This window comes from Streptomyces sp. ST2-7A (assembly GCF_021390475.1).
Lineage (GTDB): Bacteria > Actinomycetota > Actinomycetes > Streptomycetales > Streptomycetaceae > Streptomyces.
The window spans coordinates 1-57,671 of the sequence record NZ_JAJUWS010000029.1; the positions used below are offsets into that span (position 1 = coordinate 1).

Sequence of the window (57,671 nt, forward strand, 5' to 3'; positions counted from 1 at the left end):
ATGGACACCGCCGCCCGTTGGTTCGGCCTGTACGGCGACACCTCCGGGACGGTGGGCGGCCCCGCCGACCTCGCCGCCGACACCTCCACCGACCCCGCCGACCCGGCCGCCCCGGGGAACGGCTCCGCGCGGCCCCGGCGACCTAGCGTGAGGAGATGCGCGTACTGGTCACCGGCGGTGCCGGATTCATCGGTTCCCATGTCGTCGACGCCCTGATCACGGCGGGAAGGGTGCCCGTGGTGCTCGACACCGAGCCCCGGGCGCACCATCACCCGGACGTGCCCTGGTACCAGGGTGATGTCCGGGACCCCGGATCGGTGGAGCGGGCCCTGGCCGGGGTGGACGCGGTCTGTCACCAGGCGGCCATGGTCGGTCTGGGCAGCGGCTTCTCCGACGCCGTGGAGTACGTCTCGCGCAACGACCTGGGGACCGCCGTCCTGCTCGCGGCGATGGCGCGGGCCGACATCCGACGCCTGGTGCTGGCCGGGTCCATGGTGGTCTACGGCGAGGGTCGGTACACCTGTCCGGAGCACGGGACCGTGCGGCCGGGCCCCCGCGAACCGGAGGCCCTGGCGGCAGGGCGTTTCGAACCGCGCTGTCCCCGGTGCGGACGGGACCTGGCGCCGGGGCTCGTCGCCGAGGACGCCCCGGTGGACCCGCGCAACGTCTACGCGACGACCAAGCTCTCCCAGGAGCACCTGGCGGCGGCGTGGGCCCGTTCGGAGGGCGGGCGGGCCATCTCGCTGCGCTACCACAACGTGTACGGGGAGCGGATGCCGCGCGACACCCCGTACGCCGGGGTGGCCTCCTTCTTCCGTTCCGCGCTGGACCGCGGCGAGGCGCCCCGGGTCTTCGAGGACGGTGCCCAGCGCCGGGACTTCGTCCACGTCACGGACGTGGCGGCGGCCAATCTCGCCGCGCTGGACGCGCTGGAGAGCCGCCCGGCGGGGACCCTGCGGACCTACAACACCGGCAGCGGCGACCCGCACACGGTGGGGGAGATGGCCACGGCGCTCGCCGACGCGTTCGGCGGTCCGGCGCCCCGGGTGACGGGGGAGTACCGACTGGGCGACGTCCGGCACATCACCGCCTCCTCGTCCCGGTTGCGGGAGGAGTTGGGGTGGCGGCCCCGGGTGGGGTTCGCGGAGGGGATGGCCCGGTTCGCGGCCGATCCGTTGCGGGCGATCCCGTCGGTCTGACGGCACCGGCCGGTCGCCGATCCGGGGACACCGGTTGGACGACACCGGGGACACCGGTTCCGGTCGCCCCGGCGGGGACACCGGGGTCGGCGGGGCCGGGCCCGGCGGGGGCGTGCGGCCCCGGAAAGGGGCGAATCGGCATACCCGGGGCCGTTTCCGGTGAGGTGAACGGTACGGCCGGGGCGAGAGCGACCCGACGCGGCGCGCGGTGATCAGTGGGTCCCACGATTGGCGTTCATGTGAAGTTAGCTTTTTGTTATCGCTAACTGGTCGCATTCGTCGCCGGGAGATGATCCCGACGGCGGATCGGCCCCGGCGACGCCCTCACCACCGTCGTCCCACCGGAAAGGGGATCGGATGAGCGAGACCGCTTCCCGGCGGGCCGGGGGCCCACCGGAGGTCCGTCGGGACATCCACGGGGACCTCGTGCTGCCCTGCCTGAACGAGGCCGATGCCCTGCCCTGGGTGCTGTCCCGCGTCCCTCCCGGCTGGCGCCCCCTGGTCGTCGACAACGGGTCCACCGACGGGTCCGCGCGTATCGCCGCCGAACTCGGCGCCCGCGTGGTCCGGGAGCCCCGACGCGGCTTCGGAGCCGCCTGCCACGCGGGCCTGCTCGCCGCCGAGGCCGACCTGGTCGCCTTCTGCGACTGCGACGCCACCCTCGACCCCCGGGCCCTCACCCGGATGGCCGAGCCGGTGCGGGCCGGCTCCACCGATCTCGTCCTGGCCCGCCGCCGCCCCACCACCCGGCGCGCCTTCCCCGTCCGCGCCCGGGTCGGCAACCGCGCCCTGTCCGTCATGCTGCGCCGCCGTACCGGCGTGCGCCTGCGCGACCTCGGCCCCCTGCGGGTCGCCCGCCGGCGGGCCCTGCTCGACCTCGATCTCACCGATCGGCGCAGCGGCTATCCCCTGGAGATGGTGGTCGCCGCCGCCGACGCCGGATGGCGGATCGTGGAGACCGAGGTCCCCTACCTGCCGCGTACCGGACGTTCCAAGGTCACCGGCACCTGGCCGGGAACCCTCCGGGCCGTGCACGACATGCGGAAGGTGCTGCGTTGACACCCGTTTCCCCCGGTCGGGGTCCGACCGCCCCCGCCGCCCGGCCCCGGACATCGGCCCCGCACCGCCGTCCGGCGCACTTCGCCCGACCCACCGGCGCGGATCGCCCCCTCCCCGGCACCGTCACCCTCCTGGTGATCGCCAAGGAGCCCGTTCCCGGCCGGGTCAAGACCCGACTCACCCCGCCGTACACCCCCGAGCAGGCGGCCCGACTCGCCGAGGCGTCCCTGGCCGACACCCTCCGCACCGGCCTGCGGATCCCCGCCCGCCGCCGGGTGCTGGCCCTGGCCGGCCGGCCGGGACCGTGGCTGCCGACCGGCTGGGAGGTGGTGCCCCAGGGCACCGGCGGACTGGACGAACGCATAGCCACCGCCCTGACCGGTTGCTCCGGCCCCACCCTGCTGCTGGGCATGGACACCCCCCAGATCACCCCCGAACTCCTCGCCCCCGCCACCGCCCCCGGGGCCGGCGCCCCCGACGCCGCCTGGTTCGGACCCGCCCGCGACGGTGGCTTCTGGGCCCTGGGTCTGGGCGAACCCGATCCCGAGCTGGTCCGCGGGGTGCCGATGTCCACTCCCGACACCGGTGCCGCACAGCGCCGCCGACTGGTGGAGGCCGGCCTGCGGGTGCGCGACCTGCCGGAACTGGAGGACATGGACACCGTGGCCGAGGCCGACCGCATCGCCGCCCGGGTGGCACCCGACAGCCGCTTCGCCGAGGCGTGGGGTCACACCCTCCCCGGCGCGCCCGCCGCCGGAGCCCCCCGCGCCGACCCGGGGGAGGTGGGAGGGGGATGACCACCGCTCCCCGCCGGGGGGCCCGCCCGGCCCCCGCCGGTACCTCCCGGCCGCCCCGGGTCGGCGCCTCCCGGGGCGCGCATCCGGTGACCCCGCGTCGTGGCGCGCGCCCCACCGGACGCACCTGGTCCGGCGATCTCTACGCCGAGGCCCTGCGGGCCGGCTCCGGCCCGCTTTACCTGCGCGGACCCGACGGCGCGCTCCTCCCGTTGGACGTCGAACGCTGGTGCGCCGGTCCCGACGAGGCCGACCGTTCGGTGCTGCACCGCTGCCGCGGCAGCGTCCTGGACATCGGCTGCGGTCCCGGCCGGATGGTCTGCGAACTCGCCCGCCACGGCCGTCCGGCGCTGGGCATCGACGTGGCCCGCAGTGCCGTGGAGCGCACCCGGCGCGGCGGCGGCACCGCCCTGCTGGCCTCGGTCTTCGACCCGTTGCCCGCCGAGGGCCGTTGGAACGGCGCGCTGCTGCTCGACGGGAACATCGGCATCGGCGGTGACCCGGTCCGGCTCCTGAGCCGGGTGCGGGAGGTGGCCGCACCCGGCGCCCGACTCGTCGTCGAGGCCGCTCCGGACCAGGTCGACGAGCGGGGCCCCGCCCGGCTGGACGACGGACGGGGCGCGGCCGGTCCGGTCTTCCCCTGGGCCCGGGTGGGGACCGCCGCCCTGCGGGAGAATGCCGGGAGGGCCGGATGGCGACCGGCGGAGGAGTGGTGGGTCGCCGGTCGTCCCTTCGTCCTCCTGCGGGTGGGGGAGTGACCCCGGGGTCACCCCTCGGAGTCGCCCCCGTCGTCACCAGCCGGTGAGCAGCAGATGGTTGACCGCCACCGCGGTCGCCGCCTGCGCCGGCAGCCACCACCGGACCCACCGCCCGGGGAGCAGGGCGGCGGCCGGGATCAGCCACAGCACGAAGGGCAGCCAGATCCGCTCGGTCTCCGCCTTGCTCATCCCCGACAACGTCGCCGCGAGCACGGCGACGGCTGCCGAGAGCGCCAGCACCACCAGCGGTCCGGCACCCCCCACCGGGCCCGTCCCGTGCCGGGCGGGAGGGGACGACCGGGCGTCGGAGCCGCCCCCGCCGCCGGCCGGGAGGACCGCCGGCACGACGGGGAAGGAGGCGCGGACGGACGCCGCGAGGGAACCGACGGCCGCCGCCGGACCCCGACGCCGCCGGGTGGCCGGCTCCGCATCCGCCCGACCGTGCCGCACGACCCCGCGCGTCCACCGCGCCCCCGCCGTCGCCGCCCGGCGGAGCCCGGCGATCCCCGCCGGCCCCACCGTCACCGCCAGCACCGCCGCGTTCGCCCACACGAAGTAGCCGTACGGCCGCAGCCGCGCCGCCCCCTGGTGGTAGCGCTCCACCAGCGCCTGGTACCCCTCCCACCACCAGAACCCGCCGGCCAGGAAGGTCAGGGCCACCACCGCCATCCCGGCCACCACCGGGAGGACCGGCCGCCACGAGCGGGTCAGGAGCAGCACCGCCAGTGCCGTGGGGGCCATCAGGACCAGGCCGTAGGACAGGAAGAGCATCCAGCCGAACAGCAACCCCGCCCCGAACGCGGTGAGGCCGGGCCGGCGGGCGGCCCCGGAGGCGGCCAGGGCCAGCAGCGCCACGCCCCAGGCCGCGACCGCCGCGAAATACGCGTCCGCCGACACCCCCATCCACACGGCCGCCGGCAGCAGCACCGCGAACGGCGCGACCCGGCGGGCCGTCGTCGTCCCGGCCAGCACGCGCACCGTCACCAGCACGGCGGGTACCGCCGAGGCGGCCACCAGCAGGATGAACGCCGCCCCCCAGACGCCCCCGCCGGCTCCGATCCGGTCGAGGCCCACGAAGGTCAGCAGCGCTCCGGGCGGGTGCCCGGCCACGTGCACCGGCCAGTTGTCCGGGGCGTCGAGCGGTACGTGGTGGGCGAAGGTGGTCAGGAACCGCCCGAGGTCGTCCACCCGGTCCACCGCCGCCAGGTACTCGTGCCGTCCGGTCAGCCGACCGACCACCCCCCGCTCCCAGCCGTCGATCATCGCCAGCGAGAACGTCCAGGCCAGGGAGGCCGGCCAGCCCGCCCACAGCAGCCCCCGCCAGGGCAGTCGGCGGGCCAGGGCCGGCCCCCATCCCACCACCAGGACGGCGACCAGCAGGGTCGGCGCGGTTCCCGGGCCGAGGTGCGGCTCCCAGTCGGCGTAGAGCGGGGGCCATCGCAGGCTCAGTCGGCCGTCGTCGTCGATCGCCGTCCCGATCACGGCGGCGGCGGCGAAGAGCGCGAACGCCGCGACGGCGGCGACCACGTCGTGGCGACCCGCCCGCCCGCCCGGCTCCCCACGGTCCGGCACGGGGGCGGAGCGGTCGGCGTGGTCGTCGCGGGGCTCATCGGGTTCCCCGGCCCTTCCGGAGCGTTCGGCCGGGGGACACGGGCGGGCGCGCGGTGGGATCATCGGACTCAGGCTAGGCGCCCGAACGGGACGAACCGGGTCACGACACCCGCACGGGGGACGGCGGCGGGCGGTCCGTGTCCGCCGGGTCCCCCGCTCGTTGGTCCAGGACATGAGCGAGAAGAACCGCGCGGGCGGTCTCAGCGCCCGCGAGCGGCTGGCGGAGGAACGGGCCCGCGATCAGGTGGCGGAGAAGCGCCGACGGACCCTCAAGGTGCTGGGGATCTCCGTCGCGACCCTGGCCGTGGTGGGCGGCATCGGTTTCGCGGCGGGCAACACCGGACGGGGCTCCGACACCGACGGCCCGCCCCCCGCACCGATCGCGCAGGGTCCCGCGGAGGCCCCGGCGACCCTTACCGTCTACGAGGACTTCCGCTGCCCGGCCTGCGCCCGGTTCGAGACGTACTACAAGGACACCATCGCCGACCTGCAGGACGAGGGGAAGCTGCGCACCGAGTACCACCTGGTCACCATCATCGACGACGGCCTCGGGGGCGAGGGCTCCGCCCGGGCGGCCAACGCCGCGATCTGCGCGGAGGACGCCGACCGCTTCGCCGAGTACCACGACCTGCTCTTCGCCGAGCAGCCGGCCGAGCGCACCGACGAATTCGCCGACCCGGACACCCTCATCGAGCTGGCCGGCCGGATCGACGGGCTGGACACCGACGAGTTCCGGGACTGCGTGCTGGGGGAAACCCACGCCGATCGAGTGGCCCGCACCAACGTCGCGTTCCGGGACTCGGAGTACAGCGCCACCCCCACCGTCCTGCTCAACGGGGAGAGCGTCTACGGCGACCCCTCCGATCCGCTGACCGTCGAGCGCCTGCGGCAGCGGGTGGAGGAGATCGCCGCGGAATGACCCGGCCCGCCCGCCCCGCCGGCGGGCTTCGGACCGGCCCGCCCCGGTGGGATCCGGCGGCCGTCGCGCACCGGGGCGGGTGGCGGACAGGGTAGCCTCGGGCCCACCATGGACATCCTCGCCTCCATTCCCAGCCCCGGCACGAGCGAGATCCAGCTCGGGCCCTTCCCCTTGCGCGCGTACGCGGTGTGCATCATCCTCGGTGTCTTCGTCGCCGGTTGGCTCGGCGGCCGGCGCTGGGTGGCGCGCGGCGGCAGGCCCGGAACGGTCGCCGACGTCATGGTGTGGGCCGTGCCGTTCGGTCTGGTCGGCGCCCGGGTTTACCACGTGATCACCGATTACCAGCTCTACTTCGGTGAGGGACGCGATCCCTGGGACGCCGTCCGCATCTGGGACGGGGGCATCGGCATCTGGGGCGCCATCGCCGGTGGCGCGGTGGGGGCCTGGATCGCCTGCCGGCGCCGGGGCATCCCGCTACCGGCCTTCGCCGACGCGGTGGCGCCGGGCATCGCCTTCGCCCAGGCCATCGGGCGCTGGGGCAACTGGTTCAACCAGGAGTTGTACGGGCGGGCCACCGACCTGCCCTGGGGCCTGGAGATCGACAACAACCGCGACACCGGCGTCTTCCACCCCACCTTCCTCTACGAGTCCCTCTGGTGCGTCGGCCTGGGTCTGCTGGTCATCTGGGCGGACCGGCGCTTCCGGCTCGGCCACGGCCGCGCGTTCGCGCTCTACGTCGCCGGTTACACGGCGGGCCGCTTCTGGATCGAGTACCTGCGGATCGACGAGGCCCACGAATTCCTGGGCCTGCGGCTGAACAACTGGACCGCGCTGGTCGTCTTCCTGCTGGCGGTCCTCTACCTGGTGCTCTCCGCACGCCTGCGGCCCGGCCGCGAGGAGGTCGTGGAGCCGGATCACGACGGCACCATCGAGAAGGACGCCATCGACAGGAACGGCACGGACAGGAACGCCACCGAGAAGGGCGCCGCGAAGCTCGGGGGCGAGGCCCCGACGACCGGCGCCGCCGAACCGGCCGAGTCCGTCGGCGCGGCGGGGGAGAAGGGCACCGCCGCGAAGCGGGCCGGGACGGTCACCGGCGCGGCGGCCGCCACCGACGGTGTCGGTGCCCCGGTCGCGGGCGAGGGGACCGGGGGCGCCGGCTCCGCCGACGGCCCGGCCGACCTCGGCCCACCCCGGGCACGCGGCGAGCGCGACTGACCCCGCGACTCCGCGTCTCCTCCGCTTCCCGATCCCCCGCCCGTGCGACGAGGCGGGGGATCGGCGCGTTCCGCGCCCCTCGCCCTCACCCGAACGGCCCCGACTGTCCGGGAACGGTCCGGGGAACGACTCCCGGGGAGGTGTCACCGGGAACGCCCCGGAGCCGTCCGCCGTCGGGCCCCGATCCCTCCGGGCGGGAATACCCGTCCTCCCGCACCCGTTACACGGGCTCCGGGACGCATCGGGAAACAACACCCGTGATCTTTGTTACCCGGCGGTTTCGGGTACGTCTCCACAGGGCATATGCTTCGGGATTCACGGGCGCCGTCGCCCGGACCGCACCGGCCGAGCCGGGCGGTTCCTCCCCTCTTTCGAGGGCTCGGCGAGCCGTCGTGCCGTCCGCATCCCGGGCACGTCCATCCACTTTCCGGGACGGGCCCCATCCTGTAACCTGCACGAAAAATTCGCGCCAGGGCCAACGTCGTCCCCGGTCACAGCACAGATCCGCACCGACGACGACGGAGGAGCCGATGCGTTCTGCGTCCCATCCGGCCAAGCAGGGGATGTACGACCCGGCCGACGAGCACGACGCCTGTGGCGTCGGTTTCGTCGCCAAACTTTCCGGTGAGGCCGACCACGATCTCGTGGATCGGGCGCTGACCGTTCTGCGGAACCTCGAGCACCGCGGTGCCACGGGCAGTGACCCCGACACCGGTGACGGGGCCGGCATCCTCCTGCAGGTCCCGGACGCGTTCCTGCGCGCCGTGGTTCCGTTCGGGTTGCCCGCCGCCGGCTCCTACGCAGTCGGCCTCGGCTTCCTGCCCGCCGACCCGGCCGCGGCCGACGCCGTCGCCGCCCGGATCGACGCCCTCGCCGCCGAGGAGGGCCTGGAGGTGCTCGGCTGGCGCGAGGTGCCGGTCGCCCCGGAGCTGCTCGGCGGCGCCTCCCGGGCCACCATGCCCACCTTCCGGCAGCTCTTCGTCGCCGACGCGGACCGGGCCCTCTCCGACCTGGAGCTGGACCGTCGGGCCTTCGTGCTGCGCAAGCGCGCCGAGCGGGAGGCGGACGTCTACTTCGCCTCGCTCTCCGCGCGGACCCTGGTCTACAAGGGGATGCTCACCACCGGGCAGCTGGAGCCGTTCTTCCCGGACCTCTCCGACCCCCGCACGGCCTCCGCCATCGCGCTGGTGCACTCCCGCTTCTCCACCAACACCTTCCCGAGTTGGCCGCTGGCCCACCCCTACCGGTTCATCGCCCACAACGGTGAGATCAACACCGTCAAGGGCAACCGCAACTGGATGCGGGCCCGCGAGTCGCAGCTGGTCAGCGACCTTTTCGGTGACCCGGAGCGGCTGGAGCGGATCTTCCCGATCTGCACCCCCGAGGCCTCCGACTCCGCCTCCTTCGACGAGGTGCTGGAACTGCTGCACCTGGGCGGTCGGTCGCTGCCGCACGCGGTGCTGATGATGGTCCCCGAGGCGTGGGAGAACCACGACACGATGGACCCGGCCCGGCGCGCCTTCTACCGCTTCCACTCCTCGCTGATGGAGCCGTGGGACGGTCCCGCCTGCGTCACCTTCACCGACGGCACCCGGGTCGGCGCGGTCCTGGACCGCAACGGTCTGCGTCCCGGCCGCTACTGGGTGACCGACGACGGTCTGGTCGTGCTCTCCTCCGAGGTCGGCGTCCTGGACATCGACCCCGCCCGGGTGGTCCGCAAGGGTCGCCTCCAGCCGGGCCGGATGTTCCTGGTGGACACCGACGAGCACCGGATCATCGAGGACGACGAGATCAAGGCGGGCCTGGCCGCCGAGCGTCCCTACCAGGAGTGGCTCGAGGCCGGTCTCATCGAGCTGCCCGAGCTGCCCGAGCGCGAGCACATCGTGCACACCCACGCCTCGGTCACCCGTCGCCAGCAGACCTTCGGTTACACCGAGGAGGAACTGCGCGTCCTCCTCACCCCGATGTCCCGCACCGGCGCCGAGCCGATCGGTTCGATGGGCACCGACACCCCCATCGCCGCCCTCTCCGACCGGCCGCGGCTGATCTTCGACTACTTCACCCAGCTCTTCGCCCAGGTCACCAACCCTCCGCTGGACGCCATCCGCGAGGAACTGGTCACCTCGCTGCACTCGGCGCTCGGCCCCCAGGGCAACCTGCTGGAGCCCACCGCGGCCTCCTGCCGCAGCGTGGCGCTGCCCTTCCCGGTGATCGACAACGACGAGCTGGCCAAGCTCATCCACATCAACGCCGACGGCGACATGCCCGGCTTCGAGTCCGCCACCGTCTCCGGTCTGTACCGGGTCGCCGGCGGCGGCGCGGCGCTGGCCGCGCGGCTGGACGCCATCCGCGACGAGGTGGACACCGCCATCGCCGAGGGCGCCCGGATCATCGTGCTCTCCGACCGCCACTCGGACGCCGAGCACGCCCCCATCCCGTCGCTGTTGCTGACCTCGACGGTCCACCACCACCTGATCCACACCCGTCAGCGCACCCGGGTGGGGCTGCTGGTGGAGGCCGGTGACGTCCGCGAGGTCCACCACGTGGCGCTCCTCGTCGGTTACGGCGCCGCCGCGGTCAACCCCTACCTGGCGATGGAGTCGGTGGAGGACCTGGTCCGCGAGGGCACCTTCTTCCGGGACGTGCCCGGTCTCAGCGCCGAGACCGCCATCCGCAACCTCATCAAGGCGCTGGGCAAGGGCGTGCTGAAGGTGATGTCCAAGATGGGCATCTCCACCGTCGCCTCCTACCGCGGCGCGCAGGTGTTCGAGGCGATCGGTCTGGACGAGGGGTTCGTCGACACCTACTTCAACGGCACCTCCACCAAGATCGGCGGCGTCGGCCTGGACGTCATCGCGGAGGAGGTCGCCGCCCGGCACGCCAAGGCGTACCCGGCCTCGGGCATCGCCGCGGCCCACCGCCGGTTGGAGATCGGCGGCGAGTACCAGTGGCGACGGGAGGGCGAGCCCCACCTGTTCGACCCGGAGACCGTCTTCCGCCTCCAGCACTCCACCCGCGAGGGCCGGTACGACGTCTTCAAGCAGTACACCTCCCGGGTGGACGAGCAGTCCGAGCGGCTGATGACCCTGCGCGGCCTGTTCGGTCTGCACAGCGACCGTCGCCCGGTGCCGATCGACGAGGTCGAGCCGGTCTCGGAGATCGTCAGGCGGTTCTCCACCGGCGCCATGTCCTACGGCTCCATCTCGCAGGAGGCGCACGAGACGCTGGCGATCGCCATGAACCGGCTGGGCGGCAAGTCCAACACCGGTGAGGGCGGCGAGGACCCCGAGCGTCTGTACGACCCCGAGCGCCGCTCGGCGATCAAGCAGGTCGCCTCCGGTCGATTCGGCGTCACCAGCGAGTACCTGACCAACGCCGACGACATCCAGATCAAGATGGCGCAGGGCGCCAAGCCCGGCGAGGGCGGACAGCTGCCCGGCCACAAGGTGTATCCGTGGGTGGCGCGCACCCGGCACTCCACGCCGGGCGTGGGGCTGATCTCCCCGCCGCCGCACCACGACATCTACTCCATCGAGGATCTGGCGCAGCTGATCCACGACCTGAAGAACGCCAACCCCTCGGCCCGCGTCCACGTGAAGCTGGTCTCCGAGGTCGGCGTGGGCACCGTCGCCGCCGGCGTCTCCAAGGCGCACGCCGACGTGGTGCTCATCTCCGGTCACGACGGCGGCACCGGCGCCTCGCCGCTGACCTCCCTCAAGCACGCGGGCGGTCCCTGGGAGCTGGGCCTGGCCGAGACGCAGCAGACCCTGCTGCTCAACGGCCTGCGCGACCGCATCGTCGTGCAGACCGACGGTCAGCTGAAGACCGGTCGCGACGTGCTGATCGCCGCCCTGCTGGGCGCCGAGGAGTACGGCTTCGCCACCGCGCCGCTGGTGGTCTCCGGCTGCGTGATGATGCGGGTGTGCCACCTGGACACCTGCCCGGTCGGCATCGCCACCCAGAACCCGGTGCTGCGTGCCCGGTACGGTGGCAAGCCCGAGTTCGTGGTCAACTTCTTCGAGTTCATCGCGCAGGAGGTCCGCGAGCTCCTCGCCGAGCTGGGCTTCCGCTCGCTGGACGAGGTCATCGGCCGCGCCGACGTGCTCGACGTCGGTCGTGCCGTGGAGCACTGGAAGGCCTCCGGCCTGGACCTGGCCCCACTGCTGCACGTGCCCGCGCTGCCGGCCGGCACCGCCCGCCGGTGCACCGTCCCGCAGGACCACGGGCTGGGGAAGGCCCTGGACAACGAGCTGATCCGGCTCGCCTCCGACGCGCTGGAGGCGGGGAGTGCCGAGGAGGCGGGCCCGGTGAGGGCCCGGGTCGCGGTCCGCAACATCAACCGCACCGTCGGCACCATGCTGGGCCACGAGGTGACCCGGCGGTTCGGCGGCGCCGGTCTGCCCGACGACACCATCGACATCACCCTCATCGGCTCCGCCGGTCAGTCCTTCGGCGCCTTCCTCCCGCGCGGGGTCACCCTGCGGCTGGAGGGCGACGCCAACGACTACGTCGGCAAGGGCCTGTCCGGCGGCCGGGTGATCGTGCGCCCCGACCGCTCCGCCGATCACCTCGACGAGCAGTCGGTCATCGCGGGCAACACCCTCGCCTACGGCGCCACCGGTGGCGAGCTGTTCCTGCGCGGCAGGGTCGGCGAGCGGTTCTGCGTCCGCAACTCCGGCGCCCTGGTGGTCGCCGAGGGTGTGGGCGACCACGGCTGCGAGTACATGACCGGCGGCAGCGCCGTCGTCCTGGGCGAGACCGGGCGCAACTTCGCCGCCGGCATGTCCGGCGGCACCGCCTACGTCCTGGACCTGCGCAAGGAGAACGTCAACGCCGGGAACCAGGGCGCGGTCGAGGCGCTCGACGAGAACGACCGGGAGTGGCTGCACGACGTGGTGCGCCGGCACGCGGAGGAGACCGGGTCCACGGCCGCCGCCGCGCTCCTCGCGGACTGGCCCGCCTCCTCGGGCCGGTTCGGCAAGATCGTTCCCACCACCTACAAGGCCGTGCTCGCCGCCAAGGACGCCGCCGAGCGAGCCGGACTCACCGAGTCCGAGACCCACGAGAAGATGATGGAGGCGGCGACCCATGGCTGACCCGAAGGGCTTTCTGACCACCGATCGCGAGGTCGCCGCGACCCGTCCCGTCGAGGAGCGGGTCGGGGACTGGGACGAGGTGTACGTCCCCGGCTCCCTGCTGCCGATCATCGGCAAGCAGGCCGGCCGCTGCATGGACTGCGGCATCCCGTTCTGTCACAACGGCTGTCCGTTGGGCAACCTCATCCCGGAGTGGAACGACTACGCCTACCGGGGCGACTGGGCCGCCGCCAACGAGCGGCTGCACGCGACCAACAACTTCCCGGAGTTCACCGGGCGGCTGTGCCCGGCGCCGTGCGAGTCGGCCTGCGTGCTGGGGATCAACCAGCCGGCGGTGACCATCAAGAACGTCGAGGTCACCATCATCGACAAGGCGTGGGAGGCCGGCCGGGTCACCCCGCAGCCGCCCGAGCGCCTGTCCGGCAAGACCGTGGCCGTCATCGGTTCCGGCCCGGCCGGGCTGGCCGCCGCCCAGCAGCTCACCCGGGCCGGCCACACCGTGGCGGTCTATGAGCGGGCCGACCGGATCGGCGGGCTGCTGCGCTACGGCATCCCCGAGTTCAAGATGGAGAAGCGGCACATCAACCGCCGCATCGAGCAGATGCGCGCGGAGGGCACCCGGTTCCGCACCGGTGTCGAGGTGGGCCGCGACATCACCGCGAAGGATCTGCGCAAGCGGTACGACGCGGTGGTCATCGCCGCCGGCGCCACCACCGCCCGCGACCTGCCCGTGCCCGGCCGCGAACTCGCCGGGATCCACCAGGCGATGGAGTACCTGCCGCTCGCCAACAAGGTGCAGGAGGGCGATCTCATGACCCCGCCGATCACCGCCGAGGGCAAGCACGTGGTGGTCATCGGCGGCGGCGACACCGGCGCCGACTGCGTGGGCACCGCCCACCGCCAGGGCGCGGCCTCCGTCACCCAGTTGGAGATCATGCCCCGGCCGGGCGAGGACCGTCTCGCGCACCAGCCCTGGCCGACCTTCCCGATGCTCTACAAGGTCACCAGCGCCCACGAGGAGGGCGGCGAGCGGGTCTACTCCGTCTCGACCACCCGCTTCGAGGGCGACGAGGACGGCAACGTGCGGTGGCTGCACCTCGTGGAGGTGGAGTTCACCGACGGGAAGCTCGTCCAGAAGGAGGGCACCGAGCGCCGCATCCCCGCGCAGCTGGTCACCCTGGCCATGGGCTTCACCGGCACCGACCGCGAGAACGGCCTGGTCGACCAGTTCGGCCTGGAGCTGGACCCGCGCGGCAACATCGCGCGGGACGCCGAGTACGCCACCAACGTCCCCGGCGTGTTCGTCGCCGGTGACGCCGGTCGCGGTCAGTCGCTGATCGTCTGGGCCATCGCCGAGGGCCGCGCCGCCGCGCGCGGCGTGGACCGGATGCTGACCGGCGGGCACAGCGACCTGCCGTACCCGATCCGCCCCACCGACCGGGCGCTCACGGTCTGACGCCCCGTCGCCCGGGCCCGCCCTCGTGCGGGTCCGGGCGACGGGCCCCGACCGCAGCCCCGCCCCGAACGGGACCGCACAACGGCGTGCGGATACCGGCCGCGGCGCCCGCCCTCCCCGACCGGAAGAAGGCGGGCGCCGCGGCATGTCCGGATCCCGGTCGGACCCGGCGCCGGTACGCCGATCAGCCGCCGGCGGGGAACTCCTCGCCCAGCATGTCCATCCCGGTGACGGCGTCCACCAGGACCCGGTCGCCGATCTCCGCGTCGAGTTCCACCTCGACCTCGTCGATGACCAGCATCTCGTTGCACACCTCGACGTCCGGGTCCTCCACGGACCATCCGCCGAGGACGATCAGGTCCTCGGTCTCGTGGACCCGCGCGCCCCAATCCAGGTCGCAGCTGCCGTGACCGACCAGCGCGGTCACCGTGGTGTCCGAGGGGTCGGGGGCGACCACGCCCTCCAGCCGCCACAGGTCCTCCGAGGAGGAGGACAGGGGTTCCACCTCCGGCCACTCCTCCTCGATGTCCCCGGCCCGGTCCAGGAACGCCTCGTCGGAGGGTTCCCGCGTGTCGTCACCCGCGTCGGGACCATCGGTGTCGTCGGTGTCGTCCTCCCCGTCGGGGGCGTCGCCGGGTGCCTCCTCGACCGGTGGCGCGCCGCCCGGCGATCCGGTGTCCTCGCTCGCGTCGCCGCAGGCCGTGAGGGTGAGGGCCGTCGCGGTGGCCAGGGCGACCAGCGTCGCGCCGGTCCGGCGTCGTCCGCCGCGCGGGGTGTGTCGGATACCGCCCATGGTGTCCTCCCGGGTCTCGGTGGGGTCGGGTCCGGTCGTTCTCGCCGAACCCGCTGATTCGGTTGCGTACCGTGGTGTTCCCCGTCGGCCCGGGGCGGCTGTCCCGCCTCCGGACCCGTCGGTCCGACGCACCCCGGCCGCCCCCGGTTCCCCGACGCCTCCCGCGGACTCACGTTCGATTGACGGTGCCCGGCGCTACTCTCCGGTCATGAGTCCCGTACACCAGTACTCCGCCCGGATCCGCTGGACCGGTGATCGCGGTCTCGGCACCGTCGATTACCGTTCCTACGGCCGTGACCACGAGATCACCGCCGACGGCCCACCGCCCATCCCCGGCGCCTCCGCCCCGATGTACCGGGGGGACCGGGCCCGCTGGAACCCCGAGCAGTTGCTGCTCGCCGCCCTGGCACAGTGCCACATGCTCTCCTACCTGCATCAGTGCGCCGACGCGGGAGTGGTGGTGACCGCCTACGAGGACGAGCCGGTGGGCGATCTCGCGACCCGCGCCGCCGGGGGGCGCTTCACGGAGGCGGTGCTGCGGCCCCGGGTGGAGGTGGCGGGGGAGGAGATGGTCGAGGAGGCCCTCCGGCTGCACGGCCCGGCCGCGGACGGTTGCTTCATCGCGGCCTCGGTGGCCTTCCCGGTCCGGCACGAACCCGTGATCACCGTGCGCGCGTCCTGACGCCGGCGCCCCCGCGCCCGATGCGCGGACACCCCGGACCCCGGGTGGGGCCGGCGACGTACAGTCCCGGGGTGAGCCACAGCGAGACCGATCACCCCGACACCGTCGTCGGCGCCGCCGAGGGGCACGCCCCGGGCGCCGCCCCGTCCCCCTCCGGCGCCGGTGGGGTCGCCGGGGGCGGCGCGGTCACGGATCCCGCCGTCCGCGCCGAACTCACCCGGCTGCGGGAGAGCATCGACAACATCGACGCCGCCGTCGTGCACATGCTCGCCGAGCGCTTCAAGTGCACCCAGCAGGTCGGTCGGCTCAAGGCGGAGCACCGCCTGCCGCCTGCTGACCCCGAACGGGAGGCCCGGCAGATCGCCCGGCTGCGCACCCTGGCGGAAAGCGCCCGGCTCGACCCCGCTTTCGCCGAGAAACTGCTCAACTTCGTCATCGCCGAGGTCATCCGGCACCACGAGACGATCGCCGAGGGCGGCGATTCAGGGGACTGATCACCGGTCGGACGCGGCCGGGAACGGCGGCCGATCCCGCGCGCGGCGCGCGGCGCGCCACAACCCGGCTGCGCTTCCGCGCTCTCCCGGGGCAGCATGGGGTCATGCCGCTGCCCTCCCTCACGCGTGACGAGGCGCGCATCCGCGCCGGTCTCCTGGACATCGACCGTTATGTCATCGATCTCGACCTCACCCGGGGTGAGGAGACGTTCGGGTCCACCACCACGATTCGCTTCACCGCCCGCGAGGAGGGGGACACCTTCGTCGAACTGCGTCCGACCACCCTGCACACCGCCCGCCTGGACGGGCGGGAGCTGGATCCCGCCGCGTTGGTGGACGGTCGCCTCCCGCTGGCCGGCCTGACCGCCGGGGAGCACGAACTGACCCTGGTGGCGGACATGCCGTACTCGCGCACGGGGGAGGGGATGCACCGCTTCACCGACCCGGAGGACGGTCTCACCTACCTCTACAGCATGTGTTGCATGACCGACGCCCCCCTGGTCTACGCCGCTTTCGACCAGCCCGACCTCAAGGCGGTCTTCGAGGTGTCGGTCACCGCGCCGCCGGAGTGGACGGTGCTGGGCAACGGGCTGGCCGAGCGGGTGACGGACGAACCCGGCCGCTGGAGATGCGCCCCCACCCCACCCATCAGCACCTACCTGCTGGCGGTGGCCGCCGGCCCCTGGCACTCCCTGCGCTTCGAACACGCGGACATCCCCTTCGGCCTGCACGTGCGCCGTTCCCTCGCCGCCCATCTGGACAAGGACGCCGAGGAGATCGGGGAGATCACCCGCCGGGTCTTCGACCACTATCACCGCATCTTCGACGAGCCCTATCCCTTCGACTCCTACGACCAGGCGTTCGTCCCCGAGTTCAACGCGGGGGCGATGGAGAACCCCGGACTGGTCACCTTCCGCGACGAGTTCATCCCGCGCTCGGCGGTCACCGACACCCAGCGCCAACTGCGCGGCGTGGTCATCGCCCACGAGATGGCCCACATGTGGTTCGGCGACCTGGTCACCCTGCGCTGGTGGGACGACATCTGGCTGAACGAGTCCTTCGCCGAGTACATGGGGTACCAGGTGCTCGCGGAGGCGACGGAGTTCCGGCCGTGGACCGAGTTCGCGGTCTCCCGCAAATCGTGGGGGTACGACGCCGACCAGCGTCCCTCCACCCACCCGGTGGCCCCGAACCCGGAGGCCGTTCCGGACACCGCCTCCGCCTGGCTCAACTTCGACGGGATCTCCTACGCCAAGGGCGCCTCCGCTCTCCGGCAACTGGTCACCTGGCTCGGGGAGGACGTCTTCCTCGCCGGCATCAACGACCATTTCGCGCGCCACCGGTTCGGCAACGCGACCCTCGCGGACTTCATCGACTCCCTCTCCCGGGCCTCCGGGCGGGACGTCGAGACGTGGGCCGACCACTGGTTGCGCACCGTCGGACCGGACACCTTCGTGCCGACGATCACCGACACGGACGGGGAGTGGCGACTGGACCTCCGGCACGAGGGCAGCCGCCCGCACCGCTTGGACGTCGGCATCTACGACCGGGCCCCCGACCCGTCCGCCATCGCCGTACAACGGGACCTGGTGCGGATCGAGGTGGTGGCCTCCCCGCCCGACGCCGCTCCCGCCGAACCGGTGCCGGGCATCTCCCGCACCTTCCAGGGGGCACCGCCCGCCCTGCTGGTCGTCAACGACGGGGACCTGACCTACGCCAAGGTCCGCATGGATCCCGCCTCCTGGCACTCCGCCAGGGACACCCTTTCCTCGCTGCCCGACCCCCTGACCCGGGCGGTGGTGTGGAACGCCGCCCGGGACATGGTCCGGGACGCCGAGTTGGACCCCAAGCAGTACCTGGCGGCGGCCCGTCGGCAGTTGCCCACCGAGACGGACACCGCCCTGGTGGAGGGGGTCCTCGCCTTCGCGCGCGGTCGGATCGCGGACCTCTACCTGTCCGGCGCGGAACGCACGGCGGCACTGGTGGCCCTGGCGGAGACCGCCCGCGAGATCCTCCTCGCGAGCGGGAGCGATCCGGTCTCGGCGCTGCGGCTGATCGCGGCGCGGACGCTGATCGACTCGGTGACCGATCCGGCGGAGCCCCGGGCCTGGTTGGCGGCCGGGGCCTTCCCCGGCGGGCCCGGGTTGGACCCCGAGCTGCGCTGGCGGATCCTGCACCGGCTGGCGGTGCTGGGCGCCGTCGACGAGCGGGAGATCGCCGCCGAGGCCGACCGCGACCCGGCGGCCACCGGTCGGGAGGGCGCAGCCCGGTGCCGTGCCGCGATCCCCACCGAGCAGGCCAAGGCCACGGCGTGGGAGGAGATGTTCGGCGAGGGTGACGAGTTGTCCGCCTATCTGTTCACCGCCACCGCGCAGGGCTTCTGGCACCCGGAGCAGTCGGGGCTGCTGGTGCCCTGGGCGGAGCGGTACTTCACCGACGTGGTCCGGTTGGCCAACCGACGCGGGCACGCGGTGACCGAGGCGGCGTGTCGGCACGGCTTCCCGCGCGGGCTGGTGGGGGAGGAACTGCTGCGGCGGGGGGAGACGGTCCTCGCCGGTCCGGAGGTCACGGCCGCGCTGCGACGAGGGCTCACCGACCAGTTGGACGAGCTGCGGCGAGCCCTGCGGGTGCGCGGAGAACGTGCCTGAGTCCTCCTTCGACTTCTCGTTCGGGGGCCGTTCGGGCATCCCCGGTCCCGTCGCGCGATCGCGCGACGGGACCGGGGCGGGACGGCGGGTGCTCCGGGATCCGCCGGCCGAGAGTGGTCGATTCCGTGGCGGGAACCGGCCATTTCCTCCGCCGGGACCCCCGTCGGTCGATGACACCGCCGGCGCGCCGCCGCGCCGGACGGCGTACCGACCGATGCGCCGACCCCTCCTCCGGGAGGGCGAACACCGGCCCCGGGTGAGGGGTTCTCCACCGATCCTGATTGACTTAGGTTCACCTAACCCACCTTCGGGGCCGGTCCCCCGGATCGCGGCGGCGCCCAGGTGCCCCGGAGCCCCCGAACGTCCGATTCCGGGTCCCGTCACGACCCGGCCCCGCGCCCCGGGAGTCCCGCATGTCCCCGCCACCGTTCCCCGGGTTCTCCGGGTCCTCCTCGCCCGTCCCGCCGCACCCGTTCCACCCACCGCTGGCGGGCGGCACCGCCGGCCCGCGTGCCCTGCGCCCCCTGCTGGACACGGTCGTCGACGCCCTCGCGGAGGGGGCCGCCGCGCGCGGCGGCCCCCTCCCGCCCGGCGGTCCGGACACCGTGGCCGAACGGCTCACCGAGCGCTGCGGGCCGGTGCTGCCGGAGGTGGGCGGGGGCGCCGAGGAGGCCCTGCGCACGCTGGTGCACGCCCTCGCCGAGGGAGCCGCCGACCCGGCCGATCCGCTGTGCGCCGCGCACCTGCACTGTCCGCCGCTGGCGGTGGCGGCGGTCGCCGACTTCGCGGCCTCGGTCCTCAACCCCTCCATGGACTCCTGGGATCAGGCGCCGGCCGCCTCCGCGCTGGAGGCCCGTACGGCCCGGGTCCTCGCCGCCCTCGTCCACCCCACCGGCCCGGCCCCGGACGCCCTGGTCACCACCGGGGGCACCGAGGCCAACCAAATCGCCGTCCTTCTCGCCAGGGAACGGACCGCCGGCCCGGCGGGCGGCACGCCGCTGCGGGTGGTGCACGGGGCCAACGCGCACCATTCGGTGCCCCGCGCCGCCTGGCTGCTGGGCCTTCCGCCGGCCGTCCCGGTGCCCACCCCGCGCGGGGTGATCGACCCGGCCGAACTCGCCCGTGCCCTGGACGGCACGGCCGGCGAACCGACCCTGGTCGTCGCCACCGCCGGGACCACCGACACCGGGGCGGTGGACCCCCTGCCCGCCATCGCCGACCTGGCCGCCGCCCGGGGTGCCCGCTTCCACGTCGACGCCGCCTACGGAGGGCCCCTGCTGTTCAGCGACACCCACCGGGGACTGCTCGGGGGAGTGGAACGGGCCGACACCGTTGCCCTGGACCTCCACAAGCTGGGTTGGCAGCCGGCGGCGGCCGGGCTGCTCACCGCACCCGACGCCGCCGACCTGGCGGCCCTGCACCACCGTGCCCCCTACCTCAACGCCGAGGACGACACCGAGGCGGGCCTGCCCGACCTGTTGGGACGCTCGCTGCGCACCACCCGCCGCCCCGACATCCTGAAGATCGCGGTCACCCTGCGGGCGTTGGGGCGTTCCGGCCTGGCCGCGCTGGTCGATGCCACCTGCGCGGCGGCCGGGCGGCTGGCCGGGCAGGTGCTCGCCGAGCCGCGTCTGGACCTCTACGCCGAGCCCACCATCAGCACGGTGCTCTTCCGACCCGTCGGAGCCCGGGACGAGGAGGTCGCGGTGATCCGACGCCGACTGCTGAACGAGGGCACCGCCGTGCTGGGTCGGGCCCGGGTGCCGGACCGGGACGGGTCGGGCACCGAACGGCTGTGGCTCAAGGCCACCGTCCTCAACCCCCTGGCCGGCGCGGACGCCACGGCCGGGCTGCTCAAGCTCGTCCTGGACACCTGTGGGGCGCTGGGCATCCCCGCCGACCCGACCCTCCCCGCCCCGCGTCGCGAAGGGAACGCCCGATGACCTCCACCCCTCCCCGGCCCCTCCCGCCGCCCACCGATCCCGGTGAGGAGCCGCTGGACCTGCTCGGTGTCGGGGTCGGTCCCGCCAATCTCTCCCTCGCGGCGCTCGCCGACGGGCTGCCCGACCTGCGGGTGCTCTGCGTCGACGAGCGCCCCGCCTTCCGGTGGCACCCCGGCCTGCTCATCGAGGACGCCACCCTCCAGGTGCCCTTCCTGGCCGACCTGGTGACCCTGGTCGACCCGACCAGCCGGTGGAGCCTGCTGAACCGGCTGCGCGAGCGCGGGCGACTCTTCCCGTTCTACTTCGCCGAACGCTTCCACATCCCCCGGGTGGAGTACGAGGCGTACTGCCGGTGGGTCGCCGAGCGGCTACCGAACCTCCGCTTCGGTCTGCGGGTCGAAGGGCTGAGCCGGGAACCCGACGGCCTCTTCGCGGCCCGGATCGCCCCGACCGACGGATCCGGGGGACCCGCCGTCCGGATGCGGGCCCGCAACGTCGTGCTCGGCATCGGCACCGCTCCCCACCTGCCGGCGCCGTTGCGATCCGCGGCGGAGCGGGACGGGGCCACGGTGCTGCACTCGGCGGAGTACCTGGACCACCGTGAGCGGCTGCTGGAGGCCCGCCACGTCACGGTGATCGGCTCCGGCCAGTCGGGGGCGGAGGTCCTGCTGGACCTGCTGCGACGCCGCCCCGCCGGACGCGAGGGGCTGCACTGGCTCACCCGCTCACCCGCCTTCGCCCCGATGGAGTACAGCAAGCTGGGACTGGAGCACTTCACCCCCGACTACACGCGCTACTTCCACGGTCTGGCCGAGGCGAGCCGGGACGCGCTGGTGGCCCGTCAGTGGCAACTCCACAAGGCCGTCGACCACGAGACCCTGGCCGCTCTCCACGACGAGCTGTACCGCCACGACCTCGCCCTGCCGGACGGCGAGTGGCCGCAGGTGGTGTTGACCCCGGGGGTGGAGGTGCGGGCGGTCGAAACCCCGCCCTCCGGGCGGATCCGGCTGGAACTGCGCCATGCCGAACAGGGCGTCGGCTCCTCGCTGACCACCGACGCCGTGGTGGCGGCCACCGGTTACCGGGAACGTTCCGCCGACGCGCTGCTGGCCGGACTGGGGGAGGCGGTGCGGCGGGACACCGCCGGGCGGCCGGTGATCGGCGCGGATCACCGGGTCGAGCTCTCCGGTGGGGGGCCGGGTGCCCTGTTCTCCGCCGGGTCGGAGCGGCACACGCACGGTGTCGGCACCCCCGATCTGGGACTGATGGCGTACCGGGCGGCGACGGTGCTCAACGCGGTGTCCGGCCGGGAGCGGTACCGGCTGCCCACCCGCACCGCCTTCACCACCTTCGGCCTGACCGCCGCGCTCCCGGACTCCGGAACCCCGGTTCCCCAAACCCCGTGACCGGTATTCCGACCGGCGGTATCCACCCCGGCGGTCTTCCGGCCGGAGATGTCCGCGGCGCCGGGTTCCCGGCGGTCGGCTCCCCGTCGGGGGGCGCGCCTCCCGACACCGCCCCCGACGGCCCCGGGACCGTCGGGGCGAACGTCCCGGACGGCCCCGGCGGACCTTCCGGACGCCTCTCGGAGCGGGTGCGTGATCGCACACCGAAACGGTCGATCACCCCCCGGGAAGCGCTCATAGGAGCGGCCCCGCGCACATTGATGAAGTGTTGACGGGGTGCCGCGCATTTGTCACCGGGAGGTCGTGGAAATGACGCCTCCCGACAGCCCCTTACCCGGCGGTAATGCCTAGGGTTGACGACATGCGCCGAGCCAAAATCGTTTGCACCCTTGGGCCCGCGACCGACTCCTACGAGCGGATCGCGGGGCTGGTCGAAGCGGGAATGGATGTAGCCCGCCTCAATCTCAGCCATGGTGTCCGGGAGGAACACGAACAGCGCTTTCACCGCGTTCGCCGTGCGGCCGGGGAATCCGGGCGCACCGTCGGAATTCTCGCGGATCTCCAGGGACCGAAGATCCGGCTGGGTTCTTTCGGCGAGGGGCCGGTTCTCCTCGAAAGCGGCGACGAATTCACCATCACCACGGAAGACGTGGTCGGCGACCAGTGGCACTGCGGCACCACCCACGTCGGTCTGCCCGCCGACGTCACGGTGGGCGAGCGCGTCCTGATCGACGACGGCCGGGTCGCCCTGGAGGTTCGTTCCGTCGACGGCCCCCGGGTGCGCACCCTCGTGGTGGAGGGCGGCGTGGTCTCCGACCACAAGGGCCTCAACCTGCCGGGCGTCGCCGTCTCCGTGCCCGCCCTCTCCCGCAAGGACATCGACGACCTGCGGTGGGCGCTGCGCGTGGGCGTGGACGTGATCGCGCTGTCCTTCGTGCGGACCGGCGACGACATCAAGGACGTCCACCGGGTGATGGCCGAGGAGGGGCGCTTCCTGCCGGTCATCGCCAAGGTGGAGAAGCCGCAGGCGGTGGAGAGCCTCCGTGGCATCGTGGACGCCTTCGACGGCATCATGGTCGCCCGCGGCGACCTGGGTGTGGAGTTGCCGTTGGAGGACGTGCCGCTGGTGCAGAAGCGCGCGGTCGCCCTGGCCCGGCGCAACGCCAAGCCGGTGATCGTCGCCACCCAGATGCTGGAATCCATGATCGAATCCTCCCGTCCCACCCGCGCGGAGGCCTCCGACGTCGCCAACGCGGTGATGGACGGCACCGACGCGGTGATGCTCTCCGGTGAGACCAGCGTGGGCCGCTACCCGCTGGAGACGGTCCGCACCATGGGGCGGATCGTGGAGGCGGCCGAGGAGGAGATGCTCTCCCCGGGGCTCCAGCCGCTCACCGAGGCGACCAAACCGCACACGCAGGGCGGGGCGGTGGCCCGCGCGGCGGCCGAGATCGGCGACTTCCTCGACGCCCGCCTGATGGTCGCCTTCACCCAGTCCGGCGACACCGCGCGTCGGCTCTCCCGTTACCGGTCGCCGATCCCGGTGGTGGCCCTCACCCCGGACCCCGGCACGCGCAACCGGCTCGCGCTGAGCTGGGGCGTCGAGGCGCACCTGGTGCCGACGGTGGACTCCACCGACGCCATGGCCGAGATGCTCGACGAGGAACTGCTGCGCCGGGGGGTCTGCGCGCCGGGGGAGACGGTGGTGATGACCGCGGGGTCGCCGCCGGGTGTGGCCGGCAAGACCAATCTGGTGCGGGTGCACCGGGTCGGCGGAGAGGTCGTGGACGTCCCCGCCGGGGGCTGACCCCCTCCCGCTTCGGGCCCCGGCCCCCCGCTCCCCCGGGGCGGTGTCGGGGCCGCGCCGTGTCCCGGGGATCGGGCTCCACCGGGAGGGCGCGCCGACCGTCGGGGCGTCCCCCTTGTGTCCGCCAGGGGGTCGTGATTGAGTCGGAGAAAGCGCTTACCACGTGTGGTGCGCCCCGCCGGGCCACCACGCACGTCGGTCCGCCGGCCGGCGGACCCAGACCCACCGGGAGCCGCCCCCTCATGCCAGACGTGTCCCCCGCGCCTCCCGACCACGGCAGCCCGGGTCCCCTCCGGGCCGCCGTGGTCGGCACCGGCGCCATCGTCACCGGAGCCCACCTGCCCGCCCTGGCCGCGCACGCCCCCGGCGTGGAGCTGGTCGCCGCGGTGGACGTGGACCCCGCCCGCCTGGAGGCCTTCGCCGCCGAGGTGGCCCGTCACCCCGGCCTCGGGCCGATCACCGGCTGGACCGACATCGGGGCGATGCTCGCCGCCGAACGCCCCGACCTGGTGCTGATCGGCACCCCACCGGTCCTCCACCGCGAGCAGACCCTCGCCGCGCTCGCCGCCGGCGCCTGGGTGTGGTGCGAGAAGCCGCTGTGCCTCTCGCTGGCCGAGTTCGACGAGATCGCCGCCGCCGAGCGCGAGGGCGGCCCCTACGCCTCGGTGGTCGCGCAGCACCGTCACGGCTCGGGCGCCGAGCACGCCCACGCCCTGCTGGGAGCCGGGGAGCTGGGAGCACCGCGGGTGGCGCACTGCCAGACCACCTGGTACCGCACCGAGGAGTACTACGCGGTGCCCTGGCGCGGCAGTTGGGCGAGCGAGGGCGGCGGTCCGACCATGGGCCACGGCATCCACCAGAACGACCTGCTTCTCCATCTCCTCGGCGACTGGACCGAGATCCGCGCCATGGCCGCCCGGCTGCGCCACGACGTGGAGACCGAGGACGTCTCCACCGCCCTGGTCCGCTTCGCCAACGACGCCGTGGCCACCGTCGTCAACAGCGTGCTCTCCCCGGACGAGGTCAGCCGCGTCCGGATCGACTGCGACGACGCCACCGTGGAGTTGACCCACCTCTACGGCCACACCAACGCCGACTGGCGGTACACCCCGCGTCCCGGAGTCGAACCCGACCGGGTGGAGCGCTGGCGCACCCCCGAGCGGGACGTGCCCAGCTCGCACACCGGGCAACTGGCCGGGATCCTGGCGGCGATGCGCGCCGGGGTCCGTCCGCCGGGCAGCGGGCACGACGCCCGCCGCACCCTGGAGTTCACCGCGGCCCTGTACAAGGCCGCCTTCACCGGCCACCCCGTCCGACCGGGTGACATCGGGCCGGACGACCCGTACCACCGTGCCATGCACGGCGACGCGCCGGGCTGGGCCCCCGGGGCCCCCTCGGACGCCGCCGCGCCCGCCCCCACCGAGCCGCCGCCGACGGAGGAGACGACCCTGCCGTGACGACCTCTTCGACCCCTTCGACCTCTTCGACCTCTTCGCGTCCCGTGTCCCCCTCGACGGACTCGGCGACCCCGACCGTCACCCATCACCACGGCGACCGCGTCGTGGTGACGGTCGGTGACACCGAGATCCTCTCCTACGTCTACCGCCCCGACCCGGAGCCGTACGAGTCCCGCAAGCCCTACGCCCACCCGGTGCGCACGCTGGCCGGCAACACCGTCACCGGCTACCGGCCCAACGACCACCGCTGGCACAAGGGCGTGCAGATGACCTCCAGTCATCTGTCCGAGCAGAACTTCTGGGGTGGCAACTCCTACATCCACGGCAAGGGCTACCAGCGCATCCCCGAGCGGGTGGGGTGGATGCGGCACGACGGCTTCGGGGCCGTGACCGGCGACGCCGACCGGGTGCGGCTGGACGAGAACCTCACCTGGATCAACCACACCGGCGAGGAGTGGTGCCGCGAACGCCGGGGCCTGCTGGTGCACTCGGTGGACCCGGCCGAGGGCGCCTGGGCGCTGGACTGGTCGATCCACCTCACCAACGTCCGAGACCTGCCGCTGCGCTTCGGCAGCCCGACCACCGCCGGTCGGGAGATGGCCGGCTACACCGGTCTGCAGTGGCGCGGTCCCCGTGACTTCGCGGGTGGTCGGGTACTGACCCCCGCCGGCCCCTCCACCGATCAGGAGGCGATGGGGACCCCGGTGGGCGAGGCCCCCTGGCTCGGCTTCACCGCCGTGCACGACGAGGTGGACGACCCCTCCACCCTGGTCTTCGCGCACCACCCGGACAACGAGCGCTCCATCCACCGCTCGCACTGGTTCGTGCGCTCCCTGCCCTGGCCCACGGTGGCGTTCTCCTGGGCGTTCTTCGAGGAGTTCGAGCTCGCCCCCGGCGACTCCTTCTCCTACCGCTATCGGATGGTCGTCGCCGACGGGGAGTGGGACGCCGAGCGGGTGGAGAACTGGTTGAAGGCCCACCCCTGGGACGAGAGCCCGAACGTCGACGCCGGGACGGCCGGGTGAGCGCGGCGGCGCACGACGGGTCGGGCGTCGCCGCCCGGCCCGCCCCGCACGCGGTCGCCGAACCGGCCTTCGCCCCGCTCCCGGACCCGTTGCCCGGCGGGGTCGGGATCTCCCACATCACCGCCTACGACTGGCCCGCCGCCGATGGGGTCTGCTCCGGCAGCCCCCACCTGCATCTGGCCTGCGCCGAGGCGTACGTGGTGACGGCCGGGGAGGGCGAGGTGCAGACCCTCACCCCCTTCCTGCCGGAGGGTGGTTCGGAGCCCGGGGGCGGGACGGCCGGGAGCCGGCCGCCCGACGCCGGAGCCGCGCCGGAGCCGCGTGGTTACCGAGCCCACCCCCTGACGCCGGGCGCGGTGGTCTGGTTCACGCCGGGCACCGTGCACCGGATGGTCAACCGGGGCGGCCTGAGGGTGACGGTCGTCATGCAGAACAGCGGCCTACCGGAGGCCGGGGACGCCGTGCTCACGCTGCCGCCGGAGCACCTGGTGGACACGGAGACCTACGCCCGCGCGGTGGCCCTCCCGCCGCCCGACGACCCGGCGGTCGGGGAGGCCGCCCGGCGGCGCCGGGACCTCGCGGTGGCCGGCTACACCGAGCTGCGGCGGGCGCTGGAGGCCGGGGACGACGGTCCGCTGCGGGAGTTCCGGGCGGCGGCGGCCCGACTGGTGGCCCCCCGGGTGGCCGCCTGGCGGGAACGCTGGCGGGCCGGGGCGATGGAGGCGGCCCTGCGCACCGGCCGTGTCCTGGACGCGCTGGAGCGGGGTGAGGAGCCGGATCCGGTCGCATCCCGGGTGCGGGCCGTGGAACCCACCCGCCACGGCGGGTGGGGCATGTGCGGTCGTCGGCAGGAGTACGAGGTGCCCGGCACCACGGTGCCCCGTCGGCCGTCGGAGGGCTGACCCCGCCGCCGGGTTCTCCCGGTCGGGGGAACCCGGCCGGGAGTCACGGGCCCCGAAACGACACGGCTCCGGGCAGACCCGGGGAACCCCCGGACCGGAGCGGGGAAAGAGGACGGACGGGGAGCGGGGGCGCCCTGAACCCTCCGGGAAGGCGTACCCGGGAACGCGGGAACCCCGCGCGGGAAACGCGCGGGGGAGAAGAGGTGCCCGGTGTGGGATTCGAACCCACATGCCGCGAGGGCACGGCTGTTTGAGAGCCGCGTGTCTGACCAGTTCCACCAACCGGGCAGGTTGTACCGGGCACAGAGTACCGTGTGTCGGCCCCCACCCGTAGCCCGCCCCGGGTGTCGGATCGTCCGGGGCGTCGAACCCCCCACCCGGGGCCGCCCCGGGGCCGCGCCCCGGGGCGGTGGACGGGACGGCGACCCGCCGGCGTCCGGTTCCGGTGTCCACCGGCCGAGCCGCCGCGACGCGCGTCACGCGGCCCGGCTACTCTCGGGGTTGCCCCACCCGGCAGCCCACCGGCAGCAACCGAGGAGCAGCGTGAGCACCGCCGACGTTCCCGAACCCAACGCGACCGCGGACACCGCCGCCGCGACCGAGGAGCCCCACGTCCCGCCGCTCACCACCCGTGTGGTGATCGCCGAGGACGAGGCGCTCATCCGACTCGACCTCAAGGAGATGCTCGAGGAGGAGGGCTACACGGTCGTCGCCGAGGCCGGGGACGGCCGGCGGGCGGTGGAGTTGGCCCGTGAGCACCGACCCGATCTGGTGATCCTCGACGTCAAGATGCCCGTGATGGACGGCATCTCCGCGGCCGAGAAGATCGCCGGTGAGCAGATCGCCCCGGTCCTGATGCTCACCGCCTTCTCCCAGCGCGACCTCGTCGAGCGCGCCCGGGACGCCGGCGCCATGGCGTACCTGGTCAAGCCCTTCACCAAGAGCGACGTGGTCCCGGCCATCGAGATCGCCGTCACCCGCTTCACCGAACTCAAGTCCCTCGCGGACGAGGTGGAGGACCTCTCCCAGCGCCTGGAGACCCGCAAGCTGGTCGATCGCGCGAAGAGCGTCCTGCAAACCCAGTACGGCCTGACCGAGCCCGCCGCCTTCCGGTGGATCCAGAAGACCTCGATGGACCGCAGGCTGTCCATGCGGCAGGTCGCCGAGGCGGTCCTGCAGGACGCCGAGGAGAAGAAGCAGCGCAAATGAGCCGGTGGGGCGGCTCCCCGCCCCACTGCGCCCCGGCCCCCGGTGCCCGCTCCGGGGCCGTCCCGCCCCCCGCGGCACGGCCCCCGGAGGGGCGCCGCAACGCCCACCACCGCCCCGGAATGTCCGGTTGCCGGTGGTGGGTGTTCTGTTTCCGGCACATGGCTCACATCACGAGGCGGTCACACTTGCGACGGCCGTCTGTTTACCGGACGTTCCATGGCAATAGATTCCGCTCCACGCCGCACCCGCCGTGTGCCGGTCTCCACCCGGTGTGCACGATTCCCGTGCGGTGGCCTTCGGCTCCGGATTCGCCCCAGGGGGTACCCCATGCTCAGCAAGAGAGTCGTGAAGCTCGCGATACCGGTCGCGATCGGCGCGCTCGCGCTCACCGCCTGTGGCAGCGACGACGGCGGCGGAGGCGGCGACGCCTCCGGTTCCGTCTTCAAGATCGCCTACCAGGGCCCGCTCTCCGGCGACAACGTCGACCTCGGCATCAACATGGAGAACGGCGTCAAGCTCGCCATCGACGAGGCCAACGAGTCGGGCGACTACGACGTCACCTTCGAGTACCTGGACGCCGACGACCGCGGTGAGCCCGGTCAGGCCACCGCCGCCGCCCAGCGGGCCATCGACGACGAGGACGTCATCGCCGTCGTCGGCCCGGCCTTCTCCGGCGCCGCCTCCGTGGCCGCCCCCCTCTACGGTGAGGCCGGCATGGCCGCCCTCACCCCCTCGGCCACCAACCCCGACCTCACCCAGCAGGGCTTCCCGACCTTCCTGCGCGGTGTGCCCAACGACGCCGAGCAGGGCGCGGCGATCGCCGCCTTCTTCGCCGAGCAGGGCGTGGAGAAGGCCATGGTCGTCGACGACCTCGGCGACTACAGCATCGGCCTGGCCGATGTCGCCCAGCAGGGCATGGAGGAGGCCGGCATCGAGGTCGTCCGCGAGTCGGTGCCCGCCGACACCGTGGACCACAGCGGCATCGCCCGCACCGCCGTGACCTCCGACGCCGACGGCCTGGTCTACACCGGCTACTACTCGCAGGCCGGTCCGCTGGCGGTCAAGCTCGCCGAGGCCGGGTTCGACGGCATCAAGCTCGGCGGCGACGGCGTGAAGGACCCCGAGTTCATCAACCTCGCCCCCGGCGGCGAGGCCGAGGAGTGGTACCTCAGCTGCCCGTGCCGCGACCTGGACGCCGACCAGGAGGGTCGCGACTTCACCGAGCGCTACGAGGCCGAGTACAACCGCGAGCCGGGCACCTACACCCCCGAGGCCTACGACGCCGCGATGATGATCATCCAGGCCGTGGCAGAGCTGGGCGAGGCCGCCGACCGCCAGTCGGTCTACGAGGCGCTGTCCGTCGGAACCCACGACGGCGTGGCCAAGACCCTGAGCTTCGACGAGAACGGCGAGTACGCCGGCTCCGGTATCTACATCTACCGGGTCGAGAACGACACCATCACCGCCCTGGGCGACATCACCGAGATCACCGGCTGACGCCGGACTCGGTATCACCACCGGCATACCGGCGGGGCGTGGCCGATCCCACGCCCCGCCGTTTCCCGCCCAGCCACCGCCGCGGCGGTTTCCCCCGGGACCGGGGAGCCGCCCACCGGGGCGGTGAATCCGCAAGGAAGTGCTCGATGACCCTCTTCGACTTCTGGGACGTCCTCGTCCTGGGGGTGGTGCTCGGCTCGTTGTACGCCGTCATCGCCATCGGTTACACCCTCGTCTACGGCGTCCTCCAGCTCCTGAACTTCGCGCACAGCGAGGTCTTCATGACCGGAGGATTCGGCGGGGTGATCGCCCTCACCCTCGTCGTCCCCGTCGCCGCCCCCTCCCTGGCGCAGTCCGCCGGCTACGTCGTGCTCGGTATCTGCACCGGAGCCCTGCTCGGCGCGACCGTCGCCTTCTTCCTGGAGAAGGTGGCCTACCGGCCGTTGCGCCGCCGCAACGCCCCCCGCCTGGTCTTCCTCATCACGGCCATCGGCGCCTCGTTCTTCCTGTACAACCTCGCGGGCAAGCTCTTCGGCCGCAACGCCATGCCGATGCCCCGCATGTACGAGAACCGCACGGTCCTGACGATCTTCGACACCACCATCAACATCACCCAGCTGCTGATCGTCTGCAGCGGCGTGCTGATGCTCCTGATCGTCGACCACGTGGTCAACCGCACCAAGCTCGGCTCGGGTATCCGGGCCGTCGCCCAGGACCCCGAGGTGGCCTCCCTGATGGGGGTCAACATCGACAAGGTGGTCTCCCGCACCTTCATCCTGGGCGGTCTGATGGGCGGTGCCGCCGGCTTCCTCTTCGGCACCACCAACCAGGTCTTCTACACGATGGGCTTCCTGCCCGGCATCACCGCCTTCGCGGCGGCGGTCCTCGGCGGGATCGGCAACGTGCGCGGCGCCATGCTCGGTGGCATGACCCTCGGCATCGTCGAGGCGTTCACCGTCGACGTCTTCGGCGACGCCTGGCGGTACGTCGGCGCCTTCGGGGCCCTGGTCCTGGTGCTGATGATCCGTCCGACCGGAATTCTCGGCGAGCGCGTGGCGAGGACGGCATGACAGCGACCGACAACACCTCCATCCCCGGCACCCCCGGTCCCACCGCTTCGAAGCGGGCCGCCGAGGCCGCCCGCCTGCGCCGCACCGCCTGGTACCGCACCCCCCGCTACACGCGACTGTTCGCCCTGATGGGGGTCGCCCTCGTCGGCGCCCAGGTCACCGGCGAGCAGGGCACCAACCGCGACATCTTCCACGCCATGCGGGAGAACATCACCGGCCCCGGTCTGTGGCTGTGGGTCGGCGCCTGCCTGTTGGTCTGGGTGGTCCGCGAGTTCCTGCGCGAGCCCGTGGTCAACGCCTGGTCCACCGCCCGCCGCGCCGGTACCGCGCCCGCCGAGCGGGCCCGCACCGTGTGGCGCCGCGACCCGCGGCTGCGGATGATCGCGCTCACCGCCCTGCTGGTCTTCCTGGTCGTGCTGCCCTTCCTGGTCAGTCGGCACTGGCAGCAGGTCCTGGTCGACCAGATCGCCATCTACGTCCTGCTGGCCATCGGCCTGAACGTGGTGGTCGGCTGGGCCGGCATGCTCGACCTCGGCTTCATCGCCTTCTTCGCGATCGGCGCCTACAGCGCGGCCTTCTGGACCGGGTCCCTCCCGGTCGCCCCGCCCTTCGAGCTGAACAACTTCGCGGTCATCCCGATCGCGGTGATCACCTGCCTGGTGGCGGGCGTCCTGTTGGGCGCGCCGACCCTGCGGCTGCGCGGCGACTACCTGGCCATCGTCACGCTCGGCTTCCACGAGATCGTCTACCTGATGGCGAAGAACTGGGTCGAGTTCACCGGCGGCACCCGGGGCGCCTCGGTGGACCGCTTCAGCATCGACCTGGGCTTCTTCAGCTACCAGTGGGGTCTGGACCCGCGCCCCTACTACTGGCTCCAGCTCGGCTTCATCGTCGCGCTGCTGGTCCTGTTCATCCGCCTGGAGCACTCCCGGGTCGGCCGTGCCTGGACCGCCATCCGCGAGGACGAGGTGGCCGCCGCCGCCACCGGCGTGGACACCGTCCGCTTCAAGCTGCTGGCCTTCGCCATCGGCGCCTCCACCTCCGGTGTCGCCGGTGTGGTGTACGCGAGCAAGCTCGGCTTCATCAACTCCGAGTTCTTCATCGTGCTGTTCTCGGTGCTGGTGCTGTCCTACGTGATCTTCGGCGGGATGGGCTCCATCCCCGGCGTGCTGCTGGGCACCGCCATCCTCATCTGGCTGCCGGAGTTCCTGCGGGACACCGTCCCGGCCCAGGACCGCTACATGTACCTCGGGGCGCTGCTGGTGATCATGATGATCTATCGACCACAGGGACTGTGGCCCTCGCGCCGACGCGTCCGCGAACTGCACATGGCGGAGGAGGGCACCGCCGCCCGGGCCATGCCGGCCGCCGGCGGACGCCCCGCGACCACGGGAGGGGACACCCCGTCGTGACCACCGAGATGAAGCGGGCAGCCGACCGCGCCCCCGAGGGCGACGCGGCACCCCACCCCACGATCCTGGAGACCTCCGGGGTCACCCTCCGCTTCGGCGGTCTGACCAGCCTCGACCACGTCGACCTGGCGATGCGGCGCGGCGAGATCCTGGCCATCATCGGCCCCAACGGGGCCGGAAAGACCTCGCTGTTCAACTCCCTGACCGGCGCCTACCTGCCGCAGGAGGGCGCCATCACCTACCGGCCCCGGGCCGGTGGGGAGGAGGAGCTGCGCGGTCGCAAGCCGTTCCGGGTCAGCCGACTCGGCCTGGCCCGCACCTTCCAGAACATCCGCCTGTTCGGGGCGCTCACCGCGCTGGAGAACGTCAAGATCGCGGTGGAGACCCGGCAGCGCACCGACGCCGTCTCGATCATGCTCGGCCTGCCGCATGCCCGGCGCGCCGAACGCGACAGCGACCGGCGCGCCCACGAGGTGATGCGTTTCGTCGGCCTGGAACACCGGCTCAATGAGCTGGCGGCCTCCCTCAGCTACGGCGAGCAGCGCCGGCTGGAGATCGCCCGGGCCCTGGCCACCGAGCCGGAGCTGCTGCTGCTGGACGAGCCGGCCGCCGGCACCAACCCCACCGAGAAGCACGACCTGGAGGAGTTGATCCGCCGGATCAACGCCGAGCTGGGGGTCAGCGTGCTCCTCATCGAGCACGACATGCGGCTGGTGATGTCGGTCGCCGACCGGGTCGCGGTCCTCAACTTCGGTCGGAAGATCGCCGAGGGCACCCCGGGGCAGGTCCAGCGCGACCCGGCCGTCATCGAGGCATACCTCGGTGCGTCGGCGGAGGAGGAGACGGAGGTCGTCGCCGACCTGGTGGCCGACCTCGAGGCCGAACACGCCGACGACCCGGAGTGGCGGGGCGGCGACCACGCCGCCGAGAGCCGGCCGAACGACGGGGAGGAGCGGTCGTGAGCGACCCGAACGACCACCGCACGACCACCGGAAAGGCCGGGACGGTGAGCACGGAGAAGACCGCGCCGGCCGCGTCCGCCGGGTCCGGCGGGGAGGCCCCCCTGCTGGAACTGCGGGACCTGCACGTCTTCTACGGGGCGATCGAGGCGCTCAAGGGGATCAACCTCTCCGTGCGCACCGGGGAGGTGGTGGCCCTGCTCGGCGCCAACGGCGCGGGCAAGTCCACCACCCTGCAGACCGCCTCCGGCATGATCGCCCCCCGACAGGGCGGCGTCCTGCTGCACGGCGAGCGGGTGGACGGCATCCCCTCCCACGAGTTGGTCCGCTTCGGCATCGGCCACGTCCCCGAGGGGCGGCGGGTCTTCGCCCGGATGAACGTGGTGGAGAACCTCAACATGGGGGCCTACCGCTTCAAGCGGCCGGACCCGGCGGACCTGGAGCGCGTCTTCCACCTCTTCCCCCGGTTGCAGGAACGCCGCAAGCAGGTGGCGGGCACGCTCTCCGGCGGCGAGCAGCAGATGCTCGCCATCGGTCGCGCCCTGATGGGCAAGCCGGAACTGCTGCTGCTCGACGAGCCCTCGATGGGCCTGGCGCCGCTGATCGTCCAGCAGATCTTCGAGATCCTCAAGGAGATCAACGAACAGGGCACCACCCTGTTGCTGGTCGAGCAGAACGCCTCCCAGGCCCTGCAACTGGCCAACCGGGGTTACGTGTTGGAGACCGGTGAGGTGGTGATGGAGGGACCCGCCGGCGAACTGCTGGCCGACCCCCGGATCCGGGCCGCCTACCTCGGCGAGCACGTGGAGGCCGAGCACTCCTGACCGACCCCGCCCCGCGCGGGCGACCGACACCCCGACGGGGCGTCACGGGATCACCCCCGTGGCGCCCCGTCTGCGTCCCCGGGCCGCCGGGCCCTCGGCCGCCGGGGGCGGGGTCGGCGACGGCCCCGCCTCACCGACCTCCGACGAGCACGACGACGCCGAACAGCAGCAGGGCGCACCCCGCTCCGGCGACCGCGCACAGGGCGAGGGAACGGCCGATCTCTCCCACCCGTCGATGTCGGGCGCGCCGGCGCCGGCGCGTCGGGGGGAGTGACCGCCGCCCGTGCCGGGTCACCCGCCCTCCCCGGACCGGTGGCAGGCACACGCGCATCCGATGTGGACGATGCCGGGCACCTCGTCGTGTCGAAGGTCGGGTCCGACGCACTCCCCGTGGCGCCCGATGCGACAGACGAAGCAGACGTACGCGCTTTCGAGGTCGCACCCGCGGAGGCAGGACGCGAGAGGCCGGACGGGCCGCTCGGCACCGTCGGCCCCGACCCCCGCCATCCGGGCCGATGCCGGGGACCACGGCGGACCGATGGGCGTCCGGCGGGGCAGCACCGGACGTGGTGGACCACCGTGGCCGGTGTCCGTGGTGCGGTTCAACGAGTCACCTCCGAGGGGAACGGCTTTCCCTCTTCACCATCGGCGGGTAACCGACCCACCACAAGGAGTAGCCTGTTCCCGGTCCTCGTTGGTACCGATCCGATGGGCGGAGCACACGAGATGGACGCACGACACAAGGACACCCCACCACTGACCCCCGACCGACTCCTCGCCCGCCGACTGCGGGAGCACCGCGAGGCACGCGGACTCTCGCTGCGGGGGATGGGCGACCTCATCGGCTACCCGCACTCGTACGTCTCCCGGATGGAGACCGGGAAGCAGCGGCCCTCCGACGCCGTGGCGGAGAAACTCGACCGGGAGCTGGGCACCTCCGGGGAGTTCGTCTCCCTGCTGGAGATGGCTCGCGCCCACCTGATCGAGGCGGGGGCGAAAGTGGTCCTGGACAGGGAAACCGAAGCCGTTCGGGTCGAGAGTTTCACATCAAGCGTGATTCCCGGCCTGCTCCAGACCGAGGAATACGCTTACGGCCTGATGCGGGCAGGCATCCCCGGGGCGGAAGAGGAGGAGATTCGGGAGCGTGTGGGCGTCCGCCTGAAGCGACAGGAGATTTTGACGAAGGAGAAACCGCCGGTGTACCGCGCGGTTCTCGACGAGGCGGCACTGGCGCGCCCCGTGGGCGGACACGCCGTCATGCGGGAACAGTTGTCCCGTCTGATCACCCGGCAGGGACAGCCCAACATCACTGTCCAGATCCTTCCCTCGGCGGCCGGTGCGCACGGGATGATGGGGGGCAGTCTCCTGCTGTTGGATCTCGAAACCGGTCCGCCGGCGGCGTTGGTGGAGAGCTTCCGCACCGGGGTACCCGTCGAATCCCGATGGGAATACGTCGAGTGTGCGGAGATTTTCCTGGCCGCACGCCTGATGGCCCTGCCCGTGGACGAGTCAACAGAGCTGATCCGCCGATACGAGAAGGAGTACGCCGAGTGAGCGAGACCCCGTGGCGGAAGTCCACCCACAGCGGTAACGACAACGGCAACTGTCTCGAGGTGCGGGACGGTGTGCCCGCTATGGTGCCCGTCCGTGACAGCAAGCGGCCCGGGGGGCCGGTGGTGAACGTGCCGGTCGCCTCCTGGGTCGGTTTCGTCGATCACCTCAAGCGTCGGGCCTGACCCGGCGCCCGCCCCCGGCCCCGGCCCGAACGACGGCCCGCGACCGTGAGTCGGTCGCGGGCCGGCGTCGCGCACGGCGGGCGGGAAAACCCCGCGCGCCGCCGACCGGGTGCCGGCTACCCTGGTCGGGTCCTGTTGTCTCCGATGGAGGTGGACGTTGCGCATCTGAGGTTCGCGATCACCGCGCGGTACGGCCCCCGGCCGTGTGCCGTCGTGCCGGTGGAGACCCTGTCTCCCGCACGACGCACCGCGTGAACGCGACCCCGGGTGCACGAGTCGTCCCCGCACGGGACCCGCACCTCTCCCCGCCCCCGCCCGGGCCGGTCGCCGCACGGTGCTCGCACACGCGCCCCATCGCCCATTCCGCGAGCGTGATTGCGAGAGAACACCGGTGTCCCGTACTTTCGTGTCCCACACCTCCGCCTCGGCGGGTCCCTCGGTGACCTGTTCCGATCTCACCTTCCGGTGGTCGGACGGCACCCCCGTCGTCGAAGGGCTCTCCCTGACCATCGGCCGTGGTCGCACCGGCCTCGTCGGTGCCAACGGCTCCGGCAAATCCACCCTGCTCCGGCTGTTCGCCGGCCTGCTGCGCCCCCACGGCGGGTCGGTCGGCGTCGTCGGCCGGCTCGCCCACCTGCCGCAGGAACTCGTCCTCGACACCGACCTGCGGGTCGAACACGTCCTGGGCATCGCCGAGCGGCGAGCGGCGCTGCGCGCCATCGAGGCCGGGGATCCGGACGAGCGGCACTTCGAGACCATCGGCGACGACTGGGACGTCGAGGAGCGCGCCCGCGCGACCCTCGACTCACTCGGTCTGGACCACCTCGACCCCGATCGCGAGGTGGGACGGATGTCCGGCGGGGAGACCGTGCTGCTCGGTCTGGCCGCCCGCCTGCTGGAACGCCCCGACGTTCTGCTGCTGGACGAGCCGACCAACAATCTCGACCTCTTCGCCCGTCGTCGGCTCCACGAGGCGGTCGCCGGGTATCGCTCCGGCGTGTTGATCGTCGTCTCGCACGACGCGGACCTGTTGGAGGGCGTGGACGGCATCGTGGAGCTGCGCCCCGGCGGCGGGACCACCCGGTACGGCGGCGGGTGGACCGCGATGACGGAGGCGCTGGAAACCCGCCGGGAGGCCGCCGACCGGGCGCTGCGCTCCGCCGAGTCCGATGTCCGCCGGCGTCGCCGCGACCTGGAGGACACCCGGCTGCGGATCGGCAGCAGAACCCGGCACGACCGGAACCCGGGAGTCAGGGGCAGCGTTCCGCGCATCGTCGCCGGTGCCCGCAAACGTGCCGCGCAGGAGTCGGCGGGAAAGCTCAGGGGGGTCCACGAGGAACGCCTGGAGGAGGCCCGCGAGCGCCTGGACGAGGCCGAGGAGGCGGCCCGCCGGGAGGAGGAGATCCGGGTGGACCTGCCGCACACCGCCGTGCCGGCCGGTCGCACGGTGCTGACTCTGCGCGGGGTCCGGTTGCCCCGGGGAGGTGCCGGGCGCCTCGATCTGGAGGTGCGCGGCCCGGAGCGGGTGGCGCTGATCGGCCGCAACGGTTCGGGCAAGAGCACCCTGCTGCACGTCCTGGCCGGGGAGTCGGAGCCGGCGGCGGGCGAGGCGCGGACCCTCGTCCCGACGCGGTACCTGCCCCAACGGCAGGACGTGTTGGACGACGCGCTGAGCATCGTCGGGAACATCGAACGCGTGGCCCCGGGAGCCGGGGCCAACGCGGTCCGTGCCCGGCTGGCCCGGTTCCTGTTCAGGGGCGCGCGCGCCGATCGGCTCGTCGGCACGCTGTCGGGTGGGGAGCGGTTCCGGGCCTGCCTCGCCGCCCTGATGCTCGCCGAACCGGCCCCGCACCTGCTGATGCTCGACGAGCCGACCAACAACCTGGACCCGGCCTCGGTGCGGCAGTTGACCGGGGCGCTCGCCGCATACCGGGGCGCGCTGCTGGTCGCCTCCCACGACCGGACCTTCCTGGAGGCGATCGGCGTCACCCGCTGGGTGCTGCTGGGGGAGGAGTCCGGGGAGATCGGGCGGGACGAGGCCCTCGCGCTCTTCCGGGCCCCGCCCGCCGACTGATCCGTGTCGGTCCGCCCCGGTCCGCCCAGCCCCGCCCGGCGGGGCGGATCAGGGCGCCGGGTTCTCCCGCAGGGCGCAGGTGAGCCGGGCGGAGCAGATCCGCTTGCCCTCGTCGGAGGTGATGACGATCTCGTAGGTGGCCGAGGTGCGTCCCGCGTGCACCGGGACCGCCACCCCGGTGATGGTGCCCGACCGCACCCCCCGATGGTGGGTGCAGTTCAGGTCCACGCCGACCGCCAGCCGGTCCGGGCCCCCGTGCAGCATCGCGCCGACCGATCCCAGGGTCTCGGCCAGCACCGCCGAGGCACCGCCGTGCAGCAGGCCGTAGGGCTGGGTGTTGCCCTCCACCGGGAGGGTGCCGACCACCTTGTCCGGGGCGGCCTCCAGCACCCGCAGGCCCATTCGGTTGCCGAGGTTCCCGGCGGAGAACAGGGCGTACAGGTCGATGCCGCGCCCGGACCACAGGTCCAGGACGTCCCTCGGGAAGAGCGGGAGACGTGTCCCGTCGTCGGTCGCCCCGTCGCCGGCCCCCGCGCCCCGCTCCCCGTGCGCCGTCTCACCCATGTGTCCCGTCCGTTCCTCGTCACCGGCACCCGCGTGGACGGCGGGTGTCCCGGTCCCGTCCTATCCCGGGCCGGCCACTCCGATCAAGCGCTTGCTCAGGAACCGGTGGGGGTGAGCCGGATCACCACCGACTTGCTGGTGGGCGTGTTGCTGCCCACCGCCGTGGAGTCCAGCGGCACCAGGACGTTCGTCTCCGGGTAGTACGCCGCCGCGCAGCCCCGGGCGGTCGGGTAGCACACCAGGCGGAAGTCCGGCGCCACCCGCTCCGCGCCGTCCGCCCACTCGCCCACCAGGTCCACCCGGTCGCCGTCGGCGAACCCCAGGGCCTCGGCGTCCTCCGGGTTGACCAGCACCACCCGTCGGCCGTCGCGCACCCCCCGGTACCGGTCGTCCATGCCGTAGACCGTGGTGTTGTACTGGTCGTGCGAGCGCAGCGTCTGCAACAGCAGTCGCCCCTCCGGCAGCCGGGGCCACTCCACCGGCGCCGCCGTGAAATTCGCCTTCCCCGTCGCGGTCGGGAAGCGCCGCTCGTCCCGGGGGGTGTGCGGCAGGGCGAACCCGCCCCGGCGTCCGACCCGCTCCTCGAAGTCCTCGAAGCCGGGGATCACCCGCTCGATCCGTTCCCGGATCAGCCGGTAGTCCTCGGCGAACCCCTCCCACGGCGTGGCGCTGCGATCCCCGAGCACCCGTCGGGCCAGCCCGCAGACGATCGCCGGTTCGGAGCGCACCAGCGGACCGGGTGGGGTCAGTCGTCCCCGGGAGGCGTGCACCTGCCCCATGGAGTCCTCCACCGTGACGAACTGCGCCCCGGTGCCCCGCTCGTCCCGGTCGGTGCGGCCCAGGGAGGGCAGGATCAGCGCCCGCTCCCCGGTCACCACGTGCGAGCGGTTCAACTTGGTGGAGACCTGCACGGTCAGCCGCGCCCGGCGCATCGCCGCCTCGGTGACCGCCGTGTCCGGGGAGGCCGAGACGAAGTTGCCGCCCATGCCGATGAAGACCTTGGCCCGGCCGTCGCGCAGCGCCCGGATCGCCTCCACGGTGTCCATGCCGTGCGCGCGGGGCGGCGCGAAGTCGAACTCCCGCTCCAGGGCGTCGAGAAACCATTCCGGCGGACGCTCCCAGATGCCCATGGTCCGGTCGCCCTGCACGTTGCTGTGGCCGCGCACCGGGCACACCCCCGCGCCGGGGCGGCCCACGTTGCCGCGCAGCAGCAGGAAGTTGACCACCTCGCGGATGGTGGGCACCGAGTGGCGGTGCTGGGTCAATCCCATCGCCCAACACACCACGATCCGGTCGGCGGACAGCACCATCCGCAGCGCCTCGTCGATCTCGTCGACGGTCAGACCGGTCGCGGCGAGGGTCTCCTCCCGGTCGGCCTCCCGGGCCGCCGCCGCGAACTCCCCGAAACCGTGGGTGTGCTCGCGGACGAACTCCTCGTCCACCGCGCCCGGTGTCTCCAGCAGCATCCGGTTCAGCATCCGGAACAGCGCCTGGTCACCGCCGATCCGGATGCGCAGGAAGAGATCGGTCAGCGGGGTGCCGCCGCCGACCAGGCCCCGGACCGTCTGGGGGTTGCGGAAGGCCAACAGTCCCGCCTCCGGCAGCGGGTTGATCGAGATGATTCGGGCGCCCCCCGCCTTCGCCCGCTCCAACGCGCCCAGCATCCGGGGATGGTTGGTCCCCGGGTTCTGGCCCGCCACGATGATCAGGTCGGCCCGGTGCAGGTCCTCCAGAGAGACACTGCCCTTGCCCACCCCCAGCGTCTCGATCAGGGCGGAGCCGGAGGACTCGTGGCACATGTTCGAGCAGTCCGGCAGGTTGTTGGTGCCGAACTCGCGGACGAACAACTGGTAGAGGAAGGCCGCCTCGTTGCTCGTGCGCCCCGAGGTGTAGAACAGCGCCTCGTCGGGGGAGTCGAGCGCGTTCAGCTCCTCCGCGACGATGCCGAACGCCTCGTCCCAGCCGACGGGAACGTAGCGGTCCGAACCCGGCGCCCGGTACATCGGCGCGGTCAGCCGCCCCTGTTGCCCCAGCCAGTACCCGGAGCGGTGCTCCAGGTCCGACAGCGGGTGCGCGGCGAGGAACTCCGGACCGACCCGGCGGGGCGTCGCCTCCTCGGCGACCGCCTTCGCGCCGTTCTCACAGAACTCGGCGAGGTGCGGCCTGTCGGGCTCCGGCCAGGCGCAGCCCGGACAGTCGAAGCCGGTCGGCTGGTTGATCCGCGACAGCGTCAACGCCGTGCGCCGCGCCCCCATGCCGCGTCGGGCCATGCGCAGGGTGTGGCCGATCGCCGAGGCGCCGGCCGCGTGGTCGGCGGGAGCGGAGATCTCCGGGTTCTCCTCGGGGATCTCGCCCCTCCCGGCCCGGGCCCCCGGTGCCCTCGACTCCTCCGGCCGCTGCGCCACGGGGTCCTCCTGCGGGTCGTCGTTCGGGGCACGGGGCCCTCGCGCCGGTCGGCCCGGCGGGCGCCCGGTCGGGGGCGGCGGATCCGCGATCCGGCGCGGACCGTCCCCGCCGCCGATCGTGCCACGTCGGGGGCGCCCGGGCACCCCCGTGACGAGCGTTCGGCGGGACCGGGGGAGGCTCGTCACGGCGCGGGCGCCCCCGCTCCCGCCGCCGGCCCCACCCCCGACCCCGGTCCGAACACGGTGGGGCACGGGCGGGACGGCACGCCCCGGGGCCGGCCGGTGCCGGCGGGCACCGGGCCCCGGTCGGGCCGGGACACGCGCCGACGGACCGGGAGTGTCGGTGCCGCGTGGGAGGATGCCGGACGTGACCGAGAACGCATCGACGACCGAGCAGCGAACCGACCCGCCCGCCGATCGCCCGCCCGTTCCCGGGGCGACCGGCTCGGAGCCCGCCGGACCTCCCCGGCTGATGTTGCTCGACGGCCACTCGCTGGCCTATCGGGCGTTCTTCGCGCTGCCGGCCGAGAACTTCACCACCGGCGACGGGCGGCCGACCAACGCGGTCTACGGCTTCACCTCCATGATGGCCAACACCGTGCGCGACGAGCGCCCCACCCACCTCGCCGTCGCCTTCGACGTCTCCCGCCGCACCTGGCGCTCGGAGCGCTTCGCCGAGTACAAGGCCAACCGCTCCGCCACCCCCGACGAATTCCGGGGACAGGTGACCGCTATCGGTGAGCTGCTGGACGGGATGAAGGTCCCCCGCTTCGCGGTGGAGGGCTTCGAGGCCGACGACATCATCGCCACCCTCGCCACCGGGGCCGCCGCCGAGGGCTTCGAGGTCCTCGTCGTCACCGGCGACCGGGACTCCTTCCAACTGGTCTCCGACCGGATCACCGTCCTCTACCCCACCAAGGGCGTCTCCGAGCTGACCCGCTTCACCCCCGCCGCGGTGGAGGAGAAGTACGGCCTGTCGCCCGAGCGCTACCCCGACTTCGCCGCCCTGCGCGGCGACCCCTCCGACAACCTGCCCGGCATCCCCGGCGTGGGGGAGAAGACCGCCGTCAAGTGGTTGCGGCAGTTCGGCTCCCTGGACGAGCTGTTGGAGCGTGCCGACGAGGTCAAGGGCAAGGTGGGCACCAACCTCCGCGAGCACCTGGACTCCGTGCGGCTCAACCGCGAGCTCACCGAGATGGTCCGCGACATGGACCTTCCCGCCGGCCCCGCCGACCTGGTGCGCGTCCCATACGACCGGGAGGCCGTCACCGCGCTGCTGGACTCCCTGGAATTCCGCAACCGCAACCTGCGCGACCGCCTGTTCGCGATCGACCCCGCCGAGGCGGAGGCGGAGGCCGCCGACGGGACCGGGGCCGAGGGGGAGGAGGGCCCCCGGATCGAGGGCACCCGGCTCGCCTCCGGCACCGTCGCCGAGTGGCTGGACCGGCACACCGACGGCCCCGTGGGCCTGGCGCTGCTGGACGAGTGGAAGCTCGGCAGCGGCACCGTCCACGCCCTGGCGCTCGCCCACCCCGACGGACCGGCAGCCCACATCGACCCCACCGACGCGGACGCCGACGACGAGCGCGCCCTCGCGGCGTGGCTCGCCGACACCGAACGACCCAAGGTCGTGCACGGCGTCAAGCAGGCCCGGCGGGTGCTGGCCGAGCACGGTTGGGAGATCGCCGGCGTCACCATGGACACCGCCCTGGCCGCCTACCTCATCCAGCCCGGCCGGCGCTCCTTCGATCTCGAGGGGCTGGGCCTGGAGTTCCTGGGGCAGGAGCCGGTCGCGACCGGTGGCTCCAACGGCCAACTGGCCCTGGACGCCGACGAGAACGCCGAGTCCGAGGCCCTGATGCGCCGCGCCCGCACCGTCCTGGACCTCGGGGAGACCCTGGCGGAGCGCCTGCGGGAGGTGGGCTCCGAGGACATGCTGCACGACATGGAGCTGCCGGTCTCCGACCTGCTCGCCCGCATGGAGCGCGCCGGGATCGCCGCCGACCGGGAGCGGCTGGAGCGGCTGGAGCAGCAGTTCGCCGCCGCCGTCCGGCAGGCCGTCGAGGACGCCCACGCGGCGGTCGGCCACGAGTTCAACCTCGGCTCCCCCAAGCAACTGCAGGAGGTCCTCTTCGGTGAACTGGGCCTGCCCCGCACCAAGAAGACCAAGACCGGCTGGACCACCGACGCCGACGCCCTGATGTGGCTGGCCGGGCAGACCGAACACGAGCTGCCGGTGCTGATGCTCCGCTACCGCGAACAGGCGAAGCTGCGCACCACGGTCGAGGGACTGATCAAGGCGATCGCCCCGGACGGCCGCATCCACACCACCTTCCAGCAGACGGTCGCCGCCACCGGGCGGCTCTCCTCCACCGACCCCAACCTCCAGAACATTCCCGTGCGCACCGACGAGGGCCGTGCCATCCGGGGCGCCTTCGTGGTGGGGGAGGGGTGGGAGTGCCTGCTGACCGCCGACTACAGCCAGATCGAACTGCGGGTGATGGCCCACCTGTCGGAGGACGAGGGGCTCATCGAGGCCTTCACCTCCGGCGAGGACCTGCACGACACCGTCGCCTCCCAGATCTTCTCGGTGCCGCGCGAGCGGGTGGACCCCGAGATGCGTCGCAAGACCAAGGCGATGAGCTACGGCCTGGCCTACGGGTTGTCGGCCTTCGGCCTCTCCCAGCAGTTGGGCATCGGGGCGGACGAGGCCCGGCGGCTGATGGACACCTACTTCGAGCGCTTCGGCGGGGTGCGCGACTACCTCCAGCGGGTCGTCGGCGAGGCCACCGCGGTGGGATACACCCACACCATCCTGGGGCGCCGCCGCTACCTGCCCGACCTCTCCAGCACCGACCGCCGGCGCCGGGAGATGGCCGAGCGGATGGCGCTGAACGCCCCCATCCAGGGGACCGCCGCCGACATCGTGAAGATCGCCATGCTGCGGGTGGACGCGGCACTGCGCCGGGAGGAACTGCGCACCCGGACGCTGCTCCAGGTGCACGACGAGATCGTGCTCGAGGTCGCGCCCGGCGAGCGCGGGGCGGTGGAGGAGCTGGTGCGTCGGGAGATGGCCGGCGCGGTGGAGCTGAAGGTTCCGTTGGACATCTCGATCGGAGTCGGCGACACCTGGGAGGCCGCCGCGCACTGAGCGACGGGCGGGGCGGACGGCCGGTGGGCCGCCCCGCCCCGCGGCGGATCGGACGGCCCGTCACGGGCGGTCGCCCGGGGAACGTCTCGGTTCCCGGGGCGGCCGCCCGTGAGCGTTCCCCGGGCGCGCCGTGACGAGGATGTGTTCGGTTCCCGAACACGACCGGTGGAACCTGGTTCGGAAACCGGATGTTGACGTAGTGTCGTCGTCGTTGTCGATCGGCACCGGGCGATGTCCCCCCGGCGCGCTCCGGCGAACCCGGGTGTCCCACCCGCGCGTCGGTGGGCGGAGCCGATCCGACGCTCACCGCTGTGGAGCGAGGGCGGGTCGCCGGTGACCCGTGGAGGGGAGAGATCGGGTGGCGTCCACCAGGCGGAGGATCAGGCGCGGCCTGTCCGGGTCGGCACTGGCCGCGGTCGCCATGGCGGCCCTCACCGCGTCGCAGGGGACGGAGCTCCTGCTCGGCGCCGAGGCGGCCGACCGTTCCGACGGTTCGAAGGGCGACAACGACTACCCGGGCCGCCCCTACGCCACCGAACTCCCGCCGCTGGGCGCCCCCGACCCCGAGGCGGATCCGGAGGGTCCGGCGGAGGCGGGGCCCGGCCCCGACGGTCTTCCCGTCGGCCCGGTCGGCGAGGCCGCCGCCGGTATCCCCGCCGCCGTACTGGAGGCATACCGCGCGGCCGAGGCATCCCTCGCCGCCTCCCACCCGGGGTGCGCGCTGGAGTGGGAACTCCTCGCCGCCATCGGCAAGGTGGAGTCCGGACACGCCCGCGGCGGCGCGCTGGACGCGGTCGGCAACGCCACGCCGTCGATCCTCGGGCCGGTGCTGGACGGCAACGGCTTCGCCCGCATCACCGACACCGACGGCGGTCGCTGGGACGGGGACGCGGTGTACGACCGGGCCGTGGGCCCGATGCAGTTCATCCCCTCCACCTGGGCGGGATGGGGCGCGGACGGCAACGGTGACGGTGTCAGCGATCCCAACAACGTGTACGACGCGACGCTCGCGGCCGGCCACTACCTGTGCGCCGGCTCCCGTGACCTGAGCCGGCCGGCGGACCTGGACCGGGCGCTGCTGAGCTACAACAACTCGCGCGAGTACGTGAACACCGTCCTCTCCTGGCTGGAGTACTACCGGGAGGGCGTCCATGCCGTGCCCGACGCCGGTCCCGGCGTCGCCGGCGGGAACAGCGGTGCCGTGCACCGCGACGACACGCCCTCGGAGCGTCGGGAGGAGGAGACCCCGCGCGAGGAGCGTCGACCGGCCGCCGCGGCGCCGGCGAGCCCCGCGCCGGCCGCCCCGGGGCCCACCACTCCCGCGCCCGGACGACCCGGCGGATCCGCGGACCCGAAGCCGTCCCCGGGTACCCCTGCTCCCGGCACGCCGTCCCCCGGCACTCCCGCCCCGGGCACCCCGTCTCCCGGTACCCCCGCGCCCGGTACCCCCGCGCCCGGTACCCCCGCGCCCGGTACCCCCGCGCCCGGTGATCCCGACGCGAAGCCCGGCGGCCAGGTGCCCGGTCCCGGTACGCCGCCGGCGGAGGAGGAGCCGACGAAGCCGGCGCCGCCCGCCCCGGTGGACCCCGTCGAGCCGGAGGAGCCGGGGACCGAGGACCCGGAGGAGCCCGGCGAGTGCCCGGTGGATCCCGACCCCGGTGACGGCACCGACCCCGACGACCCCGGAAACCCGGGGGACGCCGAGGAGAGCGGTGACACCGGGGGCGCCCGGGAGGCCGAGGACGGTGGGGACGGGAAGAACCCCGAGAAGCCCGAGAATCCCCGGGGCTCCGAGGACGGCGAGAACCCCGAGAACCCCGAGAACCCCGAGAACTCGGAGAACGAGGACGCGGAGGAGGAGCCCGGCTGTCCCGGTGACGACGAGGACGCCGATGACGACGCCGCCGCCGACGACGAGGACGGGGACGACGCTGAGCGGGGCGACGATCAGGGGAAGAGTGGACGCACCGCCGACGCCTCCCCGCGCCGCGCCGAGTGATCCCGCCGGCATCCGACACCCCTCACCCCCGTCCCCCGACGGGATGCTGACGGGTCGATGACCGGGGACCGCCGACCGTGATCGGCCGGCGGTCCCCGATCCCGCCCCGTCTCACCCCCGGCGCTGCCCCCGCCGCGACGGTTCCGCCGTCAGCGGGTCCTCCGGCCAGGCGTGCCGGGGGTACCGGCCCCGCAGATCGGCCCGCACCGCCCGGTACCCCTCGCGCCAGAACGAGGCCAGGTCCGCGGTCACCGCCGCCGGCCGCCCGGCCGGCGAGAGCAGGTGCACCACCAGCGGCACCCGTCCGTCCGCGAGTGCCGGCGTGTGCTCCATGCCGAAAAGTTCCTGGACCCGGGCGGCCAGCACCGGACGCTCCCCGGAGTAGTCGACCCGGATGCGCGCCCCGGAGGGGACCTCCACCCGTTCCGGCGCCCACTCCTCCAGCCTCGCCGCCGTTCCGTCCGCCCACGGCAGCAGCGCGGTGAGCATCCGAGCGGTGTCCAGCCGGGCCAGTCCGGCCCGGTTCCGGGTATCGCCCAACCACTCCCCGGCCCGCGCCACCAGTGCCTCGTCCGAGACGTCGGGCCACGGTTCCCCCAGCGAGTCGTGCAGGAAGGCCATCCGTTCGCGCAGCCCCCGTGCCGCGCGACTCCACTCCAGCAGGGTGTCGATCCCCTCCCGGCGCAGGCCCTCCATCAGCGCGGCGCGGACGGCCTCCGCCGAGGGGCGGCGCAGCGGCTCCTCGCGCAGCGCGATCGACCCCAGGCGTTCCACCCGACGGGTCACCACGTCCGGGGTACCGGCGGAGGCGGAGGCCCATCGGACCTCTTCCCCCACGGAGTGCCGGGCCCCGGCCGCGAGCAGCGCGATCTCCTCGTCCGCCACGGCGGCCAGGCGGACCACGGCGTTCGCCGCACCGGCGGGTCGGTCCGCGACCGCGACCGCGAGCCACGGGGCGTCGCGCAGCGGCGACTCCGCCGCCGTGGCGGCCCGGGTGCCGGAGACCATCAGGAAGGCGCCCGGTCCCCGGTGGCGGCCCACCCGGTCCGGGTGGGCCAGCGCGGCCACCAGACCGGCGGCCCGTCCGTCGGACCACTGTTCGCCGGCGCCTTCCGGCGAACCGGGATCGCCCGGGGCGGAGTCCTTCCGGAGCAGGCTGTGCAACCGGTCGGCCTCGCGCCGCCACCGTCCGGCCCAGCCGTCCCGGCGGCCCCCGCTCGTGCCGTGCCGCGCCGCCCGGCACACCGCCGCGAGATCGTCCCCCATCGCCCGGGGCGGTTCCTCGCTCAGCACCGCCACCAGTTCCGCCGCCCGCCGCGCGCCGACCAACGGCGCCGCGTCGAGCAGGGCCCGCGCCCACCGGGGATGCAGGCCCACGGCGGCGATCCGCCGGCCGCGATCCGTGACCCGGCCGTCGGGGTCCACGGCGCCCAGGTCCCGCAGCACCGCCCGGGCGGCGGCCATCGCGCCGGCGGGCGGCGGACCGGGAAGCGCCAGGTGCTCCGCCGCGGGATCGCCCCAGCAGGCACAGCCCAGCGCGAACCCGGTCAGGTCCGCCACCTCGATCTCCGGGCGGGAGAACTCCCGCAGCCGGGTGTGCTCCGCCTCCGACCAACAGCGGTGCACCCGCCCCGGCGCCTCGCGCCCCGCCCGCCCGGCGCGCTGCCGGGCGGAGGCGCGGGAGACCGGGACGGTCACCAGGGACCCCAGGCCCCTGGCGTGGTCGGTGCGCGGTTCGCGGGCCAGACCGCTGTCCACCACCGCCCGCACGCCGGGCACGGTGAGCCCGGATTCGGCCACCGAGGTGGCCAGCACGATCCGCCGGGTGCCGTCGCGGGGGCCTGCGAGGACGGCGTCCTGGACGGCGGACGGGGCCCGACCGTGCACGCCGGGGATCTCCACCCGACCGGCCCCCGTGCCCACCTCCGGCCCGAGCCGGTCGGCGAGCAGCGCGGCGACCCGGTTGATCTCACCCGTGCCCGGCAGGAAGCACAGCACGTCGCCCGGGCTCTCCCGCAGCGCCCGCACGGCGGTGTCCGCGACGTGTCCGAGCAGCGCGGGGTCCACCGAGGTGCCCCGGGCCGGGCGCACGGGGCGCGGCGGCGGGCACCACACCTCCTCCACCGGATGGGAGACACCCCGCACACCGACCACGGGGGCTTCCAGCAGCCGTGCCCACAGGGTGGTGTCGGTGGTGGCGGAGGCGGCGATCAACCGCAGATCGGGACGGAGGGCCGCGCGCACGTCCAGCAGGAACGCGATCGCGGTGTCCGCGTCCAGGTGTCGCTCGTGGCACTCGTCGAGCAGGACGGTGCCCACGCCCGGCAACTCGGGGTCGTGGTGCAGTCGGCGCAGCAGGATGCCGGTGGTGACCACCTCCACCCGGGCACGGGATCCGGTCCGGCGCTCGCCGCGCACGGTCCAGCCGACCCGGCCGCGGGGGCCGGCCTTTTCGCCGAGCAGCCAGGCGATGCGCCGGGCCGCCGCCCGGACGGTCATGCGGCGCGGCTCCACCACCAGGACGCGACCGGTCGATCCGACGGGGGCGGGGAAGCCGGGGAGGAGTCCGGCGAGGACCGGCGGGACCAGCGTGGTCTTGCCGGTGCCCGGTGGCGAGTGGAGGACGGCGGTGCCGGCGCTCTCCAACGCGTCGCGCAGGGCGGGCAGGGCGTCGCACACCGGCAACGCCCGGGCCGCCACCAAGCGGTCCCCGGGCGGGGCGCCCGACGCGCCCGACGCGCCCGGGGAATCATCCGTTTCGTCGCGCCGGGCGGGGCGGTCGGGTCGCCCCGGGGTGTGCCCCGACCGGCGTCCCCCTGCCGTGTCCCCCTCGTCCCGCCGTACCGTCCTGCCGGGGGATCCGGTGTCCTTCCGGCCGGCGTCGCCGCCGGACCGGGCGGGGGTCGGACCCGGAGTGCCCGGTGCGGTGGGATTCCCGGTGCGGAGCGGTGCGGGGGAGTGGTCGGCGGGTGGCAACGCGTCATGGCTCACCGGGTGATTGTGCCGTGCGGGCGTTCCACCGTGCCGGTGCGCGGTTGTCGGTCACGCGCCCGCCGTGATGCGCCGGGGCGGGCTCGGGAATCTCGCGGGGCGGGAACGGGGTGGAGTCGGGGCCGCGCCCCGGGCGCGGGGGCCCTCCGGAGGTGTCGGGAGTGACGGAAGTCCCGAACGGGACTGTCGCTTCTGTCCGGATACCGCCCCCGCTGGGCGGAAGCGCGCATTGACCGGGGTCGAAAGCGCCCGTATGCTATAAGACGCGCTGCGGACCTGCGCGCCTCGGACGGAGCAGGTCGCGCTCGCACTGGTTGTATGTCCCCTCGGTTGGTGGGGCGCTTTTCGAAAATCTCATGTGATCTTCGGTGGGGCGCTCCCCGGGCTGTCCGGCTTCGGCAGTGCGACACGGGTTCGTGCGTGGTATTACCGACGACATTCTGTCCGTACCGGAGCCCTTTACCACATGACGAGCAGCACCGAGACCACCGTGGCCACCCCGCAGGTTGCGGTCAACGACATCGGTTCCGAGGAAGCCTTCCTCGCCGCGATCGACGAGACGATCAAGTACTTCAACGACGGCGACATCGTCGACGGCGTCATCGTGAAGGTCGACCGGGACGAGGTCCTGCTCGACATCGGTTACAAGACCGAGGGCGTGATCCCCTCCCGCGAGCTGTCGATCAAGCACGACGTCGACCCCAACGAGGTCGTCGCCGTCGGTGACGAGATCGAAGCCCTTGTTCTCCAGAAGGAGGACAAGGAGGGTCGTCTGATCCTGTCCAAGAAGCGCGCGCAGTACGAGCGGGCCTGGGGCACGATCGAGAAGATCAAGGACGAGGACGGGATCGTCACCGGTACCGTCATCGAGGTCGTCAAGGGTGGTCTCATCCTCGACATCGGCCTCCGCGGCTTCCTCCCCGCCTCCCTGGTGGAGATGCGCCGGGTCCGCGACCTCCAGCCCTACGTGGGCAAGGAGCTCGAGGCCAAGATCATCGAGCTGGACAAGAACCGCAACAACGTGGTCCTGTCCCGCCGTGCCTGGTTGGAGCAGACCCAGAGCGAGGTCCGTCAGACCTTCCTCACCACCCTGCAGAAGGGTCAGGTGCGCTCCGGCGTCGTCTCCTCCATCGTCAACTTCGGTGCCTTCGTGGACCTTGGTGGCGTGGACGGTCTGGTGCACGTCTCCGAGCTGTCCTGGAAGCACATCGACCACCCCTCCGAGGTCGTCGAGGTCGGCCAGGAGGTCACGGTCGAGGTCCTGGACGTCGACATGGACCGCGAGCGCGTCTCGCTGTCGCTCAAGGCGACGCAGGAAGACCCGTGGCAGCAGTTCGCCCGGACCCACCAGATCGGCCAGGTCGTTCCCGGCAAGGTCACCAAGCTGGTGCCGTTCGGCGCGTTCGTCCGTGTGGACGAGGGCATCGAGGGTCTGGTCCACATCTCCGAGCTGGCCGAGCGCCACGTGGAGATCCCGGAGCAGGTCGTCCAGGTCAACGACGAGATCTTCGTCAAGGTCATCGACATCGACCTCGACCGTCGTCGGATCAGCCTGTCGCTGAAGCAGGCCAACGAGACCTTCGGCGCCGACCCGATGGCCGTCGAGTTCGACCCGACGCTGTACGGCATGGCCGCGTCCTACGACGACCAGGGCAACTACATCTACCCCGAGGGCTTCGACCCGGAGGCCAACGACTGGCTGCCGGGCTACGAGAAGCAGCGGGAGGAGTGGGAGCACCAGTACGCCGAGGCGCAGACCCGCTTCGAGCAGCACCAGGCCCAGGTCATCAAGTCCCGCGAGGCCGATGCCGAGGCCGAGGCCGAGGGCGGTCCCGCCGCTCCGCAGGCCGGTGGCGGCAGCGGTGGCGGTGGCGGTGGCGGTGGCGGCTCGTACTCGTCCGACCCGGGCGAGGACACCGGCGCGCTGGCCTCAGACGAGGCTCTCGCCGCCCTGCGCGAGAAGCTGGCCGGCGGCCAGAGCTGATTCCCTCCCGCGGGCGGTGACGCCCGCGGTGGGCACCGCGCATCACGGCGGAACCCGCCCCCGAGGCATCGGGGGCGGGTTCCGCCGTTTCCGCACCCCTGTTCGGGGGAATGCCCGGTGCCCCGGACACGTTGATCACCACGAGCGACCGATACGAGGCGACCGGTTCGGCCCGCGTGATCCGCGTGGGCCCACCACGCGACGGACCACCACGGAACCGGAAGGAGCGGCGGTCACGGTGCACGATCCGCAGGACCTGTACGAGTGGGTGCCCGAGGGCCTGGCGATGGTCGAGGCCATCCCGGCCGACACCCACCCCCACCCCCGGGCCGACACCGGCCCCGATCCGGGCAGCGACCCCGGCCCGGACCCGGACACCGATCCGGACCCCGCTTCCGGGACACCGGCCGGGGACGGGGCGGACACCCCGACCGGCCCGGTGCTCCTCTACCACTTCGAGGGCTTCCTCGACGCCGGGGAGACCGGCACCCAGCTGATCGAGGAGCTGCTCGACGACAGGCGCACCGGCGTCACCGTGGCCCGCTTCGACCATGACCGGTTGGTGGACTACCGCGCCCGCCGTCCGGTGATGACCTTCCGCCGCGACCGCTGGACCGATTTCGAGGCGCCGCGACTGGAACTGCGACTGGTGCACGACGACACCCGCAGGCCGTTCCTGGTGCTCTCCGGCCCCGAACCGGACGTGGAGTGGGAGCGCTTCGCGGCGGCGGTGCGGCAGATCGTGGAGCGCCTGCGGGTACGCCTGGCGGTCGGCTTCCACGGCATCCCGATGGGCGTCCCGCACACCCGGCCCATCGGCCTGACCTCGCACGGCAACCGGCCGGAGCTGGTGCCGGCGCGCAACGACCTCTTCGACGAGGCGCAGGTCCCCGGCAGCGCGGCCTCCCTGCTGGAGCTGCGGCTCTCCGAGGCGGGTCACGACGTGCTGGGCATCGCCGCGCACGTCCCGCACTACATCGCCCGGTCCCGATACCCGGATTCGGCGCTGGTGGTGTTGGAGGCGCTGACCACCGCCACCGGACTGGTGCTGCCGGAGATCGCCCAGACCCTGCGTACCCGCAGTACCCGGGTGCGCCAGGAGATCGACCGGGAACTGGCCGAGGGGGACAACGAGCTGGTGGCGGTCGTGCGGGGTCTGGAGCAGCAGTACGACGCGGTGGCCGGGGCCGCGACCCGGGGCAACCTGGTCGCCGAGCCGGCCGAACTCCCCTCCGCCGACGAACTGGGCGCGGTCTTCGAGCGTTTCCTCGCCGAGCGGGAGGGGCCGGAGGAGGGGGAGGACCCGCCGCCCCCGACGCCCTGAGCGGCCGGGCCCGTCGGGTCCGGCCCTCGGCCGGTAGCCTGCTGTCCATGCTGACAGTGGGACTCACCGGCGGAATCGGTTCCGGCAAGAGCGCGGTGACCCGCCTGCTGGCGGAGCGCGGCGCGGTGGTGGTCGACGCCGACCGCGTCGCCCGCGAGGTGGTCGAGCCGGGCACGGAGGGATTGGCTGCGGTGGTCGCCGGGTTCGGCCCCGGGGTGTTGGGGCCGGACGGCGCCCTGGACCGTGAGCGGCTGGGCCGGATCGTCTTCTCCGATCCGGCGCGGCTGGCCGCCCTGAACGCCATCGTCCATCCGTTGGTGGCGCGGCGTTCAGCGGAACTGCGCGCCGCCGCGCCGGCGGGGGCGGTGGTGGTGCACGACGTGCCGCTGCTGGTCGAGAACGGCCTGGAGGACCTGTACGACCTGGTCGTCGTGGTGGACGCGTCCGAGGAGGTCCGCTTGGACCGCCTGGCGCGCTCGCGCGGGATGGCCGAGACCGACGCCCGGGCCCGGATGGCCGCGCAGGCGGACCGTGCCGCCCGGCTGGCGGTGGCCGACCGGGTCGTTCCCAACGACGGGACCCTCGCCGAACTGGAGGCCCGGGTGACCGAACTGTGGGAGGAACTCGCGGCGCGGGCCGCCGCCGGCTGAGCCGTTCGGAGCGCGCCCCGGACGTCCCCGGCGGGTCGGGTCGTGCCCGGTTCGTCGCCCGTCGCCGGACAAGACGCCACATAGCGAAGTGCTCCCGGGAGCGCGGGTGGTGGGCGTTTTGGTGGGGAGCCGGGGTGGTCTCTATCATCCGCCAGATGATCATAGGAAGAAGGGTGGCGGCGGCCCTCTGCGGCACACTCGCTGCCCTCATGACCGGTGCCCTCGCGGCCCCCGCCGCCGCCGAGCCCGTCCGCGAGACCGACCCCCCGAAGGTGAACTTCGTCCTCGACGTCAGCGGCTCGATGTCCGAACGCGACATCGACGGTGACACCCGGATGAACGCCGCCAAGCGCGCCTTCAACGATGTCATCGACTTCATCCCCGAGGGGGTGCACTTCGGTATCCGCACCCTCGGCGCCGACTACCCCGGTGACGACCGGGAGGGCCGCGGCTGCGTGGACAGCTCCCAGCTCTACCCCGTCGGGCCCGTCGACCGCACCGAGGCCAAGACCGCCGTCGCCACCCTCGCCCCCACCGGCTGGACCCCCATCGGCTACGCCCTCCAGGGCGCCGTGCGGGACCTCGGCGACGGCGACGGGATGCGCCGCATCGTCCTGATCACCGACGGCGAGGACTCCTGCGGTGACCCCGAGCCGTGCGAGGTGGCCCGTGAGCTCGCGGCCTCCGGCATCGGGCTGACCATCGACACCCTCGGCCTGACCCCCGCCGACTCCGCCGTGCGCGAGCAGCTCGGCTGCATCGCCGAGGCCACCGGCGGTACCTACACCGCTGTCCAGGACACCGACCAACTCGCCGACCGCCTCAAGCAGATCGTCGAGCGCACCGCCGAGGTGCGGGTGGAGACCCCGACCGTCGTCGACGGCGCCGACGAGTGCGCCGACGCGCCCCTGCTGGGAGCCGGTGTCTACAGCGACCGCCAGGAGTTCGGCGAGCACCGTCGCTACCGTGTCCAGGTCGCCCCCGGCCGTGAACTGCGGGCCTCCGTCAGCGTCGCGGCCGACCGCCCCATGGACCGCGACCACGGCGTCCTGCTCCGCCTCCTCTCCGAGGACAGCCGCGAACTCGTGCGCGGCAGCACCGCCGGCCACGGGCGCACCGACGTCATCGCCACCGGCCTGCGTCACCCCTCCGAGGCCGAGTCCGAGGAAACCCTCTGCCTGGAGGTCTCCCACTCCTTCTCCGCCCCGGACGACGTCCAGCGCGCCCCCGGTATGCCCGTGGAGTTGACCGTCGACCTCGCCGCCGCCGCGGACACCCCGTCCGACGTCGCCGCCTTCGGTCTCGCCCGGGGATGGTTCCCGCTGCTCGTCCTGACCCTCACCGGGCTCGCCGCCGGCGTGCTGTGGGGCCTGATCCGGAGGGTCCTGGCATGACGCACACACCACGCGTCCCGCGCACCGAGCGGACGCGGCGATCGTCCCGACGCCCCGCCGGCCGCCTCCCCGCGGCCCTCGCGATCTGCGCCGCCCTCCTGCTGGGCACCGCCGCGCCGGCCCTCGCCGAGGACGAGGACGGCGACGGCACGGGGACCGACACCGGCACGCCGTCGACGGTGGCCGCCGGCACCTCCTTCCGGACCGCCGGTGTCCTGGAACAGGGCGGCACCGCGACCGCCCCGGCCACCATCGGCGAGTACCTCTACTGGGTCTTCCCGGTCGCCGCGGGCCAGAACGCCTCCGCCTCGGCCACCGTCACCTTCCGCGACCAGGGCGTGCGTTCCGGCGCCGGCACCTGGCGCCTGGACCTGTACGACGGGCTGCGCCGCCTCCAGCCGTGCACCGCCGGCCGCGCCGAGGACACCGCCGACGCCGGAGCCGACAGCCTCGTGCTGGACTGCACCCTGCGCACCGTCCGGGCCTGGGCCGAACCGTGGGCCAACGACCCGCTGCCGGGCGCCTACTACCTGCGACTGACCGCGGTGGACCTGCCCGAGGAGGATCTCGGCCTGCCCGTGGAGGTCACCCTGGAGGTCGGCGCCGAGGACGCCGGCGGGGCCCGGGCCCGGGGCGGCGAACTGCCCGCGCCGCTCGTCCTCACCAACCGCGCCGGTGAGCTCGACCCCGCACTCCCCGACGAGGACGCGGACGCCGAGGAGGCGGAGGACGGGGACGCCGAGGGCTCCGGCTCCGTGACCGGCGCCGGTGCCCTCACCGAACCGGAGGTCGGGTGGAACGGCGGATGGTGGAGCGACCGCTGGCTGTGGACGGGAGCCGGTGGGATCCTCGGCGGCCTCGCCGCCATCGCCGGTTACACCCTGGTGCGCCGACCCCGCGCCTGATTTCCGCGACGCCCCGCCGGCCCCCGGCGGGGCATCGCGTGCCCGGGACCGACAGCGGGTCGGTCCCGGGCACCTCGCGCACGGCGGCCGGTCGGTCCCGGCCGGTCGGTTCCGCCGTCTCAGTCCCGCAGTTCCTCCGCCAGCAGATCCAGCAGCATCCCGTCGCTCCACTCGCCGGTCACGTGGTCGTACCAGTACCGGCGCAGCACCCCCACCCGTTGGAACCCGCACCGTTCGTACACCGCGATCGCCCCCGCGTTGCGCGCGTCGGGGTCGATGGCCAACCGGTGGTGACCCCGCGTCCCGATCAGCCAGCGCGCCATCGTGCGAACGGTGTCGCCGCCCAGTCCCCGACCGTGGAAGTCCGGGTGCAGGAACAGGTCCATGCCCGCGTGCCGGTAGTCCGGGTCGGGCTCCTCGTACCACTGGACCATGCCGATGACGCGGTCCTCCAGCGTCACAGCCAACACGGTGTGATCCTCGGCCGCCAACTCCGCCATCATGTTCGGCCACACCCACCACCGGGCGACCTCCGGCGCCGCCAGGGCCTCCCTGAACGCCGGCGCGTCCGTCTCACCGGCCCGCCGCAGCACGATCCGCCGCCCGACGATCGACGCGCCGCTCTCCTCGGTGCTCATGACGGACAGTGAACCCCCGACACGCGGCCTCCCACCCGGAGGTCCGGGGCGCGTGCGGCCCACCGCCGGACCGCGCGGCGGGCGTGCGCGCCGGGCATCGTGAGCCCCACCGGGGCGACGGGACACCCCATAGGGTGGGAGCGTGACCCCCTCGCCGGAGGAACCGCGGGCCCGCGCCGCCGAGCTGCGCGCCGTGCTGCGGGACGCCATCCGGAGCCGGGACCGCGCCCTCGCCGCCCGGGCCCGCCGCGAGCTGCGAACGATCGAGGCCGCCCGGGCAGCCGCCACCGGTGGCGCCACCGGTGCGCGGGGGGAGCGGGGCGGAATCGACCGCACCACCGCCGACCGTCCCCTCCCACCCGCCCGGGACCGGGTCCGTCGAGCCCTCGTCCTCCTCGGAGCCCCCGCCGCGCCCAAGCTGCTCTCCACCGTCCACGAGGCCTTCTTCGGCGAACCCCTCATCCCCTCCCGCATCGCCTCCCTGCGGCGCGACGAGGAACGTTCCTTCGCCGCCAAGGGGCCGGCCCGTGCCCCATACGTCTGCGCGGCTCTCACGCACGACCGCTTCGCCCCCGTGCGCGGATTGCTGGCGCTCTCCGACCGGCCGCTGGAGTATCGGGTCATCGGTCCCCTCGGGCCCCGCGTCGACCACCTCACCCACATTCGCAACCTCGCCGTCCGGGTACGGGAGATCCGGGCGGCCGGTGACGCCGAATCACCGGCCGCCGCCGGGTTGTTGCGCCGTTTCGCCCTCACCGTTCCCGGCTCCCACCGGATCGGCGACGGCCCCGCCCCCGATCCGGACCTCGACCTCCTCATCCGGGCGGTCGAGGCCGAGGCCCTGGTGCACAGGGACGCGGACGATCGCCACCGGCGTGCCGCCGCGGCCCGGGCCCGTGCCCAACTCCCTTTCGAGCGACAGTTGTTCGGGGCGACCCCGTTGCAGGTCATCCGGCCTGTCACCGACCTGACGTAGCCTGTGCCCCACCGTCCACCCGAGAAGAGACCATGTCCACGCACCAGCCCGAGGACCGCCTCGCGAGCCTGCGCGGTCCGCTCGCCCCGGAGCCCTGCACGGCGCGCGGTATCACCGCCCTGACCGCCAACCCCGGTTGTTCCCGCCGCGCCGTTCTCGACGCCGCCGGCGTCGACAAGGCGACACTCGCCGAACGCCTGGGTCGGCCGGCCCGGTTCGGTCAGTCCCCCTTCGCCCTCGCGCGGGGCCGCGCCTTCGAGGCCATGGTCAAGGCCAACGGCTACGCCGAACTCATCGCGCTGCTGCGCGAGAACCTCGGGGCCCCCGTCGAGGAGGCGGCCGTCGCCGATCTCAACGAGGTCGCCGGCAGCGCCTCCCCGGCCCTGCGGGCCCGGGAGACCGAGCGGGTGTTCGATCGCCTGGCGGGCGGTGACGAGGAGCGCGTCCTCCTCGACCACCCCGTACTGGAGTTGGAGGTCGCCGGTCGCACCGCCCTGCTGGAGCCGGACGCCGTCACCCACCGTGTCGGCGGTCGGTTCCACGTCGTGGAGATCAAGTCCTTCGCCGTCATCGACGGTCAGGCCGACCCCGCCAAGACGGCCGAGGCCGCCAAGCAGGCCGCCGTCTACGTCATCGCCCTGC

Annotated in this window: 43 protein-coding genes and 1 tRNA gene (1 of these 44 running past the window's edge); 37 read left to right on the forward strand and 7 right to left on the reverse strand. The window is 73.5% G+C overall.

Going from position 1 to position 57,671, the window contains the following annotated elements:
* The 5 genes from LZF96_RS17675 to LZF96_RS17695 all read left to right on the forward strand — a co-directional run.
* Nucleotides 1-216, forward strand: a 216-nt coding sequence (locus tag LZF96_RS17675; protein ID WP_233873204.1) for a hypothetical protein, incomplete at its 5' end; no start/stop codon positions are given.
* Entirely contained in the window at nucleotides 156-1,199 is a 1,044-nt protein-coding gene (locus LZF96_RS17680; protein ID WP_233873206.1) for an NAD(P)-dependent oxidoreductase, read from the forward strand. The genes LZF96_RS17675 and LZF96_RS17680, both read left to right, overlap by 61 nt.
* A gap of 357 nt (nucleotides 1,200-1,556) precedes the next feature.
* The gene (locus LZF96_RS17685) at nucleotides 1,557-2,258 is read left to right on the forward strand and encodes a glycosyltransferase family 2 protein (protein WP_308294229.1); all 702 of its coding nucleotides are present in this window, start codon (nucleotides 1,557-1,559) and stop codon (nucleotides 2,256-2,258) included.
* A 131-nt stretch (nucleotides 2,259-2,389) separates the two neighbouring features.
* Nucleotides 2,390-3,055 carry a DUF2064 domain-containing protein gene (locus LZF96_RS17690; RefSeq protein WP_233873362.1) on the forward strand — a complete coding sequence of 222 codons (666 nt, stop codon included), beginning with the start codon at nucleotides 2,390-2,392 and terminating at the stop codon, nucleotides 3,053-3,055.
* The gene (locus LZF96_RS17695) at nucleotides 3,052-3,810 is read left to right on the forward strand and encodes a bifunctional 2-polyprenyl-6-hydroxyphenol methylase/3-demethylubiquinol 3-O-methyltransferase UbiG (protein WP_233873207.1); all 759 of its coding nucleotides are present in this window, start codon (nucleotides 3,052-3,054) and stop codon (nucleotides 3,808-3,810) included. The genes LZF96_RS17690 and LZF96_RS17695 overlap by 4 nt, the downstream gene beginning before the upstream one ends.
* 33 nt (nucleotides 3,811-3,843) lie before the next feature.
* Here LZF96_RS17695 and LZF96_RS17700 read toward each other — a convergent pair whose 3' ends face one another.
* Nucleotides 3,844-5,484 carry a hypothetical protein gene (locus LZF96_RS17700; protein ID WP_233873208.1) on the reverse strand — a complete coding sequence of 547 codons (1,641 nt, stop codon included), beginning with the start codon at nucleotides 5,482-5,484 and terminating at the stop codon, nucleotides 3,844-3,846.
* Between the two features lie 109 nt (nucleotides 5,485-5,593).
* Between LZF96_RS17700 and LZF96_RS17705 the strand changes: the two genes are divergently transcribed.
* The 4 genes from LZF96_RS17705 (at nucleotide 5,594) to LZF96_RS17720 (ending at nucleotide 14,110) form a co-directional block, all read left to right on the forward strand.
* Nucleotides 5,594-6,340, forward strand: a complete 747-nt coding sequence (locus LZF96_RS17705; RefSeq protein ID WP_233873211.1) for a thioredoxin domain-containing protein — start codon at nucleotides 5,594-5,596, stop codon at nucleotides 6,338-6,340.
* A gap of 108 nt (nucleotides 6,341-6,448) precedes the next feature.
* Nucleotides 6,449-7,558 carry a prolipoprotein diacylglyceryl transferase gene (gene lgt / locus LZF96_RS17710; protein WP_233873213.1) on the forward strand — a complete coding sequence of 370 codons (1,110 nt, stop codon included), beginning with the start codon at nucleotides 6,449-6,451 and terminating at the stop codon, nucleotides 7,556-7,558.
* Between the two features lie 530 nt (nucleotides 7,559-8,088).
* Nucleotides 8,089-12,654 (forward strand): glutamate synthase large subunit, encoded by a 4,566-nt coding sequence (gltB, locus tag LZF96_RS17715; RefSeq protein WP_233873217.1) that lies wholly within the window; start codon nucleotides 8,089-8,091, stop codon nucleotides 12,652-12,654.
* On the forward strand, nucleotides 12,647-14,110 hold the full coding sequence (locus LZF96_RS17720; protein ID WP_233873218.1) for a glutamate synthase subunit beta: 1,464 nt from the start codon (nucleotides 12,647-12,649) through the stop codon (nucleotides 14,108-14,110). Before gltB ends, LZF96_RS17720 begins: the two co-directional genes overlap by 8 nt.
* 184 nt (nucleotides 14,111-14,294) lie before the next feature.
* Here the strand turns inward: LZF96_RS17720 and LZF96_RS17725 are convergent, their stop codons facing one another.
* Nucleotides 14,295-14,903 (reverse strand): hypothetical protein, encoded by a 609-nt coding sequence (locus LZF96_RS17725; protein ID WP_233873221.1) that lies wholly within the window; start codon nucleotides 14,901-14,903, stop codon nucleotides 14,295-14,297.
* 208 nt (nucleotides 14,904-15,111) lie between these two features.
* Here LZF96_RS17725 and LZF96_RS17730 point away from each other — a divergent pair, with 208 nt between their 5' ends.
* The 9 genes from LZF96_RS17730 (at nucleotide 15,112) to LZF96_RS17770 (ending at nucleotide 27,267) form a co-directional block, all read left to right on the forward strand.
* Nucleotides 15,112-15,585: an OsmC family protein gene (locus tag LZF96_RS17730; RefSeq protein WP_233873224.1), complete on the forward strand. Its 474-nt coding sequence runs from the start codon at nucleotides 15,112-15,114 to the stop codon at nucleotides 15,583-15,585.
* A gap of 71 nt (nucleotides 15,586-15,656) precedes the next feature.
* Nucleotides 15,657-16,079, forward strand: coding sequence for a chorismate mutase (locus LZF96_RS17735; protein WP_308294230.1), 423 nt, complete (start codon nucleotides 15,657-15,659; stop codon nucleotides 16,077-16,079).
* Between the two features lie 104 nt (nucleotides 16,080-16,183).
* A complete protein-coding gene (pepN, locus tag LZF96_RS17740) occupies nucleotides 16,184-18,727 on the forward strand; it encodes an aminopeptidase N (RefSeq protein ID WP_233873226.1) in 2,544 nt (847 codons plus the stop codon).
* A gap of 413 nt (nucleotides 18,728-19,140) precedes the next feature.
* Nucleotides 19,141-20,670: an aminotransferase class V-fold PLP-dependent enzyme gene (locus tag LZF96_RS17745; protein ID WP_233873229.1), complete on the forward strand. Its 1,530-nt coding sequence runs from the start codon at nucleotides 19,141-19,143 to the stop codon at nucleotides 20,668-20,670.
* Nucleotides 20,667-22,076, forward strand: a complete 1,410-nt coding sequence (locus LZF96_RS17750; RefSeq protein WP_233873232.1) for a lysine N(6)-hydroxylase/L-ornithine N(5)-oxygenase family protein — start codon at nucleotides 20,667-20,669, stop codon at nucleotides 22,074-22,076. Before LZF96_RS17745 ends, LZF96_RS17750 begins: the two co-directional genes overlap by 4 nt.
* A 361-nt stretch (nucleotides 22,077-22,437) precedes the next feature.
* A complete protein-coding gene (gene pyk / locus LZF96_RS17755) occupies nucleotides 22,438-23,883 on the forward strand; it encodes a pyruvate kinase (protein WP_233873236.1) in 1,446 nt (481 codons plus the stop codon).
* Nucleotides 23,884-24,125: 242 nt separating this feature from the next.
* The gene (locus LZF96_RS17760) at nucleotides 24,126-25,340 is read left to right on the forward strand and encodes a Gfo/Idh/MocA family protein (protein ID WP_233873239.1); all 1,215 of its coding nucleotides are present in this window, start codon (nucleotides 24,126-24,128) and stop codon (nucleotides 25,338-25,340) included.
* Between the two features lie 44 nt (nucleotides 25,341-25,384).
* A complete protein-coding gene (locus tag LZF96_RS17765) occupies nucleotides 25,385-26,365 on the forward strand; it encodes a PmoA family protein (RefSeq protein WP_233873242.1) in 981 nt (326 codons plus the stop codon).
* Between the two features lie 89 nt (nucleotides 26,366-26,454).
* Complete coding sequence (locus LZF96_RS17770; RefSeq protein ID WP_233873368.1) at nucleotides 26,455-27,267, forward strand: cupin; 813 nt, start codon at nucleotides 26,455-26,457, stop codon at nucleotides 27,265-27,267.
* A 204-nt stretch (nucleotides 27,268-27,471) separates the two neighbouring features.
* Here the strand turns inward: LZF96_RS17770 and LZF96_RS17775 are convergent.
* A tRNA-Leu gene (locus LZF96_RS17775) sits at nucleotides 27,472-27,555 on the reverse strand.
* A 255-nt stretch (nucleotides 27,556-27,810) separates the two neighbouring features.
* On the opposite strand from LZF96_RS17775, the gene LZF96_RS17780 reads away from it, so the two are divergent.
* The 10 genes from LZF96_RS17780 (at nucleotide 27,811) to LZF96_RS17825 (ending at nucleotide 38,048) form a co-directional block, all read left to right on the forward strand.
* The gene (locus tag LZF96_RS17780) at nucleotides 27,811-28,476 is read left to right on the forward strand and encodes an ANTAR domain-containing response regulator (RefSeq protein ID WP_233873245.1); all 666 of its coding nucleotides are present in this window, start codon (nucleotides 27,811-27,813) and stop codon (nucleotides 28,474-28,476) included.
* A gap of 327 nt (nucleotides 28,477-28,803) precedes the next feature.
* Nucleotides 28,804-29,973, forward strand: coding sequence for a branched-chain amino acid ABC transporter substrate-binding protein (locus LZF96_RS17785; RefSeq protein WP_233873248.1), 1,170 nt, complete (start codon nucleotides 28,804-28,806; stop codon nucleotides 29,971-29,973).
* Between the two features lie 146 nt (nucleotides 29,974-30,119).
* Nucleotides 30,120-31,043: a branched-chain amino acid ABC transporter permease gene (locus LZF96_RS17790; RefSeq protein ID WP_233873251.1), complete on the forward strand. Its 924-nt coding sequence runs from the start codon at nucleotides 30,120-30,122 to the stop codon at nucleotides 31,041-31,043.
* Nucleotides 31,040-32,455: a branched-chain amino acid ABC transporter permease gene (locus tag LZF96_RS17795; protein WP_233873254.1), complete on the forward strand. Its 1,416-nt coding sequence runs from the start codon at nucleotides 31,040-31,042 to the stop codon at nucleotides 32,453-32,455. Before LZF96_RS17790 ends, LZF96_RS17795 begins: the two co-directional genes overlap by 4 nt.
* 8 nt (nucleotides 32,456-32,463) lie before the next feature.
* Nucleotides 32,464-33,417 (forward strand): ABC transporter ATP-binding protein, encoded by a 954-nt coding sequence (locus LZF96_RS17800; protein WP_233873371.1) that lies wholly within the window; start codon nucleotides 32,464-32,466, stop codon nucleotides 33,415-33,417.
* A 44-nt stretch (nucleotides 33,418-33,461) separates the two neighbouring features.
* Entirely contained in the window at nucleotides 33,462-34,238 is a 777-nt protein-coding gene (locus LZF96_RS17805; protein ID WP_233873374.1) for an ABC transporter ATP-binding protein, read from the forward strand.
* 58 nt (nucleotides 34,239-34,296) lie between these two features.
* Nucleotides 34,297-34,512, forward strand: coding sequence for a hypothetical protein (locus tag LZF96_RS17810; RefSeq protein WP_233873257.1), 216 nt, complete (start codon nucleotides 34,297-34,299; stop codon nucleotides 34,510-34,512).
* 452 nt (nucleotides 34,513-34,964) lie between these two features.
* Nucleotides 34,965-35,792: a helix-turn-helix transcriptional regulator gene (locus tag LZF96_RS17815; protein ID WP_233873260.1), complete on the forward strand. Its 828-nt coding sequence runs from the start codon at nucleotides 34,965-34,967 to the stop codon at nucleotides 35,790-35,792.
* Nucleotides 35,789-35,974: a DUF397 domain-containing protein gene (locus LZF96_RS17820; protein ID WP_233873263.1), complete on the forward strand. Its 186-nt coding sequence runs from the start codon at nucleotides 35,789-35,791 to the stop codon at nucleotides 35,972-35,974. Before LZF96_RS17815 ends, LZF96_RS17820 begins: the two co-directional genes overlap by 4 nt.
* A gap of 406 nt (nucleotides 35,975-36,380) precedes the next feature.
* The gene (locus LZF96_RS17825) at nucleotides 36,381-38,048 is read left to right on the forward strand and encodes an ABC-F family ATP-binding cassette domain-containing protein (RefSeq protein ID WP_233873266.1); all 1,668 of its coding nucleotides are present in this window, start codon (nucleotides 36,381-36,383) and stop codon (nucleotides 38,046-38,048) included.
* Nucleotides 38,049-38,096: 48 nt separating this feature from the next.
* Here LZF96_RS17825 and LZF96_RS17830 read toward each other — a convergent pair whose 3' ends face one another.
* Together LZF96_RS17830 and LZF96_RS17835 are read right to left on the reverse strand one after the other, a co-directional pair.
* Nucleotides 38,097-38,612 carry a PaaI family thioesterase gene (locus LZF96_RS17830; protein ID WP_233873269.1) on the reverse strand — a complete coding sequence of 172 codons (516 nt, stop codon included), beginning with the start codon at nucleotides 38,610-38,612 and terminating at the stop codon, nucleotides 38,097-38,099.
* 95 nt (nucleotides 38,613-38,707) lie between these two features.
* Entirely contained in the window at nucleotides 38,708-40,960 is a 2,253-nt protein-coding gene (locus tag LZF96_RS17835) for an FdhF/YdeP family oxidoreductase (protein WP_233873379.1), read from the reverse strand.
* Between the two features lie 529 nt (nucleotides 40,961-41,489).
* On the opposite strand from LZF96_RS17835, the gene polA reads away from it, so the two are divergent.
* The gene (gene polA, locus LZF96_RS17840) at nucleotides 41,490-44,168 is read left to right on the forward strand and encodes a DNA polymerase I (protein ID WP_233873382.1); all 2,679 of its coding nucleotides are present in this window, start codon (nucleotides 41,490-41,492) and stop codon (nucleotides 44,166-44,168) included.
* Between the two features lie 358 nt (nucleotides 44,169-44,526).
* The gene (locus LZF96_RS27085) at nucleotides 44,527-46,167 is read left to right on the forward strand and encodes a hypothetical protein (protein ID WP_308294231.1); all 1,641 of its coding nucleotides are present in this window, start codon (nucleotides 44,527-44,529) and stop codon (nucleotides 46,165-46,167) included.
* 111 nt (nucleotides 46,168-46,278) lie between these two features.
* Here LZF96_RS27085 and hrpB read toward each other — a convergent pair whose 3' ends face one another.
* Nucleotides 46,279-48,867, reverse strand: a complete 2,589-nt coding sequence (gene hrpB / locus LZF96_RS17855) for an ATP-dependent helicase HrpB (protein ID WP_374203266.1) — start codon at nucleotides 48,865-48,867, stop codon at nucleotides 46,279-46,281.
* A 757-nt stretch (nucleotides 48,868-49,624) separates the two neighbouring features.
* Between hrpB and rpsA the strand changes: the two genes are divergently transcribed.
* From rpsA to LZF96_RS17880, 5 genes are all read left to right on the forward strand, one after another.
* Nucleotides 49,625-51,142, forward strand: a complete 1,518-nt coding sequence (gene rpsA / locus LZF96_RS17860; protein WP_233873276.1) for a 30S ribosomal protein S1 — start codon at nucleotides 49,625-49,627, stop codon at nucleotides 51,140-51,142.
* Between the two features lie 238 nt (nucleotides 51,143-51,380).
* Nucleotides 51,381-52,466, forward strand: coding sequence for a proteasome assembly chaperone family protein (locus tag LZF96_RS17865; protein WP_233873279.1), 1,086 nt, complete (start codon nucleotides 51,381-51,383; stop codon nucleotides 52,464-52,466).
* A gap of 47 nt (nucleotides 52,467-52,513) precedes the next feature.
* A complete protein-coding gene (gene coaE, locus LZF96_RS17870) occupies nucleotides 52,514-53,116 on the forward strand; it encodes a dephospho-CoA kinase (RefSeq protein ID WP_233873282.1) in 603 nt (200 codons plus the stop codon).
* A gap of 155 nt (nucleotides 53,117-53,271) precedes the next feature.
* Nucleotides 53,272-54,510 carry a VWA domain-containing protein gene (locus LZF96_RS17875; RefSeq protein ID WP_233873286.1) on the forward strand — a complete coding sequence of 413 codons (1,239 nt, stop codon included), beginning with the start codon at nucleotides 53,272-53,274 and terminating at the stop codon, nucleotides 54,508-54,510.
* Nucleotides 54,507-55,415 (forward strand): hypothetical protein, encoded by a 909-nt coding sequence (locus LZF96_RS17880; protein WP_233873291.1) that lies wholly within the window; start codon nucleotides 54,507-54,509, stop codon nucleotides 55,413-55,415. Before LZF96_RS17875 ends, LZF96_RS17880 begins: the two co-directional genes overlap by 4 nt.
* Nucleotides 55,416-55,534: 119 nt before the next feature.
* On the opposite strand, the gene LZF96_RS17885 is transcribed toward LZF96_RS17880, so the two are convergent.
* Nucleotides 55,535-56,053, reverse strand: coding sequence for a GNAT family N-acetyltransferase (locus tag LZF96_RS17885; protein WP_233873294.1), 519 nt, complete (start codon nucleotides 56,051-56,053; stop codon nucleotides 55,535-55,537).
* 142 nt (nucleotides 56,054-56,195) lie between these two features.
* On the opposite strand from LZF96_RS17885, the gene LZF96_RS17890 reads away from it, so the two are divergent.
* Nucleotides 56,196-57,029, forward strand: coding sequence for a hypothetical protein (locus LZF96_RS17890; RefSeq protein ID WP_233873297.1), 834 nt, complete (start codon nucleotides 56,196-56,198; stop codon nucleotides 57,027-57,029).
* Nucleotides 57,030-57,061: 32 nt separating this feature from the next.
* On the forward strand, nucleotides 57,062-57,671 hold the beginning of the coding sequence (locus LZF96_RS17895; protein ID WP_233873300.1) for a hypothetical protein. Its footprint extends 641 nt past the window's final position; 610 of the gene's 1,251 nt are visible here — the first part of the coding sequence; the start codon lies at nucleotides 57,062-57,064; its stop codon lies beyond the right edge, outside the window.

Bases quoted from the DNA above. Each gene is read 5' to 3' on its own strand.
- LZF96_RS17795 (WP_233873254.1), top strand. From the start codon at position 31,040: ATGACAGCGACCGACAACACCTCCATCCCCGGCACCCCCGGTCCCACC.
- LZF96_RS17700 (WP_233873208.1), bottom strand. From the start codon at position 5,484: ATGATCCCACCGCGCGCCCGCCCGTGTCCCCCGGCCGAACGCTCCGGA.
- LZF96_RS17880 (WP_233873291.1), top strand. From the start codon at position 54,507: ATGACGCACACACCACGCGTCCCGCGCACCGAGCGGACGCGGCGATCG.
- coaE (WP_233873282.1), top strand. From the start codon at position 52,514: ATGCTGACAGTGGGACTCACCGGCGGAATCGGTTCCGGCAAGAGCGCG.
- LZF96_RS17785 (WP_233873248.1), top strand. From the start codon at position 28,804: ATGCTCAGCAAGAGAGTCGTGAAGCTCGCGATACCGGTCGCGATCGGC.
- pyk (WP_233873236.1), top strand. From the start codon at position 22,438: ATGCGCCGAGCCAAAATCGTTTGCACCCTTGGGCCCGCGACCGACTCC.
- LZF96_RS17725 (WP_233873221.1), bottom strand. From the start codon at position 14,903: ATGGGCGGTATCCGACACACCCCGCGCGGCGGACGACGCCGGACCGGC.
- LZF96_RS17720 (WP_233873218.1), top strand. From the start codon at position 12,647: ATGGCTGACCCGAAGGGCTTTCTGACCACCGATCGCGAGGTCGCCGCG.
- LZF96_RS17750 (WP_233873232.1), top strand. From the start codon at position 20,667: ATGACCTCCACCCCTCCCCGGCCCCTCCCGCCGCCCACCGATCCCGGT.
- LZF96_RS17730 (WP_233873224.1), top strand. From the start codon at position 15,112: ATGAGTCCCGTACACCAGTACTCCGCCCGGATCCGCTGGACCGGTGAT.
- rpsA (WP_233873276.1), top strand. From the start codon at position 49,625: ATGACGAGCAGCACCGAGACCACCGTGGCCACCCCGCAGGTTGCGGTC.
- LZF96_RS17815 (WP_233873260.1), top strand. From the start codon at position 34,965: ATGGACGCACGACACAAGGACACCCCACCACTGACCCCCGACCGACTC.
- pepN (WP_233873226.1), top strand. From the start codon at position 16,184: ATGCCGCTGCCCTCCCTCACGCGTGACGAGGCGCGCATCCGCGCCGGT.
- lgt (WP_233873213.1), top strand. From the start codon at position 6,449: ATGGACATCCTCGCCTCCATTCCCAGCCCCGGCACGAGCGAGATCCAG.
- gltB (WP_233873217.1), top strand. From the start codon at position 8,089: ATGCGTTCTGCGTCCCATCCGGCCAAGCAGGGGATGTACGACCCGGCC.
- LZF96_RS17830 (WP_233873269.1), bottom strand. From the start codon at position 38,612: ATGGGTGAGACGGCGCACGGGGAGCGGGGCGCGGGGGCCGGCGACGGG.
- LZF96_RS17875 (WP_233873286.1), top strand. From the start codon at position 53,272: ATGATCATAGGAAGAAGGGTGGCGGCGGCCCTCTGCGGCACACTCGCT.
- LZF96_RS17705 (WP_233873211.1), top strand. From the start codon at position 5,594: ATGAGCGAGAAGAACCGCGCGGGCGGTCTCAGCGCCCGCGAGCGGCTG.
- LZF96_RS17685 (WP_308294229.1), top strand. From the start codon at position 1,557: ATGAGCGAGACCGCTTCCCGGCGGGCCGGGGGCCCACCGGAGGTCCGT.
- LZF96_RS17800 (WP_233873371.1), top strand. From the start codon at position 32,464: ATGAAGCGGGCAGCCGACCGCGCCCCCGAGGGCGACGCGGCACCCCAC.
- polA (WP_233873382.1), top strand. From the start codon at position 41,490: ATGTTGCTCGACGGCCACTCGCTGGCCTATCGGGCGTTCTTCGCGCTG.
- LZF96_RS17680 (WP_233873206.1), top strand. From the start codon at position 156: ATGCGCGTACTGGTCACCGGCGGTGCCGGATTCATCGGTTCCCATGTC.
- LZF96_RS17745 (WP_233873229.1), top strand. From the start codon at position 19,141: ATGTCCCCGCCACCGTTCCCCGGGTTCTCCGGGTCCTCCTCGCCCGTC.
- LZF96_RS17760 (WP_233873239.1), top strand. From the start codon at position 24,126: ATGCCAGACGTGTCCCCCGCGCCTCCCGACCACGGCAGCCCGGGTCCC.
- LZF96_RS17790 (WP_233873251.1), top strand. From the start codon at position 30,120: ATGACCCTCTTCGACTTCTGGGACGTCCTCGTCCTGGGGGTGGTGCTC.
- LZF96_RS17695 (WP_233873207.1), top strand. From the start codon at position 3,052: ATGACCACCGCTCCCCGCCGGGGGGCCCGCCCGGCCCCCGCCGGTACC.
- LZF96_RS17885 (WP_233873294.1), bottom strand. From the start codon at position 56,053: ATGAGCACCGAGGAGAGCGGCGCGTCGATCGTCGGGCGGCGGATCGTG.